The organism is Pseudoalteromonas sp. APC 3358 (assembly GCF_030408075.1).
Taxonomy (GTDB): Bacteria; Pseudomonadota; Gammaproteobacteria; order Enterobacterales; family Alteromonadaceae; genus Pseudoalteromonas; species Pseudoalteromonas arctica.
Genome location: NZ_JASDCE010000011.1, coordinates 1 through 57,671, shown reverse-complemented (window position 1 = coordinate 57,671; position 57,671 = coordinate 1). Strand labels below are relative to the sequence as shown.

43 protein-coding genes and 1 tRNA gene (1 of these 44 running past the window's edge) are annotated in these 57,671 nt (G+C 38.4%); 34 read left to right on the top strand and 10 right to left on the bottom strand.

Annotated elements, in window-relative coordinates; genetic code table 11:
- From QL995_RS16185 to tldD, 10 genes are all read left to right on the top strand, one after another.
- Window positions 1–1,301, top strand: partial view of an H-type lectin domain-containing protein gene (locus QL995_RS16185; RefSeq protein ID WP_290294610.1) — the end only. It extends 2,440 nt beyond the left edge of the window; only the last 1,301 of its 3,741 coding nucleotides appear in the window; the start codon falls outside the window, past its left edge; it ends in the stop codon at window positions 1,299–1,301.
- 121 nt (window positions 1,302–1,422) lie between these two features.
- The gene (locus QL995_RS16180) at window positions 1,423–3,471 is read left to right on the top strand and encodes a formylglycine-generating enzyme family protein (protein ID WP_007586336.1); all 2,049 of its coding nucleotides are present in this window, start codon (window positions 1,423–1,425) and stop codon (window positions 3,469–3,471) included.
- A gap of 134 nt (window positions 3,472–3,605) precedes the next feature.
- Window positions 3,606–4,649, top strand: a complete 1,044-nt coding sequence (locus QL995_RS16175; RefSeq protein ID WP_007586338.1) for a rod shape-determining protein — start codon at window positions 3,606–3,608, stop codon at window positions 4,647–4,649.
- Window positions 4,649–5,491: a rod shape-determining protein MreC gene (gene mreC / locus QL995_RS16170; protein ID WP_010553767.1), complete on the top strand. Its 843-nt coding sequence runs from the start codon at window positions 4,649–4,651 to the stop codon at window positions 5,489–5,491. The genes QL995_RS16175 and mreC overlap by 1 nt, the downstream gene beginning before the upstream one ends.
- On the top strand, window positions 5,484–5,963 hold the full coding sequence (gene mreD, locus QL995_RS16165) for a rod shape-determining protein MreD (RefSeq protein WP_007586341.1): 480 nt from the start codon (window positions 5,484–5,486) through the stop codon (window positions 5,961–5,963). Before mreC ends, mreD begins: the two co-directional genes overlap by 8 nt.
- Complete coding sequence (locus tag QL995_RS16160; RefSeq protein ID WP_007586343.1) at window positions 5,963–6,532, top strand: Maf family protein; 570 nt, start codon at window positions 5,963–5,965, stop codon at window positions 6,530–6,532. Before mreD ends, QL995_RS16160 begins: the two co-directional genes overlap by 1 nt.
- 1 nt (window position 6,533) lies before the next feature.
- Window positions 6,534–8,006, top strand: a complete 1,473-nt coding sequence (gene rng / locus QL995_RS16155; RefSeq protein ID WP_007586345.1) for a ribonuclease G — start codon at window positions 6,534–6,536, stop codon at window positions 8,004–8,006.
- Window positions 8,006–11,863, top strand: a complete 3,858-nt coding sequence (locus QL995_RS16150; RefSeq protein WP_290294609.1) for a YhdP family protein — start codon at window positions 8,006–8,008, stop codon at window positions 11,861–11,863. The genes rng and QL995_RS16150 overlap by 1 nt, the downstream gene beginning before the upstream one ends.
- Window positions 11,860–12,699: a carbon-nitrogen hydrolase family protein gene (locus tag QL995_RS16145; RefSeq protein WP_007586349.1), complete on the top strand. Its 840-nt coding sequence runs from the start codon at window positions 11,860–11,862 to the stop codon at window positions 12,697–12,699. Before QL995_RS16150 ends, QL995_RS16145 begins: the two co-directional genes overlap by 4 nt.
- Entirely contained in the window at window positions 12,696–14,135 is a 1,440-nt protein-coding gene (tldD, locus tag QL995_RS16140) for a metalloprotease TldD (RefSeq protein ID WP_290294608.1), read from the top strand. Before QL995_RS16145 ends, tldD begins: the two co-directional genes overlap by 4 nt.
- Window positions 14,136–14,189: 54 nt before the next feature.
- Here the strand turns inward: tldD and QL995_RS16135 are convergent, their stop codons facing one another.
- The 3 genes from QL995_RS16135 to gorA all read right to left on the bottom strand — a co-directional run bounded on the left by QL995_RS16135 (window position 14,190) and on the right by gorA (window position 17,392).
- The gene (locus tag QL995_RS16135; RefSeq protein ID WP_010553762.1) at window positions 14,190–15,026 is read right to left on the bottom strand and encodes a mechanosensitive ion channel family protein; all 837 of its coding nucleotides are present in this window, start codon (window positions 15,024–15,026) and stop codon (window positions 14,190–14,192) included.
- A 107-nt stretch (window positions 15,027–15,133) separates the two neighbouring features.
- Window positions 15,134–15,766 (bottom strand): hypothetical protein, encoded by a 633-nt coding sequence (locus QL995_RS16130; protein WP_170072597.1) that lies wholly within the window; start codon window positions 15,764–15,766, stop codon window positions 15,134–15,136.
- A gap of 264 nt (window positions 15,767–16,030) precedes the next feature.
- Entirely contained in the window at window positions 16,031–17,392 is a 1,362-nt protein-coding gene (gene gorA, locus QL995_RS16125; protein ID WP_007586359.1) for a glutathione-disulfide reductase, read from the bottom strand.
- Between the two features lie 78 nt (window positions 17,393–17,470).
- On the opposite strand from gorA, the gene QL995_RS16120 reads away from it, so the two are divergent.
- The 13 genes from QL995_RS16120 to QL995_RS16060 all read left to right on the top strand — a co-directional run bounded on the left by QL995_RS16120 (window position 17,471) and on the right by QL995_RS16060 (window position 30,557).
- Window positions 17,471–18,145: a DUF2461 domain-containing protein gene (locus tag QL995_RS16120; RefSeq protein ID WP_290294607.1), complete on the top strand. Its 675-nt coding sequence runs from the start codon at window positions 17,471–17,473 to the stop codon at window positions 18,143–18,145.
- Between the two features lie 86 nt (window positions 18,146–18,231).
- Complete coding sequence (gene prlC, locus QL995_RS16115) at window positions 18,232–20,271, top strand: oligopeptidase A (RefSeq protein WP_290294606.1); 2,040 nt, start codon at window positions 18,232–18,234, stop codon at window positions 20,269–20,271.
- Between the two features lie 139 nt (window positions 20,272–20,410).
- On the top strand, window positions 20,411–21,589 hold the full coding sequence (locus QL995_RS16110) for a response regulator (protein WP_007586368.1): 1,179 nt from the start codon (window positions 20,411–20,413) through the stop codon (window positions 21,587–21,589).
- A gap of 57 nt (window positions 21,590–21,646) precedes the next feature.
- Window positions 21,647–22,402, top strand: a complete 756-nt coding sequence (locus QL995_RS16105) for a class I SAM-dependent methyltransferase (protein ID WP_024589847.1) — start codon at window positions 21,647–21,649, stop codon at window positions 22,400–22,402.
- A 157-nt stretch (window positions 22,403–22,559) separates the two neighbouring features.
- The gene (trmJ, locus tag QL995_RS16100) at window positions 22,560–23,285 is read left to right on the top strand and encodes a tRNA (cytosine(32)/uridine(32)-2'-O)-methyltransferase TrmJ (protein ID WP_024589846.1); all 726 of its coding nucleotides are present in this window, start codon (window positions 22,560–22,562) and stop codon (window positions 23,283–23,285) included.
- Window positions 23,286–23,521: 236 nt separating this feature from the next.
- Window positions 23,522–24,013, top strand: coding sequence for a Fe-S cluster assembly transcriptional regulator IscR (gene iscR, locus QL995_RS16095; RefSeq protein ID WP_007586371.1), 492 nt, complete (start codon window positions 23,522–23,524; stop codon window positions 24,011–24,013).
- A gap of 24 nt (window positions 24,014–24,037) precedes the next feature.
- Window positions 24,038–25,255, top strand: a complete 1,218-nt coding sequence (locus QL995_RS16090; RefSeq protein ID WP_002958425.1) for an IscS subfamily cysteine desulfurase — start codon at window positions 24,038–24,040, stop codon at window positions 25,253–25,255.
- A gap of 41 nt (window positions 25,256–25,296) precedes the next feature.
- Window positions 25,297–25,680, top strand: coding sequence for a Fe-S cluster assembly scaffold IscU (iscU, locus tag QL995_RS16085; RefSeq protein ID WP_007377675.1), 384 nt, complete (start codon window positions 25,297–25,299; stop codon window positions 25,678–25,680).
- A gap of 12 nt (window positions 25,681–25,692) precedes the next feature.
- Window positions 25,693–26,016, top strand: a complete 324-nt coding sequence (iscA, locus tag QL995_RS16080; RefSeq protein ID WP_007377674.1) for an iron-sulfur cluster assembly protein IscA — start codon at window positions 25,693–25,695, stop codon at window positions 26,014–26,016.
- 82 nt (window positions 26,017–26,098) lie between these two features.
- A complete protein-coding gene (gene hscB / locus QL995_RS16075; RefSeq protein WP_290294605.1) occupies window positions 26,099–26,626 on the top strand; it encodes a co-chaperone HscB in 528 nt (175 codons plus the stop codon).
- 41 nt (window positions 26,627–26,667) lie between these two features.
- On the top strand, window positions 26,668–28,530 hold the full coding sequence (hscA, locus tag QL995_RS16070; protein WP_290294604.1) for a Fe-S protein assembly chaperone HscA: 1,863 nt from the start codon (window positions 26,668–26,670) through the stop codon (window positions 28,528–28,530).
- Window positions 28,531–28,541: 11 nt separating this feature from the next.
- The gene (gene fdx, locus QL995_RS16065) at window positions 28,542–28,880 is read left to right on the top strand and encodes an ISC system 2Fe-2S type ferredoxin (RefSeq protein WP_007586379.1); all 339 of its coding nucleotides are present in this window, start codon (window positions 28,542–28,544) and stop codon (window positions 28,878–28,880) included.
- Window positions 28,881–29,129: 249 nt separating this feature from the next.
- Complete coding sequence (locus QL995_RS16060) at window positions 29,130–30,557, top strand: NAD-dependent succinate-semialdehyde dehydrogenase (RefSeq protein ID WP_290294603.1); 1,428 nt, start codon at window positions 29,130–29,132, stop codon at window positions 30,555–30,557.
- Window positions 30,558–30,845: 288 nt separating this feature from the next.
- On the opposite strand, the gene QL995_RS16055 is transcribed toward QL995_RS16060, so the two are convergent.
- The 7 genes from QL995_RS16055 to QL995_RS16025 form a co-directional block, all read right to left on the bottom strand.
- Window positions 30,846–32,507: an HD domain-containing phosphohydrolase gene (locus QL995_RS16055; protein WP_121953548.1), complete on the bottom strand. Its 1,662-nt coding sequence runs from the start codon at window positions 32,505–32,507 to the stop codon at window positions 30,846–30,848.
- A complete protein-coding gene (locus QL995_RS16050; RefSeq protein ID WP_290294602.1) occupies window positions 32,479–34,590 on the bottom strand; it encodes an adenylate/guanylate cyclase domain-containing protein in 2,112 nt (703 codons plus the stop codon). The genes QL995_RS16055 and QL995_RS16050 overlap by 29 nt, the downstream gene beginning before the upstream one ends.
- Window positions 34,591–34,718: 128 nt before the next feature.
- Window positions 34,719–35,552, bottom strand: coding sequence for an MBL fold metallo-hydrolase (locus QL995_RS16045; protein WP_290294601.1), 834 nt, complete (start codon window positions 35,550–35,552; stop codon window positions 34,719–34,721).
- Between the two features lie 9 nt (window positions 35,553–35,561).
- A complete protein-coding gene (locus QL995_RS16040) occupies window positions 35,562–42,254 on the bottom strand; it encodes an Ig-like domain-containing protein (protein ID WP_290294600.1) in 6,693 nt (2,230 codons plus the stop codon).
- Between the two features lie 39 nt (window positions 42,255–42,293).
- Window positions 42,294–43,415, bottom strand: a complete 1,122-nt coding sequence (locus tag QL995_RS16035) for a FecR domain-containing protein (RefSeq protein ID WP_007582324.1) — start codon at window positions 43,413–43,415, stop codon at window positions 42,294–42,296.
- Window positions 43,416–43,427: 12 nt separating this feature from the next.
- Complete coding sequence (locus QL995_RS16030; RefSeq protein ID WP_356947997.1) at window positions 43,428–44,753, bottom strand: hypothetical protein; 1,326 nt, start codon at window positions 44,751–44,753, stop codon at window positions 43,428–43,430.
- Between the two features lie 482 nt (window positions 44,754–45,235).
- Window positions 45,236–45,311: transfer RNA gene (locus QL995_RS16025), tRNA-His, on the bottom strand.
- A 284-nt stretch (window positions 45,312–45,595) separates the two neighbouring features.
- On the opposite strand from QL995_RS16025, the gene QL995_RS16020 reads away from it, so the two are divergent.
- The 11 genes from QL995_RS16020 to QL995_RS15970 all read left to right on the top strand — a co-directional run.
- Window positions 45,596–46,414: a mechanosensitive ion channel domain-containing protein gene (locus tag QL995_RS16020; protein WP_007582322.1), complete on the top strand. Its 819-nt coding sequence runs from the start codon at window positions 45,596–45,598 to the stop codon at window positions 46,412–46,414.
- 185 nt (window positions 46,415–46,599) lie between these two features.
- Window positions 46,600–47,382 carry a DUF481 domain-containing protein gene (locus QL995_RS16015; RefSeq protein WP_024593750.1) on the top strand — a complete coding sequence of 261 codons (783 nt, stop codon included), beginning with the start codon at window positions 46,600–46,602 and terminating at the stop codon, window positions 47,380–47,382.
- 122 nt (window positions 47,383–47,504) lie between these two features.
- Window positions 47,505–50,183, top strand: a complete 2,679-nt coding sequence (locus tag QL995_RS16010) for an SLBB domain-containing protein (protein WP_290294598.1) — start codon at window positions 47,505–47,507, stop codon at window positions 50,181–50,183.
- A 7-nt stretch (window positions 50,184–50,190) separates the two neighbouring features.
- A complete protein-coding gene (locus QL995_RS16005) occupies window positions 50,191–51,111 on the top strand; it encodes a Wzz/FepE/Etk N-terminal domain-containing protein (RefSeq protein ID WP_024589841.1) in 921 nt (306 codons plus the stop codon).
- A gap of 74 nt (window positions 51,112–51,185) precedes the next feature.
- Entirely contained in the window at window positions 51,186–52,394 is a 1,209-nt protein-coding gene (locus QL995_RS16000; RefSeq protein WP_290294597.1) for an oligosaccharide flippase family protein, read from the top strand.
- Window positions 52,395–53,267: a hypothetical protein gene (locus QL995_RS15995; protein WP_024589839.1), complete on the top strand. Its 873-nt coding sequence runs from the start codon at window positions 52,395–52,397 to the stop codon at window positions 53,265–53,267.
- Between the two features lie 61 nt (window positions 53,268–53,328).
- Complete coding sequence (locus QL995_RS15990) at window positions 53,329–54,399, top strand: EpsG family protein (RefSeq protein ID WP_024589838.1); 1,071 nt, start codon at window positions 53,329–53,331, stop codon at window positions 54,397–54,399.
- A 1-nt stretch (window position 54,400) separates the two neighbouring features.
- Window positions 54,401–55,186 (top strand): glycosyltransferase family A protein, encoded by a 786-nt coding sequence (locus tag QL995_RS15985; protein ID WP_101162755.1) that lies wholly within the window; start codon window positions 54,401–54,403, stop codon window positions 55,184–55,186.
- Complete coding sequence (locus tag QL995_RS15980) at window positions 55,183–56,442, top strand: FAD-dependent oxidoreductase (RefSeq protein ID WP_290294596.1); 1,260 nt, start codon at window positions 55,183–55,185, stop codon at window positions 56,440–56,442. Before QL995_RS15985 ends, QL995_RS15980 begins: the two co-directional genes overlap by 4 nt.
- A gap of 29 nt (window positions 56,443–56,471) precedes the next feature.
- Entirely contained in the window at window positions 56,472–57,197 is a 726-nt protein-coding gene (locus tag QL995_RS15975; RefSeq protein ID WP_290294595.1) for a glycosyltransferase, read from the top strand.
- A 77-nt stretch (window positions 57,198–57,274) separates the two neighbouring features.
- A partial coding sequence (locus QL995_RS15970; protein WP_290294594.1) for a polysaccharide biosynthesis protein occupies window positions 57,275–57,671 on the top strand: 397 nt, incomplete at its 3' end.

Below are 57,671 nucleotides of genomic sequence, written 5' to 3'. Positions count from 1 at the left end.
ATGGTTATGCAGCAGATGCCAATGGGAGCTTATTTAGACTAACGGGCGAAGCATTTGATTTAAAAATGAATGCGGTGCAGTGGCAAACAGGGCAAGACACTAACAACGATGGTTTCCCAGACAACTACAGCAATATTACAAATAACACCATTGCCAAGCATTTTATTACAGAGCAACCGCTTGTAGAGGCATCGCTTAAAGCGCCTACGCCAGGCATTCAAGGTACGCTTGAAGCTATGAGTACTGTTGCGTTTAGTGATACAGGTAATTTGAGTGAATCTATATCGCAATATAATTACGATCAAGTTGGCATCATTGATTTAACTGCAGGCCTTCAAGATGCCGATTATTTTGGTGCGGGAGATGTAAAAGGTGAGCTATATAACGTTGGTCGTTTTGCACCTTCGCAGTTTCAGGTCGTGGGGGTTCAAGCTGCTGCGCAATGCACGCAATACGGCAGTAATTTAACTTATCTTGATCAACCTTTTGAACTTGGCTTTACAGTACAAGCACAAAATCAAAATGGTGAGCTAATGGCTAATTATAAAGCGGGCTTTAATAAATCGAGTGTAGACGTTAATGCCGAAAATAATGAAGTAGGTAACTATGTACCTGCAACTAATTTTACTAGCCGCTTAGTAAACCTAGGAAATAACAACTGGGGAGATATAAGCGACGGCCAATGGCAAATGAGCCAACTCAACACGACACTTAAAAGATTAGGTGTAGGGCAAGCAGACGGACCGTTCGCTATGGTGAGCTTAATGGCAACGCTTTCTGACATAGAAGGGGCAACACTCATTGATGCAAATGATAAACCTAATACACAAACAGCATGCTCGGGTGGTTGTAATAGCGTACGACTAAATGCATTACCAATAGAGTTTAGGTTTGGACGTTTAGTCCTTGGCAATAACGCAGGCTCCGATCTCGACCCTTTACTTATTCCTATGCAGGCTCAGTATTACAACGGCAGTGGATTTGTAAATAACGCTGAAGATAACTGTAGTATATTTGATCATACCCAAATCACTCAGATATCACCTAGCAGCCCACAATTAACCTATAAATATGGGACTGGTGTATCTGGCCAGCTAGAAGCGGGAGTGTATCCTGCAAACAATGGTATTTATGCACTGCCAAATGGTTTGGGTGAATTTACCTTAGAATATAATACTTATGATTGGTTAAAGTGGGATTGGCAGGGCGATGGAATACAGCTTGATCCTCGTACTATTTTACAATTTGGACGCTTTAGAGGAAATGATCGGGTTATTTACTGGCGTGAAACACGCGAATAGTTGTAAACTAATATAATAATTGAACAAAGCTTGTGTTTTGTGCTGCAAGTACATAGCATAAGGCTTTAATTATAAAAAATAATAACGACCAAATAATTGCCGCTTTTTGGGACTGGAATATATGCGAATTACTCCTTTATCTCTGTTAATTTCAGCTAGTTTGTTAGCTAGTAGTGCATTTGCACAAGACACAGCTACAGTGACTGGAATTGACTCAGAGATTAGTGTTAAACAGACAGAATACGATAACTCGACAAGAATACTTGAAAAACATCTTAAAGAAGAAAGTCAGTTACAAAATCAATTAGAGCTACTTCGTTCTCGTTCTACAGAGCTAGATAAAGAAAAAAACCAAGCGCTCGATGCGATGAACGAAATGTACCGTCGTTTAATTGACGATCCCACTATTAATATTAGTGCGGCTCAATCACGCTATCAAAAAGCGGTGATTGATCATAAGCAAAATAAAGATGATATTTCTATGCAGTTGGCGGCAATTGCATCCCACCGTAAAGATATAGAACAAATTCGTGTTGCTAAGCATACGCTTTTAAATACATTAGAAAGTTTAAAAGAACAGTTAACTACAGCCCGCGTAGAGCGTTTACGTAACGAATTTACACGTGAAGGTACGCTTGAGGTTAACCACACTATTAACTGTAAGCGAACAGAAACGCTAGCAGCATGTGAGCAACGCGGTCAGCAAATGGGTCTACAAAAAGCAACTAAACGTTTTGTTGATCAAATTTTTGCAAATCTAACAGAAGAGCGCATTGTTGAGCCAAAACGTAATTTGGCGGGCGCTCAAGTACAAATATTAAGTAGCCATGTAGTTAACAGTGCATTTAGCGGCCAAGGTAATTACAACGTTAACTTAAGCGTAACTATGCGCGGCGAAGTTAATAGCAGCCGTTTATGTAGCTTATTAAGCATAGATAACCGCTATTGTTCTGAGTACGGCACGCCACTTACGGCTGCTTATCAACCAGCGTATAACAATACATTTACTGATAGTCAGTTAACATTCAGTAATAGCGCGGATAATAGCAACACAGTGTCGGTTTCTCGTTTAAATGAGCAGCCAGTACGTGATTATTCAGTTAAACCTGCATCGGTGAAAAAAGATTACCCTTCTATCCTTAATAAGAAGAAGGATCAATCAGTAGAGCTAACATTACGATCAAACGTATACGACGATGAAGTGTTTATCGATGGTGTAAGCTTTGGCTCAACACGCTTGATTACACGTTTACCGCCGGGCATTCATAACATTGAAATACGTAAACTTGGTTATAAACCTTATCAAGCACGTGTTGATTTGAATAAAGCGCAAACAATTAATGCAAATTTAGTAAAAAAGCCTAAGTCGATTGCTGCACCGACCTATACTCGAGAGCAACCAGAAGTAACAACACGCCAGGTTAGTGAAAACGTTAATGTATTAAATGCAAACGTTGAAACGCCGGTTGTCGTTATTCCTGCAGGCAAATTTAAAATGGGCGATATTAACGGCAATGGCTTAGCTAATGAACGTCCAGTAATTGAAAAAGTAATAGCAAATTCTTTTGCTATGCAAAGTAAAGAAGTAACCGTGGGTGCCTACGAAAAGTTTGTAGCAAATACAGGTTATAAAACTCAAGCGGAAAAAAATAAAGGGTGTGCGTATTATTTAAATGGCGAACCAGTATGGGAAGCAAATTTAAATTGGCGTAATCCTGGTTTTGAGCAAGGCAGTGACTTTCCTGCTGTATGTTTAACTTATAACGATGCAAAAGCTTACGCTGAGTGGTTATCTGGTCAAACAGGACAGCAATTTCGTTTACCTAACGAAGTTGAGTGGGAATACGCAGCACGCGCAGGAACTGAAACAGAATACCCTTGGGGTAACGAAATTGGTAAAAACCTAGCTAACTGTGGTTGGTGTGGTAGTGAATGGTCAAACAGACGTGCATCACCAGTAGGTTCTTTTTCTCCAAATGCATTTGGATTATACGATACCGTAGGCAATGTATGGGAATGGACCGATAAAGAATCAGGTGAGTCTGATGTAGCAGTAAGAGGCGGAGCGTGGAACTTTGCACCAAGCCTTGCTCGTGCATCTACGCGTTTAATTTTAGCGCCTGATTTTAGATCTAACTACATTGGTTTTCGCTTAGTTCGCGAACGATAAAACTCAATTAAGGAAGCTTTGCTTCCTTTTTTCACAAATTCACAAAGGCGCTGCGCTTTATATTGCTCATATAGTTGAGCATGTTAAAGTGAGGCAGCTAATATAAGAACGTATTTCAAAGGTCATCCAGCCTCATGTTTAAAAAACTCCGTGGTATTTTTTCTAACGATCTATCGATCGACTTGGGTACAGCCAATACCCTAATTTATGTAAAAGACGAAGGCATTGTATTAAATGAACCTTCTGTTGTTGCTATCCGCCAAGAGCGTGCTGGTGGACCTAAAAGTGTTGCATCTGTAGGTACAGAAGCAAAGCTTATGTTAGGTCGTACACCGGGTAATATAAAAGCGATTCGTCCAATGAAAGACGGTGTTATTGCTGACTTTTTTGTAACAGAAAAAATGTTACAACACTTCATTAAACAAGTGCATAACAATAACTTTATGCGTCCAAGTCCGCGTGTACTAATTTGTGTACCGTGTGGTGCTACTCAAGTAGAAAAACGTGCAATACGTGAATCTGCAATGGGTGCAGGTGCTCGTGAAGTTTACTTAATTGAAGAACCAATGGCAGCAGCTATTGGCGCAGGCTTACCAGTATCAGAAGCAACAGGTTCTATGGTTGTTGATATTGGTGGTGGTACAACTGAAGTTGCTATTATTTCACTTAACGGCGTTGTCTACTCATCATCTGTTCGTATTGGTGGTGATAAGTTTGACGAAGCTATCATTAATTATGTACGCCGTAACTTTGGTAGCTTAATTGGTGAAGCGACAGCTGAAAATATTAAGCATCAAATTGGCTCTGCGTTTAAAACTGATGAGCCAATCGAAATTGAAGTGCGCGGTCGTAACCTTGCTGAAGGTGTTCCGCGTTCATTCACACTTAACTCACACGAAATCCTAGAAGCTCTACAAGAGCCATTAATGGGTATTGTGAGTGCAGTAATGGTTGCGCTTGAGCAATCACCACCAGAGCTGGCATCAGATATTTCTGCACACGGTATGGTGCTTACTGGCGGTGGCGCATTGTTAAAAGATTTAGACCGTTTATTAATGGAAGAAACGGGTATTCCGGTTGTTGTTGCTGATGATCCACTTACATGTGTTGCACGTGGTGGTGGTAAAGCACTTGAAATGATCGATGTTCATGGTGGTGACGTTTTTAGTTACGACTAATGAAATTAATGTTTGGACGCACAGTCTCTTTGCAACTGCGACTTTTTGTCGCAGTGCTTTTGAGTATCGTACTCATTGTTGGAGACAGATATACGCAAGGTGGTACCGTTGTTCGTACCAGCCTCAATACCTTAGTTAGCCCACTAATTTATGTTGCTAATTTACCCTACGAATTATTTAGCTTAAGTGCTAAAAGCCTGCATACGCGGGAGCAACTTCTTACTGAAAACGAAGCGCTGAAAAAAAAGCAAATGCTACAAAGCGAGCAACTTCAGCAGTATCAATTTCTAGCCAGAGAAAACCAAAAACTACGCGCCTTATTAGGCTCATCTGCAAAGCAATCAAATCGTAAAATTATTGCTCAAGTACTTTCTGTGCATTCAAACCCGTATAGCCATCAAGTTGTTATAAATCGTGGTACCACCGATGGACTTAGTGAAAGCCAAGCCGTCATTGATGAGATGGGTGTAGTAGGGCAATTAACTAAAGTAGGGTCAACTACGTCACGCGTATTACTCATGACCGACACTACGCATGCCACACCTGTGCGTATACTGCGTAACGATGTACGAACAGTTGTTGAGGGCATAGGTAAAATTAACGTCGTTAAGCTCTCTCACGTTCCGCACAGCTTAGATGTGCGAATTGGCGATGTACTTGTTACATCAGGATTAGGTGGCACATTCCCAGAGGGATACCCGGTGGCTGTAGTAACCGAAATAAATCGTGATGAAGGCCGCCCGTTTGCACAAGTTTTTGCAGAACCTATTGCGCAATTAGATCGCATTCGTTTGCTGGTTATTTTATGGCGTAATCAACAGGAGCAAATCAGCGATGATTAACCGTTATTCATTGTTAATTGCGCTAAGCATCTTTTTTGCGTTAATAATGGCATTAATGCCGCTCCCTTTTTCGTTTGAACCATTTAGACCTGACTGGGTTTTACTTGTACTTATGTATTGGTCGTTGGCAGTACCGCATCGTTTAAATATTGGTACTGCTTGGGTTGTTGGTTTATTAATAGATTTAGCATCTGGCTCACCGCTAGGTGTGAACTCGCTTACATTTTCAATATGTATATTTGTAACCGCGAGCAACTTTCAAAAAATTCGTAACTTTTCGCTTTGGCAACAAAGCTTATTAATTGGTTTGTTTTTAACGCTGTATCATTTAATGCAGTTTTGGCTAAATCACTTTTTGTTAGGGGTTTACTTTAATCCACAGTATTTATGGCCAGTAGCAACCGGAATGGTTAGTTGGTTTTGGGTGTTTTTACTACTTCGTAAATATCGCAGACATTTTAGGATCAGGTAATGACTACCGCAGTATATTTGGCATCAGCCTCTCCCCGTCGTAAAGAGTTATTAAGCCAATTAGGTGTCGAATTTACACAATTTAGTGTTGATGCAGATGAAAGCCCACTTCCAAACGAGCAACCTAGAGCACTTGTTGAGCGTTTAGCTCGCTTGAAAGCCCAAAGCGGTGTAGAGCTTGGATATACCGATCGCCCTGTACTTGGTAGTGATACCGTAGTTGTTATCGATAACGAATCACTGGGTAAACCTCGTGATAAAAACGATTTTATACACACATTAAAACGTTTATCAGGTAACACACATCAAGTACTTACCGCAGTAGCATTTGCGACGCAAAATGATGTGCTTAGCTGTGTTGTAAGCACAGATGTCACCTTTAAAACTTTAACTGATGAAGAAATAAATACCTACTGGGATTCTAATGAGCCACAAGATAAAGCCGGTGGCTACGGTATCCAAGGTTTAGGTGGTCGCTTTGTAACTCACATTGCGGGTAGCTATTTTTCTGTTGTAGGCTTACCTTTATATGAAACCGAACAATTATTAAAAACATTCTTAAGAAGGTAACATGAGTACAGAATTACTGATCAATGTCACACCGAGCGAAAGCCGTGTTGCCCTAATAGAAAACGGTGTACTGCAAGAAATACAGCTAGAGCGAATTGGTAATCTAGGTATTGTAGGCAATATTTACCTAGGAAAAATAAGCCGTGTACTTCCGGGTATGCAGGCTGCTTTTGTTGATATCGGCCTTGAAAAAGCGGCATTTTTACATGCATCCGATATTGTAAATAGTGCCTCTATTGTTGAAGGTGTAGACGACGTACCAATAAAAAAAGTACAAGATATTAGAGAGTTAGTTCGTCAAGGCCAATACATTATGGTGCAAGTGGTAAAAGATCCGCTAGGCACTAAAGGCGCAAGACTCACCACTGATATAACTATTCCTTCTCGCTATTTAGTGTTTATGCCAGATGCGACCCATGTAGGGGTTAGTCAGCGTATTGAAACTGAAGAAGAGCGCTCACGCCTTAAAAAAATAGTCGCAGAATATGGCGACGAAAATGGCAGCTTTATTGTACGTACAGCAGCCGAAGGCGCTAGCGAAGCAGAATTACGACACGATGCCGGTTTTTTAAGAAAACTGTGGGAAAAAATTACAGCTCGTCGCAAAAAAACCAGTAAAGCCAGTATTCTACACGAAGATTTAACGCTTGCCTTTAGAACCCTACGTGACTATGTAGGCGAAGATATGGAGCGCATTCGCGTTGACTCTAAACTTACTCATGAAGAGCTAAAGTTATTTACTGAAGAGTTTGTTCCACAACTGTCTCAAGTACTCGAATACTATCCAGGTGAGCGACCTATATTTGATTTGTTTGACGTTGAAAACGAAATTCAAAAAGCACTACATCGTAAAGTTACACTAAAATCAGGTGGTTATATAATTATTGACCAAACAGAAGCGATGACGACTGTTGATGTTAATACTGGTGCATTTGTAGGACATCGTAATTTAGAAGAAACGATTTTTAATACCAACGTAGAAGCAACCTCTGCAATTGCTCGCCAGCTTAGGCTGCGTAATTTAGGCGGTATTATCATTATCGACTTTATCGATATGGTAAGTGAGGATCATAAGCGCCGAGTATTACATTCACTTGAATCAGCACTTGCAAAAGATCGCACTAAAACGAATATCAATGGGCTTTCAGCACTTGGGCTTGTTGAAATGACGCGTAAACGTACACGCGAAAGCTTAGAGCATATTTTATGTGATGTATGTCCTGCGTGTTCTGGTCGTGGTTCACAAAAAACAGTTGAAACGGTTTGCTACGAAATACTACGTGAAATAGTGCGTGTTAACCGAGCATACGCTGCCGATAAGTTTATGGTATATGCAGCACCTGCTGTGAGCGAAGCTTTACTAAACGACGAGTACCATAACCTTGCCGAGCTTGAACTATTTATTGGTAAGCAAGTCAATATTCAAACAGAGAGCTTATACAGCCAAGAACAGTTTGATGTGGTAATGATGTAATGAAAGCAAAAGCGGTCTGTTTTTTTTGTTTTAGGAAGTTATGGCAGACTTGCGCCATAATTTTGGTATTACTGGCCGTTATTGTTTCAATTTTAAAATATACCCTCCCGTATGCAAACGAATACAAAGGTAATATAGAAAGCTATTTACACGAAAAGTTTGAAATAAGCTTATCTATTGGCGAAATATCAGCAAGTTGGCAGGGCAGTGGTCCTGCATTAGTACTAGAGAATTTATCGTTTAAAGATAACGAAACTGCACCAATATCACTCACCATTGCTAAAACCAGCTTAGAGCTAAACTTATGGGAAAGCTTAAAAGCACTGCAACTTAGATCTAATTATTTTGTTATTAATGGTTTTCATACCAGTGTAAATATCACCAACTTATTTAAAACCGGTGACAACGACGAAGTCTCTTTTGAGCAAAAAGAGCTAATTGAAGAACTGTTTTTGGGTAAAACGGGTCATTTTGCAATAGAAAATTCCAGTATTAACTTTGTTCTAGAAGACGGTAAAGAGCGTAAGTTACTCCTCAAAAATATTGTTTGGCAAAATGAAGATGAGCAGCATCTTGGTAGTGGGAGCTTAGCACTGCCGGGTATTTCGGTCGGTGATTTTGATGCGCGCATAGCACTCACTGGCGATACCCTAGAGCAAGTTGCGGGCGACATTTATGTGCAGGCTAACAAAGTCGATGTATCTAACTGGTTAGCGCAATATATAAATACGCAAAAGCAACAACTGCATAGCGATATTAATTTACAAGCGTGGCTAAAACTAGATAAAGGTTTTGTAACCGATATAAAAATGCAATGGCTACCAAGCTTTGTGCGTTGGCAGCGAGAAGATCAAAGCCAACAAGTTAGCTTGAGTGAAGGTGGATTCCATCTATATCCCGAGCAAAATAGCTGGCACTTAAAAAGCACCGGTTTAACATTTAATAGTAACGATAAAGCATGGCCAAGTTTAGAGTTTGAAGCTCAACTAGGGCCAAAAAATGAAGTGTGGCTCCATCAGGTTGATTTTGAATTACTGAGTAACCTAGCAGGGCTAAGTAATTTTAATGCACTTGAACCATTTTTAGAGCGCCAACCTAGCGGGCAAATAGATCAAGCTTATTTAAATTTTTCTAATGCACAGCAATGGCAATTATGGTTTGAGGCTGACAATATTGGTTGGCAAGAATTAAGATCGGTACCTGCAGCACAAGGACTTAGAGTAAATGGTTTACTTAATCAAAGTAGTGGTCGAATAAATTTATTTGGCGAAAATGGCACATTAGTTACAGGCGAAAGCTTTAGTAACGACATAAATTATAATCAGCTAAATGTAGAGCTAGATTTAGCTAAGCGAGATGATGGCTGGCATATAAGTAGTGACAATATATGGTTTGATAATGATGAAGTTACTCTTGCTGCAGAATTACAAATTAGTCTAACAGATGATCCTCGATTAGATCTCTATGCTGAAGCATTCGCCCCAGATGCCAAAATTGCAGGTCATTATTTCCCATTAAAAGCTATGAGCCCTGAGCTCGTTAGCTATTTAAATGGCGCAATTAAAGGCGGAGAAATATCTAAAGCACAAGTCTTATTTGCAGGACCTTTATCTGGTTTTCCATTCACCGATGGCAGTGGCCAGTTTGGTGTATTAGCGCAAATAGACAACGCAACCTATGAGTTTGATCCTGATTGGCCTTTGGTCACCAATGCCGACGTACAGCTACATTTTAATAATGAGCGTATGGACATATATAGCCAGCAAGGTAAGTTGGTTAATCTAGATATTGGTAATAGTGTGCAGGTAAGCATTGCAGATTTAATGCATGCAGATGAACTTATTGTGCAAATTGATAAAAAAGCACAGATGGAAAAGTTACATGACTTTTTTGCAGCGACACCTATTGCCAAACCTCTTGCTGAAATTTTTAAAGTTGTGCAGGGCAAAGGCGAAGCCGATGCCAGTATTGAGCTTTTAGTAGGCTCTAAGTTTAAAGGTGGAGCCAGTGTTAGCGGCAAAGTTAATTTAAATGATTTGCCAGTATTTATAGCAACGCCAGGTATTGAGCTTAAAAACTTAACTGGCGAGCTTAATTTTAAAAACGACAACATCACACTTAAAAATGCGACTGCGAAGTGGTTGGGTATGCCGCTAAATATTAATTACAGCAGTAAAAGTGATGCTAAAAATTACCAAGCAAACATAGATATAAACGCCAAAATTGACGCTGATACACTAATAGATAGTGGACAAGGTATATTAAAAAATTATTTAAGTGGGCAAAGCGATGTTGATATTGGTTTAGTACTTAATTTTACCGAACAAGGCTTTAATTACCGTGCACAGGTAAACTCAGAACTACTTGGCTTAACGAGTAACTTACCCGCACCTTATAATAAAAATAGCGAACAAGCGTGGGCACTTGATGCAGTAGTTCAAGGTGATGATATTTCTAATCTCATTACAGCAAACGCTAATCAACAGTTTTACTTTAATGCTATTTTAGAAAATGGAAAATCACAGTTTAGTAATGTCCATTTTGTGCTCGGAAAACAAGATTTAGGATTAAACCAAAAAGACTTAAGCGTAAATATAAATCTTGAACAGAGTGAACTAGTGCCTTGGTTTGATCTGATTGATCAAATAATTAAAGCTGGTAAAGCAAACCCAGATAAAAAATCAAAAGGGATTATGCCACCGCTTAATGAGGTGGTCGCAAATATAGGTATGCTTGATGCGAGTAACATCATCTTTAATGATTTTGAAATGCGTTTAGCACCATCAAAAGACGATTTATACCTAAAGCTAAATGCTAAAGAACTTAGAGCTGGGGTTTTTATCCCTACATCACAGCCTAGCCAGCCCATACGAATTAATGCCGATTACTTAAGGCTTAATTTTGCACCGCACAATGAGCAAGTACTTGAAATAACAGATGTACTTCCTGAGAAAGACTTGAGCTGGCTTACTAAAATACCTGCCATTGAGTTTGAATGTAGTGATTGCAAAATTGACCGCTACCAACTTGATAAAGTGAGTGCGTCATTATTAGGTGATGGAGAGCGTTTATCAATATCAGAACTTGTAGTCGATAAAGGCGATCATTTACTGCGCACTAAAGGGCAGTGGCAAAATGGATTAACAACGCTAAGTGGCGAGCTTAAAAGTGATGACATAGGCGCACTGTTTGGTGAGTTTGATATAACCTCCGCGATTAAAGACTCAAAAGCCGATCTAAATTATGATCTTACTTGGCAAGCAGCACCTTATGATTTTGATGTGAAAAGTTTAAGTGGCGAGATAGCTTGGGATTTAGGAGAAGGTCACTTAACTGAAGTTAGCGATGGCGGGGCACGCGTATTTTCGTTACTGAGCCTTGATTCATTAGTACGCAAGCTGAAACTTGATTTTAGAGATGTGTTTTCAAAGGGCTTTTTTTATAACAGCATGCAAGGCACTATGCAGTTAGAAAACGGTATTGCTTACACTAAAGATACCAAAATGGACGGCGTACCCGCCGATTTAACCATTAAAGGTTATGCAAATTTAAACACGCTTGATATAGATTATGACCTTGCTGTAGCGCCGCAGGTAACCTCGAGTATTCCGGTTATAGTTGCATGGATGGTAAACCCAGTAACAGGGCTTGCTGCCTTAGCAATTGATAAAGTTATTCATTCTGCGCGCGTCATCTCAGAGATCAACTTTAAAGTAACGGGTAAAATGAACGATCCCATTGTTCAAGAACTCGACAGAAAAAGTCGTGAAGTTACGCTTCCTCAAGCTGCGCAAAATCAGCCACAAGCATCAGTCGATTTAAAACTTAAAGATGCACAAGTAACAGTAACGCAATGAACAAAACTGAAATACTAAGCACTCCCACAATAGTTGCCCTGCAAATGTGTTCAGGGCTAAGCCCTGATGACAACATAGCAAGCTTAAAGCGTGCACTTAAAACACTCCCCGCAACAAGACCATTACTTGTTTGTTTGCCTGAGGCTTTTTTAGTGTTTAGTAAAAGTGGTAACGATACGTTACGTGTTGCTAAGCAAGTTGAGCGATACAAACTACAACTTAGTGAATTGTGCCAACACCATAATATTTGGTTAAATGCAGGGACAATGCCTGAGCCATTTAACGAACATAAATATTATGCAGCATCGCACTTATATAATAATCAAGGCGAGCTGGTTGCTACGTATAACAAAATACATTTATTTGATGTAAACGTAGATGATCAAACAGGTAGCTATCGAGAGTCAGATTTTACCCAAGCAGGTAGCGATGTGGTTGTTGTTGATTCTCCCTTTGGTAAAATAGGCTTAACAGTATGTTATGATCTGCGCTTTAGTGGCTTATTCAACGAACTAGTACGCCAAGGCGCCGATATTATTTTAGTACCAAGTGCATTTACAGTCGTCACAGGACAAGCGCATTGGCAGCCATTATTAGCAGCTCGCGCAATAGAAACACAATGTTATGTAGTTGCAGCAGCTCAGTACGGTACACATGAAAATGGCCGACAAACATATGGCCACAGTATTATTATTTCACCTTGGGGAAGTATCCTGAGTGAATTGCCAACAGGCACCGGTTTTATAAGCTGCAACGCAGATTTAGACCAGTTACAAAAAATTAGACGAGATATGCCCGTGCAGTCTCATCAACGATTTAGAGAGCATTTATTATGAATTCGGTTGAACAGCATTTACTACACGACAGCCAGCTAAATAGAGAAGAGCTCGAAAAAACGCTCGCTTACATACATCAGCGTAAAGTGGATTACGCCGATTTATATTTTCAATCAAGCCACCACGAATCATGGGTGCTTGAAGACGGCTTAGTTAAAGAAGGCTCTTATAACGTTGAGCGCGGCGTTGGTGTACGTGCTGTAAGCGGCGAAAAAACAGGTTTTTCTTACTCTGATGCAATAAATCTTGAAGCGCTTAATAAAGCGGCTACAGCGGCTCGTAGCATTGCAGATGCTGGTGAAGATAGAGCGATTAAAGTATTTAGTGATGTTAAAGCTAAAGAGCAGTTTGCACCGCATCAGCCAATCTCGAGTATGAGCGATACCGACAAGGTGAGTTTATTACGCGAACTTGAAAACTATATTCGTGAGCTAGCACCCGATGCAGAGCAAGTAATTAGTTCAATGTCGGCGGTATACGAAGAAGTATTAATCGCAGCAAGTGATGGTACGTTTGCCACCGATATTCGCCCGCTTATTCGTTTAAACTGCTCAGTACTGCTTGAAAAAAATGGTCGCCGTGAACGCGGTGGCGCAGGCGGTGGAGCACGTTTAGATTATGGTTACTTTAAAGAGCTTGTTGATGGTAAACCGCGTTGGATGGAATTTGCAGAAGAAGCGGTACGCCAAGCTAAAGTAAATCTTGAGGCTATTGATGCACCTGCAGGCACGATGGAAGTTGTACTTGGTAATGGATGGCCTGGCGTGCTTTTACACGAAGCGGTAGGGCATGGCCTTGAAGGCGACTTTAACCGTAAAGGCGCGTCTGCGTTTAGTGGTAAAGTGGGCCAAAAAGTAGCATCTGAGCTGTGTACTGTGGTTGATGATGGCACAATGGCTGATCGCCGTGGCTCACTTAATGTGGATGATGAAGGCACACCAGCCGCTTACAACGTACTCATCGAAAACGGTATTTTAAAAGGCTATATGCAAGATAAGCTAAACGCGCGTTTAATGGGTGTAAATCCTACAGGTAACGCACGCCGTGAGTCGTATGCACATTTACCAATGCCTCGCATGACTAATACTTACATGTTAGGTGGTGAGCACAGCCAAGCCGATATTATCAGCTCAGTTAAAAAAGGGGTATTCGCGCCTAACTTTGGCGGCGGGCAAGTTGATATAACGTCAGGTAAGTTTGTATTTAGCGCATCAGAAGCGTATTTAATCGAAAATGGTAAAATTACCCAACCAATTAAAGGCGCAACGCTTATTGGTAATGGCCCAGAAGTAATGCAGCAAATATCGATGGTTGGTAACGACTTAGCACTTGATAAAGGTGTGGGTGTTTGTGGTAAAGATGGTCAAAGCGTACCGGTAGGCGTAGGCCAACCAAGCCTTAAAATTGATCAGTTAACGGTCGGTGGTACAGCTTAAATATTACTCAAGCGCGAAGTAAATTCGCGCTTTTTGTTTTAATGAAGGCGGGGTTTATACTTCTCCTTCATCCTCTTTATTTTTTTCAGCTTCTTTATACCATAACGCAAAAAAGCACTCTGTTAATTTATGCTCTATCTCAAGCGCTTTTTCTGTCGGACAAAACAAGGTGAAGCTTGCTTTAAATTCACCTAAATCGGTTGTACCAAAGTGAATTACCGGCTCTGGACCAGATATTTTTGCATCGAGTTTACGCTCAATCATTGAATTATAACGACTTGCTACTTCTTGAAATTCTTCACAGTACAGTTTAGCTTGCTCAGTGAGTGTGTCGTGAATAGGGTACGGGTTAAAGCTCTCTCGACGAACAATAATAAAATGATGTGTAACAAAGCGTTTTACAAAGTTTAAGTTTTTAATAGAGCTGGTAATCAGCTTATTATTAGGTATGTATATGGTTTTTCTTGAAAATTGATAAGTATGTATATCAATTTCATGCATGGTTGTTTTTATCCAATCAGTTTCAGCTACTTCACCAAAGTAATCACCTACTTGTATCCAATCACCGACTCTAAACGGGCGAGTTGTTACGAGGTAAAAAAAGCCTATTACACACTGAATAAACTCGCGCGTAGCAAGCACAATCGCCACAGCAAAAGCAGCAATAGAAAGTGCAAAGTTTTGAATTTCAGTAGACCACACAAATAGCAGCGATATCATCATTACAAAATTAATAAAGTGCTTAATATTGTGTGCGATGTAGCGAATATCTTTTTCTTTTTTTTCTGCGCGATTTTTAGCGAGCTTATCAACAAGTACTTTTAGTACAAATGCAATTGTGATCATTACAATTGAAAGAAGAAACGGATGCAGCAATATATCTTTAGTCATAATATCCAATTAAACGCAAGTTGATAAAAACAGGCTAAGTATATTGATTTATTAAACCAATTAGCAAATTTAGTGCAAAAAGAGTAACCAATAAAAATCGAGCGACGCTATTGAGTTACTTCATCAGTGCAATGTTTGTGATTTTTAGCCATTTTTTTTCGGCATATGAGTACAAGCTCAATGGCTGAAATAAAGATTAGAGTATAGCCAAGCGTTTCTATACCCTCTTCAACAATGTTTTTTACCGCACGTACGTAGTCATCGCCCATTACTGAATGCCAAAATGCACCTTTGCCCATCATTCGCGAAAATGCGAGTAAAGTAACCATGCCTGATAAGCAAATTCCATAACTAGGAGTGAGGCTATAGGCTTTTAAAGAGTCAAAAATACTTCCTCTCTTTGTTATTAAATAAACAAACACGCCAGCTAAAATTGAATAGACGATACTTTGCCAAGCGCCATCAAAAAAGTATAAGTCGAGGTAGGTATCAAACTCTCTTACAAACATCATTGCCGATAACGCAGCAAGTAATACAGCCGGTATTTTGAGTTGAAAGTTAATTCGCGAAGCGTAAAAAAACAAAATACAGCTTAAAAAAGTTAAAACATCTTGCATATGTTCAGTAAGAGTTTCTTCGCTGTAAAGCGCATACTGTTTTAATTCAAAGCCTTCAAGTTGAATTAAATGAGCAACGCCCGCTAGGCATAATAGATAAATAAAAGATCGCAGTAAAAACATAAATAACCAAGAGAAACTATAAATGCGCGAGATTCTAATTGTAAAAATGCCTTAAAGCCAAAACAAAATTTAAACTTTTAATATTTTTATTGGTCTAAAATTTTTGCTGTTAAAATAATGGCTTAGATATTTATTTAATGTTGAATGGATGTTTTTAATGTGACGTTTTAAGTGGTTTGTTGTGCAAAATATAACAAGCATTAAAAAGCCCTTACTGTTTACTTAGCAAGGGCTTTTTATAATTAATAACTTAGAGTTTAGCGCCTAGCGCATCGTTACAAATTCTTCCGAGCCAGTCGGGTGAATTGCAACAACGGCATCAAAATCAGCTTTAGTTGCGCCCATTTTCATGGCAACTGCAAAACCTTGAATCATTTCATCAACTGCAAAACCAATCCCATGTAGGCCAACTACTTTTTCGTCTGGGCCGGCACATACAAGTTTCATTTTACAAGGCTGGCGATGTTTAGTTACCGCTGTGTACATAGCCGTAAAACCAGATTGGTAAATTTTAACGTTTTCTTCGCCGTACTGAGAAATAGCTTCTTGCTCAGTCAAACCAATAGTACCAATAGGTGGATGACTAAATACAACAGTAGGGACTAAGCTGTAATCCATTTTTAAATCATCTGGTAGTTCTTTATTAAATAAACGCTCAGATAAAGTACGGCCTGCTTTTACTGCTACCGGTGTAAGTTCAATACCATTTTCGATGATATCGCCAACCGCGTATACATTTTTAGCTGTGGTATTTTGATACTCATCAACTTTTACAAAACCACTGCTGTTTACTTCTACGCCGGCTGCTGCAACGTTAATAGCATTGGTTGTTGGCTCGCGGCCAATGGCCCAAATAACTTGATCAACGTTATGAGTTTTGCCGTTATCTAAATGCAGTGTTACAGAGCCATCATCTTCTTTTACCAATTTATTTGGTACAGATTCTGTATGAAGAGTAGGGCCTTCGGCAGCCATTACTTCAACAAGCGTATCTACAATATATGGGTCAAAACTACGAAGTGGGGCATGCTTACGTACAAATAAATGTGTTTCAGTACCTAAACCATGTAATACACCAGCAAGCTCAACGGCTATGTAGCCTGCGCCAATAACTGCAACGCGCTTAGGTTGCTCTTTTAGCTCAAAGAAGCCATTTGAATCGATACCGTGTTCAGCACCTTCAATATGCGGAATGCTTGGGCGGCCGCCTACTGCAATTAATATATGATCGGCTGTGTAGTGCTCGCCGTTTACTTCAACTGTTTTATTATCTACAAATTTAGCAAAGCCTTTAATTACAGTAACGCCATTGCTAGCAAGGCCACTGTCATAACCTTTATGAATTCGGCCAATGTAGGCTTCACGGCTTTCTACTAGTTTGCTCCAATCAAAGCCTTTAACTTCAACATTAAAGCCGTAATCTGGGGCATATAAATTAATTGCTTCGGCAACCTGAGCACCGTGCCACATTACTTTTTTAGGTACACAGCCCACGTTTACACACGTGCCGCCCATGTGTTTTGCTTCTATAAGTGCTACTTTAGCGCCACGCATTGCCGCTCTATTTGCAGAGGCAATACCACCACTGCCACCACCGATTGCAATATAATCAAAGTGTTGTGTCATTTTATGTCCTTAGGCGTTGAGTTTTATGCGCATTAGCATAACATTAAGTTTTAAAAATAAAGAGTGTTTAGGTGACCTATGTTTAGTAAAAAAACATTCGAATTTCTTGCTCAGCTTGATAAAAACAATAATAGAGACTGGTTTAACGACCATAAATCACAGTATGAGGAATACGTAAGAGAGCCCGCTTTAGATTTCATTAGGCAAATGCAAGCACCACTTGCTGAGGTTTCTAGCCATTTTGTCGCATCAGATAAAAAAGTGGGCGGTAGTTTAATGAGAATCCATAAAGACGCGCGTTTTAGTAAAGATAAAACCCCGTATAAAATTAATGTAGGGATTCAATTTCGCCATTTTATGGGAAAAGACGTACATGTCCCGGGTTTTTACTTTCACTTAGCAAATGACGAATGTTTTGTAGGTGCTGGTATTTGGCGACCAGAATCAAAGGCGCTTAACGCAATTAGAACCTGCATAGATGAAAACCCAAATAGCTATAAAAAAGCAATTTATGATGAGCAATTTAAATCTATATTTGAAATGTCAGGAGAATCGCTAAAACGCCCGCCAAGAGGTTTTGAAAAAGAGCATCCCTTAATAGATGAGCTCAAACGAAAAGACTTTATAGCCATTAGCTCGCTTACTCAAAAACAAGTATGTAGCAATAATTTAGTTGATACGGTACTAGAACGTTATAAAGTGGCCGACTCATTAATGGGTTATTTGTGTTTTGCTCTGGAGCAACCTTATTAAAATTAAACAACTTAAAAGCGGCTGAGTTGTTTTTTTACTTTTAGACCCAATTTAAAACGTAATGCATTAACGCAAAGAGAGTATTTATGAGCAACCCATTAATTGGCCTTGAAGGCTTACCACCATTTTCAAAAATAAAGCCTGAGTACGTAGTACCAGCACTAAAAGACGGTATCGAGCTTTGTCGTAAAGCCATTGATGACGTGTTAGCTAAAGGCTCGTATACGTGGGATGACTTAGTATTACCCCTTGAAGAAGCTGACGATAAATTATCGCGCATGTTCTCCCCTGTATCGCATTTAAATTCAGTAATGAATAACGACGAATTACGTGAAGCTTACGAGCAGTGCTTACCGTTAATATCTGAATATTCAACATTTGTAGGTCAGCACCAAGGTTTATACAACGCGTATAATACGCTTTATAACAGTGACGAATTTAAAACGCTGACTACAGCACAACAAAAAACAATTACTAATGCGCTACGTGATTTTAAATTGTCGGGTATTGCTCTGGCGGCAGAGCAGCAAACACGCTACGGCGAAATTAGCGCGCGTTTATCAGAGCTTGCCTCAAAATTTGGTAACAACGTAATGGATGCCACACTTGCTTGGCACAAACATATTACTGATGAGAGTGACTTAGCAGGCTTGACAGAATCTGCTTTAGCACTTGCAGCTGATACAGCAAAAAGTAAAGAATTAGAGGGTTGGTTATTTACACTCGATTTTCCATCATACTTACCAATAATGGCTTACGCAGATAACCGCGAACTACGCAGAGAAACCTACACTGCGTTTTCTACGCGCGCATCAGATCAAGGCCCTAACGCCGGTGAATTTGATAACTCTGATATTATGAGCGAGGAGCTTGCGCTTCGTCATGAACTTGCACAGTTACTAGGGTTTAACAGCTACGCTGAAAAGTCACTAGCGACTAAAATGGCCGAAACACCAGAACAAGTATTCTCATTTTTAGAAGACCTAGCAGCTAAATCAAAACCACAAGCAGAGCAAGAAGTCGCAGAGCTAAAAGCCTATGCTGAGCAAAAACACGGTATTTCTGAATTAGAAGCGTGGGATTTTGGTTACTACAGCGAAAAGCTTAAGCAAGAAAAGTATGCAATTTCAGACGAAGTACTACGTCCTTACTTCCCAGCAAATAAAGTGCTTAGCGGCTTATTCGAAACCGTTAATCGCTTATTTGGTATTAGCGTAAAAGAAGTTACTGACTTTGATACTTATCACAAAGATGTACGCTTTTTTGAAATTGTAGATAGTAGCAATACTCTACGCGGACGTTTTTATCTCGATTTATACGCACGCGACCACAAACGTGGCGGCGCGTGGATGGATGACTGTATGGGTCGTAAAGTACGCGCTAACGGCGAACTACAAACTCCGGTGGCTTATTTAGTGTGTAACTTTAATAAGGCGGTTGGCGATAAACCGGCACTGTTTACTCATGACGAAGTAACTACTTTATTTCATGAGTTTGGTCATGGTATTCACCACATGCTTACACAAGTTGATGCCGCGCCAGTGGCTGGCATTAATGGTGTAGCGTGGGATGCGGTAGAGCTTCCTAGTCAGTTTTTAGAAAATTGGTGTTATGACGAAGAAGCCCTGAGCTTTATTTCAGGTCATTATGAAACGGGTGAGCCGTTACCTAAAGAGTTACTTGATAAATTATTAGCGGCTAAAAACTATAACTCAGGCGTACAAATGCTACGTCAAATTGAGTTTTCGTTATTCGATTTTAAAATCCATAACGATTACAAAGTGGGTGAGCAATGCCAAATTCAAGCAGTACTAAACGATGTACGTAGCCGCACATCAATCGTTAAACCGCCTGAGTTTAACCGTTTTCAAAATGGTTTTAGCCATATTTTTGCCGGTGGTTATAGTGCAGGTTACTACTCGTATAAATGGGCTGAAGTACTTTCTGCTGATGCATTTTCTAAATTTGAAGAAGAAGGTATTTTTAACGCTGAAACAGGGCAAGCCTTCATGCAAAATATTTTAGAAAAAGGCGGTAGCGAAGAGCCAATGGAATTATTTAAAAAGTTCCGTGGTCGTGAGCCAAATGTCGACGCGTTACTACGCCATAGCGGTATTGCTGTTTAAAAATTAATATTTAGCACAAACCAAATTAAAGCGCCTATATGGCGCTTTTTTATTATTTTAAAATTATTATCTAATAATTTTTAGTAATTTCATCCTACCGTACTATGCTTTTAGCACACCTAATAAAATGGACTAAGGCATGGCAAAGTTGGTATTGGCAATTGATGACGACAAGTACGTTCATCATATAATTGAAGAGTCTTTAGCAGGGTTTTGTAAAATAATTCATGCAAAAGATGGCGATGAAGGATTAAGGCTAACCAATAAATACAACCCAGATATTATTTTACTAGATATTGAAATGCCAGGTATGTCAGGTTATGACGTATGTAAAACAATAAAGCAAAGTCAGAATACTCAGGATATTCCCGTTATGTTTCTCTCATCTAAAATAGAGCTAAGCGATCGGGTAAAAGGTTATAGCGTCGGCGCATCTGATTACATTACAAAACCTTTTAATGCAGAAGAGTTAATAGCGCGAATAAAGGTACTTTACGAATATAGGCAAAAATGCGCAAAACTAAAATTGGATATAGTAAAAGCGAATAAAACAGCTGAAATGGCAATGACAGAGTCAGGCGATATGGGGCGTATAATGCGCTACGTTGGACAAAGTTATCACGCTAATAACTTTCAATCGTTGAGTGAATACTTTTTTACCTTTTTTGCTCCTTTAAATTTAGATGTTGTGGTGGTGTTTTGGTATCAAGGAAAAGGTATTTTTTACAGCCAGCAAAGTGGTGTTTGCCCGTTAGAGCAAGAGCTGCTTGAGCAACATCGAAATGCTCAACGATTTGTTGATATTGGTAGCAGCACTATTATTAATTACCCCAAAGTGTCCCTTTTGATAAAAAATATGCCAGTTGATAACGATGCTTTGTATGGGCGCTACAAAGATCTGTTCCCGCATATATTAGAAGTAACCAACGAGAAGGTTGTTACCATGGAAAGAAGCGAAAGCAGTTATGAGCAGGCAGCTCAAATAAGTACAGCCCTTCAAGATATTGTTAAGCAGTTAACTACTCAAAATGTAGAGCAAAACAAAAGTACTAAAGAGTTTATAGAGCAGCTACATGAACTTGACTGCGCTATTAAGCTACAACAAACACAAGCAAACCCTGCGGATCTCACTTTATATATATCTCAATTGGATCAAACAATGCAGTTATTTGTATCGGCTAATAGTGATTTAGCCTTTATCAAATATCAGCTTAAACAAGTTGCCGAAAGCCGCAATGAACTTATATCCAATTTACGTACTAAAGCGGAAGCCGCAAAGGTCAATACGAATCATCATAGTGATATAGAGCTATTTTAGTGCTTTAAAGTAAAGCGGTTGATATACTACAGGCGTATTTTATCGTCGGAGTTTATTGTGGTTATTCAGTGTGCTTTTAAAGAGTTACGCCCTTATTTAAATGAATTAGAAACACGCTTTGGTTTAGCCCAATGGGCGCAAAATTGCAGTGGCTTTAGCTTACATTACGATGATAAAGGGTTAAGTCTATTTAAAACCGACGAGCCTAAACTAGGTGCAATTAACGTTGATTTTGTAACCGGTGCTGCCGCCCATAGGCGTAAGTTTGGCGGTGGTAAAGGGCAAGCAATTGCCAAAGCGGTGGGTTTAAATAAAGGCGCAACGCCTGTTGTACTTGATGCTACCGCTGGTTTAGGGCGAGATGGTTTTGTACTTGCCTCGCTAGGGTGCAAAGTTATATTACATGAACGTCACCCGGTTGTAGCTGCACTTTTATACGATGGTTTAAAGCGAGCCTATAGCGATATTGAAATTGGTTTGTGGATGAAAGAAAACATGAGCCTAATATTTGGCTCAAGCCATACTTTGCTCTCTCAATGCGAAAGCATGCCTGATGTTGTTTATCTAGATCCCATGTTCCCGCATCGCGAAAAATCAGCATTAGTTAAAAAAGAAATGCGCGTATTCCAAGAGCTTGTTGGTGCAGACAACGACGCTGACGACCTACTTAATTTTGCCTATCCACTTGCCAGTAAGCGTGTTGTTGTAAAGCGCCCCGATTACGCTCCATTCTTAAACGAAAAAACCCCAAGTATGCAGATCAAAACCAAAAAGAACCGTTTTGATGTCTATGTAAAGGCGGCAATGGTTTAAGCATCAAAACAAATCGACGTTATATCCCTAGAATTTACCCATGTAAGAATCGTTATATTGGGTTTGATCATAGGATCTAGCCTTTTGAATCTAGGATCTTATTACATTTTCATGTTAGAATTTGCGCAATTTTTTGGCATAGCAAAGTAGCACAGTAATGATCTTAGATGATATTCGCATTGTTTTAGTTAACACGTCACATTCGGGCAATATTGGTTCGGCGGCTCGCGCCATGAAAACCATGGGTTTATCAAAACTTTATTTAGTTGATCCTGCTTGCGAAATAGACAGCCAAGCAAGTGCATTAGCTGCAGGCGCAACTGATGTTTTAGGCAATGCAGTTATTGTAGGTACCGTTGAAGAAGCTATCGCTGACTGTACATTAACGATTGGCACAAGTGCGCGTTCTCGTACGCTTTCGTGGCCAATGGTTGAACCACGTGAATGTGGTGAAAAGCTCGTTGCTGAAGCCGTAAATGGTCCTGTAGCGCTAGTATTTGGTCGTGAAAACAGTGGTTTAACTAATGAAGAATTACAGCTTTGTAATTACCATGTATGTATTCCTGCTAATCCAGAGTACAGCTCGCTTAATTTAGCTATGGCCGTACAAACACTTAGCTACGAAACTCGCATGGCATTTTTAAATCAACAACCTAAAAAGGTTGAAGAAGACGATGCAGTTTACCCAAGCTCAAAGCAAACAGAGCTGTTTTATGATCACCTTGAAGACACGTTGTTTAAAACAGGCTTTATCATCAAGCAACACCCTGGTTTAGTTATGACTAAATTGCGCCGTTTGTTTAACCGAGCTCACCCTGAAGATGCTGAAATGAATATTTTACGCGGTATTCTCACCTCAATTAATAAGGCTATCCCTAAGTAACTTAGGTATAGCTATTAGTTATAAAAGACCTAGACTAATTAACGCGCTAATACTTGACTAAATTACTCAGGTAATTACAATGGCTGTAATACTTGACCAAAGAGGTCAAGTATTGAAAATTTGTTAACTCTACAATTTAAAAGTAAGAGTTTCTAAATCAAATTTTTATCAAGTGATAATACTTGACTAATTTACTCTGGTAATTAAAATTTGCACTCTTTTGTGCAGGGGGCGTTATGAAGTTAACATCAAAAGGCAGATATGCCGTTACAGCTATGCTGGATGTTGCACTACACACAGGTGTAGGTCCTGTAGCCCTTGCTGATATTTCACAAAGACAAGAAATTTCTTTGTCTTACCTTGAACAATTATTTGCTCGTTTACGTAAAAATGGCCTAGTAAGTTCTGTTCGTGGACCTGGTGGTGGTTATTTACTAGGGCGTGAAGCGAGCGTTATCTCTGTTGGCGATATTATTAGCGCCGTAGACGAATCGGTCGATGCAACACGTTGCCAAGGTGCCGATACCGGCTGTCAGAGTGGTATGCGTTGTTTAACACATAATTTGTGGTCAGACCTAAGCGCACGCATAGAAGAATTTTTGAATAATATTACCCTTGCTGAATTGGTGGAAAAATCAGATGTGAAAGAAATAGCATCGCGCCAAGATAACAGTATTAATAATGCAATTAAGCAGTTGGAAAACATTCAAGTAAGCTGTCAACTTTAAGGTTGACCTGCAGCGGAGAGAGAAATGAAGTTACCGATTTATTTAGATTACGCAGCGACCACGCCTGTTGACGAACGTGTTGCTAAAGAAATGATGCAATGCCTGACAATGGACGGTAAGTTTGGTAATCCTGCGTCACGCTCACACCGTTTTGGTTGGCAAGCAGAAGAAGCTGTTGACCAAGCACGTACAGATATTGCTGATTTAATTAATGCAGACCCACGTGAAATTGTTTTCACATCGGGTGCAACAGAATCAAATAACCTTGCTATCAAAGGTGCAGCACAGTTTTACAAGAAAAAAGGTAAGCACGTTATTACCGCTAAAACTGAGCACAAAGCTGTAATCGACACATGTCGTGAACTTGAGCGCCAAGGTTTTGAAGTAACTTACATGGACGTTGAAGAAAACGGCCTACTTGATTTACAAAAACTTGCCGACACAATGCGTGACGACACAGTACTTGTAAGCATTATGCACGTTAATAACGAGCTAGGTGTAATTCAAGATATCGCGACTATTGGCGAAATGTGTCGCGAACGTAAAATTATGTTCCACGTAGATGCAGCGCAAAGCGCGGGTAAAGTACTAATCGACGTGCAACAGCTTAAAGTTGATTTTATGTCGTTCTCTGCACATAAAGTGTATGGCCCTAAAGGTGTTGGTGCACTTTACGTTCGTCGTAAACCACGTGCTCGCCTTGAAGCGCAAATGCACGGTGGCGGACATGAACGCGGTATGCGTTCTGGTACACTAGCTACTCACCAATTAGTGGGTATGGGTACAGCGTTTAAAATTGCTAAGCAAGATTTCGAAAAAGATCACGCACACATCAGCGCCTTACGTAATCGTTTAATCGACGGCATTATGGCTGATATGGACGAAGTATACTTTAACGGCACGCAAGACCAATCAGTACCTGGCATTGTAAACATCAGCTTTAACTTTGTTGAAGGTGAGTCGTTACTTATGGCAGTAAAAGACATTGCAGTATCGTCAGGTTCAGCCTGTACATCTGCAAGCTTAGAGCCTTCTTATGTATTACGTGCACTTGGCCGTAACGACGAATTAGCACATAGCTCAATTCGTTTTAGTATTGGTCGCTTTACTACCGAAGAAGAGATTGATTACACCGTCGAATTAATGAAAAACTCTATCGGTCGCCTACGTGAGATGTCTCCACTTTGGGAGATGCATCAAGAAGGTATTGATTTAGATTCAGTTGAATGGGCTCACCACTAATAGTGTGAGCACATACCCTAGCAGGTAATGAGGATAGAATAATGGCTTATAGTGATAAAGTAATCGACCACGTAGAAAACCCACGTAACGTAGGTACTCTAGATAAGAATGATCCGTCAGTGGCAACGGGTATGGTAGGCGCACCAGCATGTGGTGACGTAATGAAATTGCAAATTAAAGTATCTGCCGAAGGCGTTATTGAAGATGCAAAATTCAAAACCTACGGTTGTGGTAGCGCAATTGCTTCATCTTCACTTGTAACAGAGTGGGTTAAAGGCAAAACGCTAGACGAAGCAGCGACAATTAAAAACACTGATATCAGTGCAGAGCTTGAATTACCACCAGTGAAAATTCACTGTTCAATTTTAGCCGAAGACGCAATTCAAGCAGCAATTGCAGACTACAAAAGCAAACAAGCGAAGTAAGAAGAGAAACTCATGGCAGTGACATTGACAGATGCGGCAGCAAACCGCGTACAATCATTTTTAGCAAACCGCGGTAAAGGTTTAGGCCTGCGCGTTGGCATTAAAACGACGGGCTGTTCAGGTCTTGCTTATGTACTTGAGTTTGTTGACGATTTAAACGAAGACGATGAAACTTTTGCGGCTAAAGGTGTAACATTAATTGTTGACGCTAAAAGCTTAGTTTACATCGATGGCACAGAGCTCGACTACACTAAAGAAGGCTTAAATGAAGGGTTTAAATTTAGAAACCCGAATCAAGCAGATGAGTGTGGTTGTGGCGAAAGCTTTACCGTTTAAGCTTAAAATATCTTTGTAGTATAAATAAGCCCTGCCAGTTAATGTAGGGCTTTGTTATTTCTGAATATTATTGGTTGAAGTTATGCGTTACTTTGAATTATTTGCAGTCCCCGTTGATTACAATATTGATTTAGCAACGGTTAACAAGCACTACTTGGAATTACAGCGTACTGTACATCCAGATCGCCACGCGAATGCGAGCAGCCGCGATAAGTTAATGGCAGTGCAAAGCGCCGCCGAAATTAACGATGCGCTACAAACATTAAAGCACCCAGTAAAACGTGCTGAATATATGCTGAGCGAGCTAGGCGTTGATATTCGTGCAGAGCAGCAAACCTTGCAAGATCCAATGTTTTTAATGCAGCAAATGGAACTTCGCGAAGAGCTTGAAGAGCTAACATCAGTAAGCGATCCTGATACTGCGATTGCAAATTTTGAAAAACAAATTAAGCAACTAAACACGCAGTACAGTGCACAGCTTGCCGAGCAACTAGCAAGTAACGATGAGCAGCAATATCAACTTGCCGCAGATAATATTCGTAAACTGAAGTTTGTTTATAAGTTACGTGACGAACTAGAGCGTATTGAAGACAGTTTATTTGACGATTAATTACTTGCTGCAAAGCGAGCAACACGAGTTTAAAGAGCATTATGGCATTATTGCAAATTGCTGAGCCGGGGCAGAGCGCGGCACCACACGAACATAAACTAGCTATTGGTATTGATCTTGGTACAACTAACTCATTAGTTGCAACAGTACAAAGTGGCGAAGCCCGCACGTTAACTGATGATCTTGGCGCGGCTATGTTACCGTCGGTTGTTCGTTATCAAGCAGGCGGTATTACTGTTGGCGCAGAGGCTGCACAAGCAGCAACGCAAGACCCTGCTAATACACTTATTTCGGTTAAGCGTTTTTTAGGTAAAACTCAGGCTGAAATAGAGAAAAGTTATGGGCAACTACCGTATGAGTTCTGTGAGCACAATGGTGCGCTAGCAATAGGAACTGCGGCAGGTAAAATCAGTCCAATTAAAGCATCAAGCCATATTTTAGCTGCATTAAAAGCACGAGCTGAGCAAAGTTTTGGCAACCAAGAAATTTTAGGGGCTGTAATCACAGTACCAGCGTACTTTGATGACGCACAACGCCAAAGTACTAAAGATGCCGCAGAACTGGCTGGTATTAACGTACTACGTTTATTAAATGAGCCAACAGCAGCAGCCGTTGCTTATGGTTTAGATTCTGGCCAAGAAGGTATTATTGCTGTTTACGATTTAGGCGGTGGTACATTTGATATATCAGTACTTAGATTACACCAAGGTGTGTTTGAAGTAATGGCAACTGGCGGCGACTCAAGTCTCGGTGGTGATGACTTTGACTCACTACTTGTTGATTACTTTAAGCAGCAAACTGGTGTGTCAGCGTTGTCACCCTCAGTTTTACGTTTATTCATCAATAAAGCAAAAGCCTGTAAAGAAGCATTAAGCCAATACGCTAAAGTAAACGTGGGTCTTGAGTTTGACGATCAAAAATACACAGTAGAAGTAACACGCGAAACGTTTGACGAAATGGCTATGCCTCTCGTTAAAAAAACACTGCGTTCGTGTCGTCGTGCTGTAAAAGATGCTGGCATAGAAAACGACGAAGTACTGCAAGTTATTATGGTAGGCGGTTCAACCCGTATGCCACTGGTACGTAGCCAAGTACAAAGCTTTTTTGATAAAGAGCCGCTAACTTCAATCGACCCTGATCGTGTTGTCGCTTTAGGTGCTGCGCTTCAAGCCGACGTGTTAATTGGCAATAAGCCCGATTCTGACATGTTATTACTTGATGTATTACCGTTATCGCTAGGTCTTGAAACTATGGGTGGTTTGGTTGAAAAAATCATTCCGCGTAATACAACAATTCCGGTAGCACGCGCGCAAGAATTTACGACGTTTAAAGACGGCCAAACAGCTATGTCATTACATGTGCTGCAAGGCGAGCGTGAGCTTGTTGATGATTGTCGTTCGCTTGCTAAGTTTAGCTTAAAAGGTATTCCACCAATGGCGGCAGGCGCTGCGCATATTCGTGTAACCTTTAAAGTTGATGCTGATGGCCTATTAAGTGTTTCAGCTATGGAAAAATCAACAGGTGTACAAGCTGAAATTCAGGTTAAGCCTTCGTTTGGTTTATCTGACGACCAAGTAGCTAACATGCTAAAAGAGTCAATGAGCAACGCTAAAGGCGACATGCAAGCACGTATGCTTAAAGAGCAACAAGTAGAAGCATTACGCGTAATAGAAGCGCTTAATGCATCACTTGCAGCCGATGCTGCATTGCTTGACGATATGCAACTTGCTAACTTACGCGCTGAAATTGCAGAACTGGTAAAAGTGCGCGAAAATGCACAAGAGCCTGGCGAAATTAAAGCAGCTATCGAAAAAGTCGATAATGCGAGTAGCGACTTTGCATCGCGTAGAATGGATGCATCAATTAAAAAGGCCCTTACAGGGCAGTCAGTAGACAACATTTAAGAGAGATTAGAATGCCACAAATTGTTTTTCTTCCACATCCTGAATTATGTCCTGACGGCGCTGCAATTGAAGCTCCTACAGGCCAAACGGTACTCGACGCTGCACTTAAAAATGGTATTAGCATTGCGCATGCTTGCGAAAAGTCGTGTGCATGTACTACGTGTCATTTAGTGATTCGTGAAGGATTTGATTCACTACAAGAGAGTGATGAGCTAGAAGATGACATGCTAGATAAAGCATGGGGTTTAGAGCCTGAGTCACGCCTTGGTTGCCAAGCAATTATAAGAGATGAAGACTTAGTGGTTGAAATACCTAAGTACAATCTCAATATCGTTAATGAAGAGCACTAGTTTTTAACGATGTATATATTAAAAGCCGCTGTTTGATACAGCGGCTTTTTTGTTTCAAGAAAGCATTTATAAACACGTAGCAGCGACTTTATGTCGCGTTTTTAAATCTCAAACGTTTTAAGTTAAATTTTTCTAATCTCAAACTTGAACATCAAAATGATCACGTATTTTTTCAGATTATATAAACGCGGGGTAAACCCGCTGCTACGAGTTCAACCCAATCCCTAAAATCTATTTTGGAGGTTTATTTTGAGTAATCTTATTTTCTCAGACTCATTTATTAACGGCGAATTTTATAAGACTGATACGCACTTTAGCGTTAACGATCCCGCTACCGAAAAAAGTATTGTTGATGTAAGCGATATTGACGAGCAGGGTGTAAATAGCGCAATAACCGCAGCTCAAGGGGCTTTTGTTAAGTTAAAAGCGACAAATGCGACCGAGCGAAGCGAAACGTTGATGCGCTGGTATGAGCTAGTTATAAAACACAAACAAACACTTGCAGAGTTAATGACCAAAGAGCAAGGCAAGCCGCTCAAAGAATCCCTTGGCGAAATTAACTACGGTGCAGGTTTTATCAAATGGTTTGCAGAAGAAGCCAAACGTAGTTACGGAGATGTAATTCCGCCAACAGATAACTCGCATCGTTTAACTAGCTTTAAGCAGCCTGTAGGTGTTGTTGCTGGTATTACGCCATGGAACTTCCCTGTTGCTATGGTTACTCGTAAAGTAGCTCCAGCTTACGCTGCGGGCTGTAGCTTTATACTTAAACCTTCTGAACATACGCCACTATGTGCTATCGCACTTGCTTATTTGGCCGATCAAGCTGGTTTTGTTAAAGGTGCATTTAATGTACTGGTTTCACAAGATGCCAAAACAGTAGGTAAAATGCTGACTGACTCAGAAGTCGTGCGTAAGTTTACATTTACCGGCTCTACCGGTGTAGGTAAGCAGTTGCTATCTCAATGTGCAGACACAATTAAACGTACCTCGATGGAGCTTGGCGGCAATGCGCCTTTTATTATTTTTGATAATGCAGATTTAGATGAAGCTGTAGAAGGGCTAATGGCGGCTAAATTTAGAAATAGTGGGCAGGCATGTGTTGCTGCAAACCGTATCTTTATACAGCGTAATATTCTCGACAAAGTACTGTCAAAAATCACGCCTAAGGTTGCAGCGTTAAAAGTGGCAAATGGTTTTGAAGACGATGTTGATATTGGCCCACTTATTTACCCTAAAGCCAAAGAGAAGGTACAGCAGTTAGTACAAGACGCACTCGATAAAGGTGCGACGTTGATTGGCGATAATAGTGACTTAGGTGGCAGCTTTCAAAACCCATTAATAGTAAACAACGTAACGACAGAGATGGATATTTACCACGAAGAAGTATTTGGTCCAGTATTAACGGTTATTCCTTTTGATGAAGAAAGTGAAGTGCTTGCACTTGCTAACGATGTACCATTTGGTCTGGCAGCCTACTTTTACAGCCAAAATATTAAGCAAATTTACCGAATTAGTGAAGGGCTTGAATTTGGTATGGTAGGTGTAAACGAAGGTGTTATATCAAACCCAGTCGCGCCTTTCGGTGGCGTTAAACAATCTGGTTTGGGCCGAGAAGGTGGGCATCAAGGGCTGGATGAGTACCTAGAAGAAAAATACGTGTGTATTAAAATATAACGGCAGTTAAGTATACGAGCGCGAATTTACTTCGCGCTTTTTTATGACGTTAATATGGCAGATATATGAACTTTACCTTTTACTGTTGCTACCCAAAGCGCTAAATGCTACCTTTGGGAACATATTTTTTGTTAATAAAACAACATAAAAAAACAAATAAAAAGTAAAAGGATTTCTATAAGTAGAAATAACCCCGTGTGTAAATGCCACCGTAAGGTGGCATTTTTTTGTTTGGATAGGTATAGGCTGTAATAAGCGCATTTTGAATAAAGGCATGGCTCATAGGTGCTAACTTATAGGTGTGTAACCGGGTAAGTTATCAAAATCTATCTCATCAAGCTGCTCTGGGTTAGCATATTCATTGATATAATTTTTATAGACTTGCGACTCAATAAAAATAGCAAAAATGTCAGCATCAAGATGGTTTTTAGCAACCATTGAGCCTAAAATAAATAAACACTCACTGACCGGTTTTGCTTTTTTGTAGGGCCTGTCTACCGCAGATAGCGCTTCAAAAATATCCGTAATAGCCATTAACCTTGCAGGCACCGACATTTGCTCTTTGGTTAAACCTCTTGGGTAACCAGTGCCGTCAAGTTTTTCATGATGACCTAAAGCATATTCAGTCACATTGCTTAAGTGTTTAGGGAACGGCAGGGCATCTAAAATATTTTTAGTTACATCCATATGACGTTTCATTACTTCACGTTCGGCTTCGGTTAACGTGCCTCTTCGTATTGTTAAGTTTTCAACTTCATCAGCTGAGAGCAATGGTGTATTAATATCATTTATAACGAGTTGGTATTTGTTTGCAATGCGTTCAATGTGCTCAAGTTCTGCATCACCTAAAAACTCGCCCCCTACATTCACACGCTGTAATAATGCACGGTCTAATGCCAACTGTTTAAGCTCGGTATCAAGTAGGCGTTCAAATTGTTGAACCTCGATAGGTTTTTGCAGCTTCATCGCACAGATGATTTTTTGCTGATACGCTATTTTTAAATCTCGGCTAATTATTTCAAATTTAGCATCTACATATTTTATTCGATCAAAAATAGTTTCTAGTTTTGTCGACTTTTCCATAATGTGATCGGGAGTCGCGATTTTCCCACAGTCATGTAACCAGCCTGCTATATCAAGTTCATGCCGGTCGGCCTCACTCATCGAAAATGAAGCCAAAGGGCCTTTATTTATATCATGTACGGCATCAGCTAGCATTAACGTGAGTGCTGGCACTCGTTTACAATGGCCACCGGTATGAGGAGACTTTTCATCTATTGCCATCGCAATTGTTTCAGCAAAGGTCGAAAAAAGATCTTCCATTCCCTTAATTAGTGTTGAGTTAGTTAGTGAAATAGCGCCTAAAGAGGCAAAAGATCGAATTAGAGTGACAAGCTCTTCACTAAAAGGGATATTTTTATTTTGCGCATCTTTTACATTTATAAGCTGGATTACACCAATAATGTCATCTTCATGATCTTTTAAAGGAATTGTTAGCATGGACTCAGAGCGATAACCCGTGCGTGCATCCATTTTGCGAGCTGCGCTCATATCAAAGGGCAGGGCATCATACACGTCAGGAATGTTAATCACTTCGCCAGAATTTGCAGAGTGGGCAACAATAGCGGTTTCGTTTGGTTTGCCATCAATAAAAAGATCTATATTAGGAAAATCTACAGGGCTCCCTAAAGTGCCACCTAAATAAAGATTTAATGACTTATTTATTACCGTTTCAAACTTGAGTTGTTTGTTTGGGGTAATAGAGTAAATGCTGCCAGCATCAGAATTTGCTATCGACATCACAACTTGCAGTATTTCATCAAGTAACTTAGACGAGTTTTTTTCTGTTGTTAGCCTAATACTAATATCGATAAAATGCTGAAGGTTTGTTTTGTCTTTAATGTGCTGTCGCATATGTTTACTACTTTTTAGTATGTTTGAAGGCACCATTCCAATCCTTAGCTAGTGTTTGCAAATCAGTGCCCTTAATACGTTCGATAAAAATGGTATAAACGTCAGAGCTAAATACGGTCGTGCTGTGTAGTTCTTTAAATAAGCTAAGCGCTTGTGGCCAGTTTTTATTATAAAAAAGCGTCATGGCCTGCTGTGATTTTTTAACTTCATTTAACTGTTCTTCATCGAGCTTATCTGTAAAATTTATAGGCTCAAACAACTGTATAGCCGTTGTTTTTCCGACAACTTGTACTTTATCTATTAAACGAAATGAAATATGAGGGCATTCGTTCATCGTTTCTTCTGTAACAAGAATAGCTACGCCATAAAATTTGGTCAAGCTTTCTACTCTAGCACCTAAATTAACAGTATCACCAAGAACTGTATAGGCTTTACGGTAAACCGAACCCATATCACCTACATTCATATCGCCAGTACTTAAACCGATACCAATTTTTATTGCAGGCTGATTGTTTTCTGCAAATAACTGATTTATTTGCGTTAACCCGTTAATCATACCCATTGCGGCTTCAACACCATGGCGAGCGTGGTTTTCATCTTTTAGTGGTGCATTCCAAAATGCCATCACCATATCGCCTACGTACTTATCAATAGTTCCGTTATGATCAAATATGATTTTGGTAATAGCCGTAAGATATTCGTTTAAATATTCACTTAACTGATGGGGCGACATACTTTCTGATACTGAAGTGAAACTACGAATGTCGGCAAACAACACCGTCATATTTTTTCGCTCACTTTTTTGAGATAAACTTTTACCCTGTAGTATCATCTGATTTATACGCTCAGGAGGCATATATTGGTCAAACATAGATTTTATTTTTCGGCTATGTTTCATTTCAGCGATAGAACCAACAATGATGTAATAACCCGCTAATATAATGATGAGTAAAAGGGGCATTAATAAAGGTAAACTAATTTTTTTCACTGACCATAAATAAACGTTTAAAAATATAACGACACTTGTGACTGTAAGAGACAAAACAATAATAAAACGTGCGCTCTTACCGTGGCTAAAAAACGACAGTACGCTACCCGTTAATGCAATGATGAGTAAGCTTGCTCCCAGTGACCAATTAGGTTTAGAGGGAAGTAGCTCTGGGTGCATTAACCCTTCAAATATATTGGCATGTACCTCAACACCGGGATACTGTAAACCAACAGGTGTTGATCTTAAATCAGCGAGTCCAATTGCCGATGTGCCAATAAAGGCTACTGTGCCTTCTAATTCCTCTAAACCAATTTTTTTGGTCAAAATATCGGTAGCCGAATAATAAGGGAAGCTATGTGCACGCCCTTTGTAAGGAATTAATATTTGCCCATATTCATCAGTTTGAATCCACTTATCTTGAAACTTTATACCTTCGAATAAGGTTATACCATCTAATATATTGGAACGAGTTTCTATGTTTTCAGCAAGGGTATAAAGTCGAGCAACTTCAAGTGCTAAAGAAGGGTAAAGCTTATTGCCAACTCGATTTATAAGAGCTGCTTTACGTATAAAGCCATCTTCATCGCTATGTGCATTGATAAAACCGGTGCCCGTTGTAGCATTTTGTAACTGAGGGATATTTACAATAGCACCAGGAAACTGGTTTATCTGTGAATTAGTATGATCCGCATTTGCCCACACAACACTGCTTTTAGCTGGCAAGTTTTGATTAGTGAGTTGTTCATCAATTAATAAAAAACCAAGAACAGTATCATTTTTAGATAATGCGCTTGCTAGTTTTGTGTCTGCATCGACTTGTTTAGTAATTTCAGCGAAGGGGATGGTGTACTTTTTTGATAAATCAGGAATTTCAGACATAATTTTTGTAACAGGGTTTTCTTCCTGTTCAGAAAAAAATACATCGAATGCAATAACAATAACACCTGCATCAGTAAGCTTTGTAACAAGGTCAGCTACTTTTGAGCGACTCCAAGGAAAGCGTCCTTGTTCTTGCATGCTCTTTTCATCGATATCAATTATTACAACGGTTTCATCAATACGCCTAGGCGTCTCTGAAAGTGTTAGTAACAACCGAGAGTCGTATATTATACCTTCTACGCGGTTCACTAACTTTGCAAGCGACCCAGTTGAAAATAGCTCTATTGATGCAATTAATAATGTAATAACAGCGCCAATGAAAAAGTGTTTTGAAGTAATTGGTTTTAAGGAGCTAATGAGTAACGCTCCTTGATAGACTAAAAATCAAAAACTCGTCCTTCTCGGCCGCACTCTATTTTTACCTGTTGAGCGTACTGCGTGTGTAAATATTTTTCTATAGCTAATAACTGTTCATCGGTTCTTGATGGATCGTGGCTAATAATAACCACATTTTTAATACTCGCTTTTATCGCAAGTTCAGCCACCTGATCTATGGTGCTATGCCCCCAACCATGTTTAAGAGGCAAGTCTGCATCTATAAATTGAGCATCATGAATTAGTAAATCAGCGCCTTCAATAAAATTGACCCATTCGCTAATACTTGTGTTTGCTTTTTCTGGCGGATTTAGCTCATTGTCGGTAACGTAAGCCACCTTTTTATCATCCGCTTTAATGCAATAAGCAGTGCCACCACCAGGGTGATTTAGTGGAGCAGTCGAAACCAAAAAATCATTAAGTGTAAACTGCTTTTGAGACGATAAATCAGTATTAAGCGTAATGCTGGCAGGTAAATCTTGATAACACACCGGAAAGTACGAACCACTCATTTGCTTTAATATGGCATTTTGGCTTTTTTTATCATCAACGTTGCCAGCTACAATGGTTATATTGCGGTTGGGTTGGTAGATAGGTTTAAAAAAAGGAAACCCTTGAATATGATCCCAATGGTTATGCGTTAGCAAAATATTGATAGGACTTTGTGTTTCTAGTAAACGTGTACCGAGTTCTACAATACCGGTACCAGAGTCTAAAATAAGATCTTTACCGTTATTTTGTTCGATGTACACACATGAGGTATTTCCCCCAAAAATGTGCGTATTACTTCCTGCTGAAGCCATTGAGCCTCTAACACCAAAAAATTCAACTTTCATAATTTAAGGCTAAGCTCCATTTTCTACAAAATTGAATTTAGAAATACTAACATTGTTAGAGTTAGTGTCATTACAGGTGCTGCTTACAACAACTTGGGTGTCATTTTGTAAGATGATTGAAGTAAATACATGTGTACTGGTACATTGGCTTGCTTCATAAAATCCGACACCACTAGCTCCAAACGTATTATCTAAAGTACCATCAGTTAAAATGCGCGCTAACATGCCTTTATTGTTAGCCTTGCCTGCTAAAATAAGTTGATTGCTGCTATCTAGCGCTGCACCACTTAGCTCAGTGTTACCGGTTGAGGCCAAAGTATATTCACCGACACCATTTGCGGCAAAGCTAGTATCAAGCGTACCCGTAACAAGCAACCTAATAACATTGGCTTTATTTGGCGAATCAATAAGGTTTGCTATTAAATATAACTTACCCGTTGTGTCAGTCAAAATCTGCGCTATTTTATTGTCGGTATCTGTGGTTCCTTCACCTACATATTTAAAGACTTCAGTACCGTTTGAGCTTAACTTCAATGCGATTAGCTTTGAAGTGCCACTTAATACTGCCTTACCGCCAATGAAAATATCTGCATTGTCGGTATGTACACGGTTATAGTACTCAAAAGCTGAGCCTATGATACTTCCGCCAGTGCCAAAGTTAGGCTCAAGGGTACCTTCTGGCGTCAACATTATAACGATTGGGCTAGGAGTGCCGCTTATTACGGTTGACCCAACAGTAATAATGTTACCGCTATTATCAAGTGCAATACCTGTCAGGTTTACCAATTCTGCGCCACTGACAGAGGTTGTGTATACACCATCTGTTGCAAATGAAGTGTCTAAATTACCAGACTGATCAACTTTAGCTACAAAGCCCGCTTCACCATTTTCACTATTTTTAGAGCCTGTAATAACTAAATTGCCGTCGCTTTGCTCGGTTAAAGCGACGCGCGACTTACTCAAATCTATGGCAATTTCTTTATGGCCACTTTCGCTAAAGCTAGTATCGATATCACCCGCACTCGTAAAGCGTGTTAATACTAACTTAGTAATTGAGTCCGATTTAGCCGTTGATGCAAGAATATACTTACCGGCATGAGGGTCATTGCTAAGTTGTAAAACGTGCATTGATTCGTCGTTTGTCGCATCTACTAAATTATTAAGGGTAAAGTAACCATTCGTTTCAAAGTTACCAAATAATGTGGCTTGACTGTCTATTGCTGCAATAAACGGTTTTGTATTTGAATCATCATTAACACCAGCTACCCAAAGAGTGTCATTAGAGTCGATAGCTAAAGTGTTGGCAAATTGCTTACCACTTATACCATCAATTATATTAATGCCGGATGTGCCATAGGCACTATTTAAAGTACCTTCATTATTAATCCGTGCTGAAAATAATTTTTCTGAGGCTGATACGCCAGTCGTCCCCGACAAACTAATGCCATTGTTACTAGGCTCGTGTTTAATACCTGTAATTTTAGCGCCGCCATTACCATTACCACCATTACCATCAATATCATAAATTGCTATACCAGCATTACCAAAGGTGGTGATTAGTTCCCCATTTTTATTAATAGCTAATATTACAGCTTCTTTTTCACCACTATTTCTTGTTATATATCCACCTGCAAAGGCAGTAAATTCAGAATCAACAACTCCGCCTACAGCAAAAAGTTCGTCGTCTTTATCATTATCAAATATATCAATTGTTAGTGCTGCGCCACCATTAAAGTTATTGTCATTATCGCCATCAGATTTTAAATAACGAAGTAGAGAGTCTTTTGTTCCCTCTGCATTGGTAACACTCCCAACCACTAAGTAATCGGAATCATCAAAGTTCTTAACTGCAAAGCCTTCATCATCTCGATTAGCGCCGCTAACATCGACAATAGCTGGAGTAGAGTTCTCAAAATCTAGATCTGATTTTTTATAATGTATCCATAGACTATCGTTTTGAGTGCCATCAAAGCGTTTACCTACAGCCAGTATTTTATCATCATCAATTTCAAGGTCATTAATAACAAGAGTACTCGCTTGTGAAGTACAGCGAACTCCTGAATCATTCTCACCTGAGTCAGTACTTACAACGCCAGCAGTATTCATTTCCAATAAGCAGGCTTCAGTATTTGTGCCGTCAAAACTAGAATAAGCAATAAAGAGATCTGTACCGTCAGAAATAATAGCTGTGGCTTCTTCATCATCATCTAAATCTAATATTTTTATTCCATTACTATTAAAAGCATTATTTGTTATGCCAGCGTTGGTGTAAGACACAACAATAATATCTTTATCGTCGCCATCAACAAAACCAACAAAATAAAGGTTGCCATTAAGCTCAATACTGTCTTTAAACTCACCACCAGAAAAAATGTTTGAAAGATCAAGCTCACCTGTAATTGGGCGGCCAAATGTCACATCTTCAGTTGGAATAAGAAGCTCAATTTCATCAGTAATATTAACGGTTATGTTAACGTTTGAACTTTCATTAGGCGTGCCATCATCAGTTATAGTGACATTTAAAATATATTGATTAGTTGTTTCAAAATCAAATGGGCTTTCACCTACGGTTGATAAAACACCAGAGCTACTATTAATTTCAAATGAAGCAGTGTCACCGCCAGTTAAACTATAAGTTAAGGTCTGGTTCTCAATATCTGACGCGCCAACAGTCCCTATGATGTCGCCATCTGTAGCATTTTCACTAATACTAAAACTTTGAACCGATGCTACAGGTGCATCGTTAACACCAGTTACGGTAATGGTCACTGTGGCTGTATTGGTTCCGCCATTATTATCACTAATCGTATAAGTTACCGTGGCAAGTCCATTGGTATTGGCTTCAGGCGTATATTGAATTTGATTGCCAACTACTGAGACCGAGCCAATATCAGCTGAGGCTGAAGAGATCACCAAGCTGTCTCCATCAGAGTCAGTATCATTTGCTAATACGTTTATCAGTATTGGTGCTGCATCTTCAGCCATGGTCGCGGTATCGTTATTGGCAACAGGTGCATCATTCACGGCAGTTATCGTAATAGCGAGCGTGGCAGTATTCGTTCCACCATTATTATCACTAACAGTATAGGTAACTCTTGCTAAGCCGTTGCTATCGGCTGCCGGTGTGTATTGAATTTGATTGCCAACTACTGAGACTGAGCCAATATCAGCTGATGCTGCACTGATCGCCAGGCTGTCGCCATCTACATCTGAGTCATTTTCTAATACGTTTACCAGTATTGGCGCTGCATTTTCAGCCATAGTAGCGGTATCGTTATTGGCAACAGGTACATCATTCACGGCAGTTATCGTAATAGCGACCGTGGCAGTATTTGTTCCACCATTATTATCACTAACGGTATAAGTAACTGTTGCTAAGCCATTGCTATCAGCTGCCGGTGTGTATTGAATTTGATTGCCAACTACGGAGGCTGAGCCAATATCAGCTGATGCTGCACTTATCACCAGGCTGTCGCCGTCTTCATCTGAGTCATTGGCTAATACGTTTATCAGTATTGGCGCTGCATCTTCAGCCATAGTAGCAGTATCGTTATTGGTAACAGGTGTATCGTTCACTGCAGTTATAGTAATAGTGACCGTGGTATTATCTGTTCCGCCATTATTATCAGTAACGGTGTAAGTAACTATTGCTAAGCCATTGCTGTCGGCCGCCGGTGTATATTGAATTTGATTGCCAACCACTGAGACCGAGCCAATATCAGCTGAGGTTGCACTGATTGTGAGGCTGTCGCCATCTACATCTGAGTCATTGGCTAATACGTTTATTAGTATTGGCGCTGCATCTTCAGCCATGGTAGCCGAATCGGCGTTTGCTATTGGATCATCGTTTACGGAGGTAATAGTGATAGTTAACGTTGTTGTACTGGCACCACCGCTGCTATCGCTTACAGTATAAGTAACTGTTGCTACGCCGTTGTCGTCGGGTGCCGGTGTATATTGAATTTGATTGCCAACCACTGCGACCGAACCAGTATCTGCCGAGGCAGCACTGATAGTGAGGCTATCACCATCCACGTCAGAGTCATTTGCCAATACGTTTATTAGTATTGGCGCTGCATCTTCATCTACTGTCGCTGAGTCTGCGTTTGCAATAGGAGTATCGTTTACAGGAGTAATAATTATTGATAAGTTTGTAGTTGCAGTACCACCATTACTATCACTTATTGTGTAGCTAATAATTGCTGTTCCATTTGTATTAGCAGCAGGCGTGTATTGGATTTTATTATCAACAACAGATGCAGAACCTATATCTGCAGTAGCAGCTGTTATTGTAAGAGTATCGCCATCAATGTCGGAGTCGTTAGCTAGTACGTTAACTAATAACGCAGGGGCATCTTCGTTCATCGTTGCTGAATCAGCATTTGCAGTAGGGGCATCATTAACGGGTGTCACGGTAATCGTCACACTTGCTGTTCTGTCGTTTATGCCTTCATTACCAGTGCTATAACCATCCGTAATGGTGTAAGTTAGTACTATCTCACCTGAAAAGTTTGCTGGTGGAGTAAACTGTATTTTTCCGGCGACAATAGTCGCTTCTCCAGCAATATTTTCTATGTTCGAAATACTAATCGTATCGCCATCTGCATCAGTGTCGTTAGCTAGCACATCTAATAAAGATGCAGAGCTGTCTTCGTCTAACGTATATTGATCGTCATTGGCTTGTGGAAAAGTATTAACGCCGCTTTCACTTAAGGTTACTTGAGCTGTTGCAGTTAAGCCTTGCTCATTTGAAATTGAATAGGTAAAGCTATCTACACCAATAAAACCTAAGTCTGGCTGATAGGTAAACGAGCCATCAGCATTTAATGTAAGTTCGCCATTTTGAGTTGCATTAATTGCCGTGGTATTAACTGATAAATCGCCAGCCTCAATATTAAAATCGTTAATTAACAAGCCATTTTGTACTGTTACTTCAAATAGTTTGTTTTTGTTAAATTGATAGGCATCATTTTGTGCAACAGGGTTATCGGGTTCGCTGTTTATTACTAAAGTTACGGTGGCTGAAGAGGTTGCACCTAATGAGTCTATAGCTTGATATTGAAATTGATCAACACCATTAAAATTAGCATCCGGCACATAACTAAAGCTGCCATCAGTTGCTAATAATAGTTGGCCATGTGTTGGTGCCACCATAAACGTTTCATCAACTGAAAAACTGTCATTATTTGGGTCAGTATCGTTACTAAGCACACCATTGGCTGCTGTAACGACAAGTGTTTCATCTTCGCTTAAACTATAGCTATCATTTTTTGTAATAGGGGCTACGTTAGTGTTTGAGCTTACAATAGTTACATTTGCAATAGCCTGAGCACCTTGTGCATCAACAACTCTGTACTGAAAGCTGTCTTGGCCTTGCATATTTTGCTCGCCTTGGTATTCAAAGCCACCATTATCAAAAAGGGTTAATTGTCCTCTTGTTGGTTTGCTAACCGGCGTTGTATCAACAGTTAAGTCATCTAAGTCTATATCGCTATCGTTTATAAGTAAGCCTGGCGACAGGACAACTAAGGTTCCATTGTTTGTAATGCTGTAAGTATTATCAAGCGCAATAGGAGCGTCGTTAATAGCTAAAATGGTTATCTCTACAACTGCGGTATCTGTCATACCTAGCTCGTTAGCAACTTGATAGCTAAAGGCATCTTCACCATTAAAGTTTGCAATAGGGATATAAGTAAAATCCCCATTTTCATTTATATTTAGAGTGCCATGCTGCGGTAGAATTAATGCATCTGTATTTACACGTAAATCGCCACTGTATTGATTCGTATCATTTGTTAGCACGTTACCTTGCAGAGTTTGATCTTCATTTATCTGAAACTGATCGGCATTAGCCTCTGGTGCAAATGCAAGCTCTCCACCCACTGGCGCTATATTTATTATATTAGCAAAACCACTTTCACCACTGCCATCAACACCGGTAATAAGTACTTGATAACTTTTATCTGTAAGTGACTCGGTAATGCTTAATGCAGTATCTTGAATACTTAAAAATTGTTGCCCATTCTCTAATTCATTAATATTAGTAGATGTGACTCCAGCTTGAGTTGCAATATAAACGTTGTAACGATTAAGTTCGGAGTTAGCTTGCCACGAAAGATTAATATTATCTTCGTCTCGTTGTGCTGTAACACCTTCAATTTGATATGGTTGCCAGTTAAAAGTAATTGCATCAGCAAGGACTTGATTATTTAAAGTGTCAGTTATCCATATTTCTAGGCGTATCTCTCCTGGAGTTACGCCATAAAGCGCAGGGCTGAGGCCTATAATTGATTTTTCGTAGTCAAAACCACAATCAGAAGAACACAGTGATATGCTTTTATTGACACTAGGGAGCACTAAATTAACTTCAGCAATGCCATCAGTATCCGAAGCTTCAAGTAAAAAAGAAACGTTGCCTTGCACAGTTTCGTTTGTTTGTGAAAAAACAATATTAGCGCGTGTATTAGCTATGCTTGATCCAACAACACCTCTACTTGAAGTGACAGCACCTAAAACTTTTGTATTTTTGGTTTGATTGCTCGCTATAACACCAGCCAAATTTATATAGCTAGTCACCGTTGGCGTTACTACTTCAGCCGTAGGTGATTGTATTGTCTCTTGAGCAGGGCTTTCTTCTGAGCCTCCACAGGCACTTAACAAAAACACCATAGAACCAAGCAAAAATATATTTTTTGCTGTCATTTTAAATACTCCATAATAAAAGCTTTGTATCCAATGTGTTTATGGTTCTAATTTAAAAGAACCGCTAGCATTTACATCAGGATTATTTATTTCGTTAAGATTAAAGTTGCCAGTAATATTGTCTAAGTCATTCAAAAATATTGCATCAACATCGCCCTCGGCTTTATTGTTGCCATGGGATGCAAATGTAACGGCTAAGTCAAGTTCGCTTAAATTTATTAAACCGCTGTAAGCCGCATACCAATTTCCGCCCGCGTCATTAAAACTAATTTCGCCATCAGGTACCGTGCCATTATCAAAATCAACAGCCATAGTCATAGCAAAGTCAGTAACAGCACCCACACTCGAATTTACATTAAAGCTTGATGCTTCATAGTTAAATACACCTTGGCGCTGAGCTATTTGATCGACTAAAGATGCGCTGCTAACTGTTTGAAATTGTTGTTCAGAATATATATCCATAGTATCTGTATCTGCTTCAAAAGCATTTACTTCAACTTCAGTTACAGATGCTTGTTCAGTCTCTTCTTCGTTGTCATCTTTAGGGTCGATCGTTACTATATTTTGATCAAACACACGTGCCGCACGCGTCGTTTTTAATACTTCACCAGAGGCTGTAATTTGTGCAAACGAAAATGCCTCGTTATCACCCAAAGAAACCACGCTATTATTTTCTAAAGTTAAATCTATTGCGCCATCCCATACAGCTAAAAACACGTTGCCTTCAACGAGCTGAACTTCAAAATGTGTTCCACGTATACCAATAGAGCCAACGGGGGTTTTTACATTATAAGAGCCGCCATTTTTTTTAATCACACCCGAAATAGAGCGTAAACCACCTTTAAGTAACTCAATAGAAGCAGAACCTTGTTGGGTATTATCATCAAATTCGTAGTTAGCAATATTTAGTTCTGAATTTTCTTTTAAAGCGATTAAACCACCATCCGACATTGAAAATTGCGCTTTGCTTTTCTCTCCAGTCGTAATGCGATCTACACCAAAAACGGTATCTCTGCGCTGCAACTGCCGTTGTTGTTCAGAGCTTCCATCAACCGCTAGTACAGAGCCTCGCGCTAAAATAGTTTTACCAGCAGGATCATTTGCTTGTGTATAAAAACTTACACAAAGTAAAGTGGTAATTACAGGGAGTAAATGTTTCATAAATACCTTAAATTAAAATGAGTAAGAAGCGCTTAAATTGATATCTAAACGGTCATATTCGAATAAAGAAATATTACTGGATTTATCTTGATAGTTGGCAGCCAACTGTATTGCTAAATCACGATTAACTAAATAGCGAACAGTGGTTGAGAGCATAAAGAGGTTATCGGCACGTTCTTGTAAAAATAAAGGGTGATCATCTTTATAATTAATCCATTGGTATCCAGCAAGAGATAACAACTGCCAATGCTGGGCCAGCTGAGTGTTTGCTTGGTAGTACAAACTCGTAATATTACGGCTATTAAATTCACCTTCAGTAATATCGGCTTCTTCATTTTTAGCGTTAACACTTAAACTTTGAAACCATTGCTTAGTTGCATAGCTAGCTCCTGCGTTTATTGCATAAAACGAATTATTGAGCTTTTCATCAAATCTATTATTTAAAACACCCGCAGTCGCAGAGCTAAATAAATTAACTTGTTTATTCAGCTTATAACTAGCACCTGCTGTTAAAGCTGATTCAGTACGATAAAGATCGCCATCAAGCATTAATGGAGTCGTCGATACTTGTGCAAACCAACTTATGTCATTTTGTTTATATTGATAGGCAGCATTAATATGCGCATTTATACGATCGTATTGGCTGAGTTCTGCAAACTTGTACCACCCGGTATTAACACTCAAAGTGATTAAACTTTTTTGATCTATGGGGTGAGAGTACTTTCCTCTGTAATTTAGTCGCGCATAGTTGTCTTGCGTACTTTTACTTTCTGACGATAATAAAAATTCACCAATATTAGGAATTATAATCGTATTTTCTGCCGTACCCGCATTTACGTTGCCATCAACGCCAAGTGCAAGCTCAATATTTTGCTTATAAGAACGCCCAGCTTCTTGCTTTTTAAGTGTGGTTGTATCAAGTAACGACTGTGCCGAAGACTTTATGTTATTAGGTGTGTTAGGTGAGTTAATAAGTATTAAAGCTTGAGTATCGGCAGCAGGTAAATTATTAACGGTTAAATAAGCACGAACTAAGTACAAGCGAGCTTCATACCATCTAGGGTTGTTTTCAACCACGCGTTCAAAAGCAAATACAGCAGGTGCCGCATTTCCTGTTTTAAGCGCAGAGACCCCAAGTAAAAAATCATAAACAGGCTCACCTAAGTATTGAAATTCACTGTTACTTTTTTCGTAAGCCTGAGTATATTTCTTTTCAGAAACTAATTTTTGCAGTTCAATCAATAGATTATCATATTCATCATTGCTTTGAGCCAATGAGCTAAAACTTATTAAGGCCAAATAACTACATAGTAAATTTCTTAAAAGCTGTTTAATCATGCTTAATTTTATATCCCATAGGAAGTTTGATGTTTTGTAATAAAGTGATGTTATACCAATCTGCTTATATGTGAGGTCTATTTAACGTTAAGAAAATCACGCTAGAACTAGGCGAAAATTTTTGTATCTAGTTGTTCTAAATAAAAAATTTTTAACAACGTTTTAGTGAAATTTAATTAGTTAAGTTGCTCAAATATTTATGCAGGTTTGGTATTAGTACTAGAAATCTAGCACTTTTTGTACTTAAGTACAGCCAATGTAATCACATTGGTTAAATAAATGTTATTTAATTGCAGGCTAAATACTTGCTAATAAATCTTCAAGTTAAACTAATTAAAGGGGAGAGGTTGCTGATAAACTAATTTAGCTTAAAATATTAATTAATTTGGGTAATAAAGCTTGGGTATGCTGTATAGAATATTAAAAAATATAATTTAGGGGAATTATTAAAATATAAATAAGGGTATTACTAGGAGAAAAAGTGGGGCGATTGACGGGGCTTGAACCCGCGACAACCGGAATCACAATCCGGGGCTCTACCAACTGAGCTACAACCGCCACTACACACACCTTGTTTGGTGTGCCGCGCATAATACATAAAATAATAAATGTTGTGAAGTCTAAAAGTGAAATAAATTAAAATAATTTAAATAAACAAATTTAATCAGTGTTGAACAGCTAATATTTACGGGGATTAGGTAACATATTTGTCGCATAACTTTCGCGAAAAATCGAATATAGGCGACTTTAATAGTATTAATTCATTATTCTATGAGAATAAATTGTAAATTAATGTATAATAATGCTCGGAAAACGCTTAATAAAAAACATTTGGAGTAAATATGGATTCAGTACTTAATTGGCTTAACGATAACTCAGGCCTAATCTTACACTACGGTATACAAGCTGTTGTTGCGCTTGTTATCTTTTTACTTGGTAGTCGTATCGCTAAGTTTTGTTCTAACTTAACTGAAAAAGGTTTTGCTAAAAAGAAAGTAGATAAAGCTGTAGGGTCGTTTGTTTCAAGCATTGTGTACACACTTGTATTTGCTGTTACTATTTTAATGGCACTTTCGCAAATTGGTATTGAAACAACTTCGTTCATTGCTATTTTAGGTGCTGCAGGCTTAGCTGTTGGCTTAGCATTACAAGGTTCATTATCTAACTTCGCATCAGGCGTACTTATTATTTTACTTCGCCCATTCAAGTCTGGTGACTTTGTTGAAGCAGGTAATAAAATGGGTACTGTTAAGAAAATCGAAATATTCTCAACTGAACTTCGTACTCCAGATAATAAAGTAATCATCGTACCAAACTCTCAAATAATGTCAGGCGCTATTACTAACTTCTCGCGTGAGTCTACTCGTCGTATCGATTTAGTTATTGGTGTTAGTTACGATGCAGATTTACGTCAAGCAAAAGAAGTATTAAAATCTGTATTAGATGCAGAAACACGCATACTTAAAGACCCAGCTTATACAGTAGCTGTATCTGAGCTAGGTGATTCTAGCGTAAACTTTGTTGTTCGCCCTTGGGTTAACGCTGCTGATTACTGGCCTACTTACTGGTCATTAATGGAAAATATTAAAATTGCATTAGATGATGCAAATATTGCAATCCCATTTCCACAAATGGATGTTCATTTACACAAGCAAGACTAATTTTAAATAGTTATTTAATTAAAGTTATCTTTAATTGTTGTAGTGATAAAGCGGCTATTAGAAATAAAATTTCATGCAGTATTTGCTGCATGAAATTTTTTACATTATTACTTAGCTGTTTTGCTTGCTCTAACAAGTAACGCTTTAATAAAATAGATATACATTTATACAAAGGTTATTTTTTAATGAAATTAAAGCTTTTATCAGTTTTAGTTGCAGCATCTGCTGCAACAAATGCATTCGCTGCAGACGCAGATCAAAAAACGTGGGAAGTTACCAGTGAACTTGGTGCTATTATCACAAGTGGTAATACAGAAACGACCACACTCAAAGGTGGTATTAAAGTACAGCACAACCTTGAAAACTGGAACAACGAATACAAACTAGACGGCATCTATAAAGAAGATGAAGTTGAAGATGCTAATGGCGACAAAAATAAGCAGCGCACTAATGAAAAGTACTCGATTTCAGCGCAAGGTAATTACAAATTAAATGAAGATCATTCTCATCTATTCATTTATGGTTCACACGTTTCAGATTATTTTGGAGCATATAGAAGTGAGTCAGTAATTTCTGCAGGTTACGGTTTACGTTTATTAAACGAAAAAACAATGTGGTTAAGTGCCGAAGTTGGTCCTGGTTATAAATATTTTGAATACCCAGATGACAGCTCTGAAATTGATGATAACGGTAACTCTCTTGCTGGCGAGTTTGAAGGCGAAGTAATTGCCTTAGGTAAATTAGATTACAACTGGCAAATTTCTGAGAGTGCACGTTTTACTCAATTAGTTGCTGTAGAGTATGGTGATACAAACACTAAAACTCGTTCAGAAACTGCATTGCTTGCAAAAATAAACGGCTCATTACAAATGAAAGTCGCTTTTAATGTCACTAACAACTCAGATGTTGCTGACGACAAAGAAAGCACTGACACAGAAACATCATTCACACTGGTTTACAGTTTTTAACCAATGTAACTAAGTTAATGACACTAAAGTGACAAAAGGGACGAAAGTCCCTTTTTTATTTGCTCAAAATTAATGTATTATAGCCACCAATTTTGGTTGTAGACCTAGGGATATACCTACTCGTGAAAGTTTTTACACAATTTATTAGTGCTTTTATTCTACTTTGTAGTTTTAGTACTTTGGCTTTTACGCCAACAGCATCTCAAATTGAGCAATTTAAAAAGCTGCCAAAAGCTCAACAAGAAGCTCTCGCAAAACAGTATGGTGTTGATATATCAACGATCACCGGTACAAACCAATCTAATAATCAAAATAATACAGAGCAACAAAATAGTATTGGTGAGCGCGCAGAGCCAGAGAAAGAGCAGCTTACAGATGAAGAACGCTTTAAACCAAAAACAGACGATCTAAAGCCATATGGTTACGAATTGTTTGCCGGTGAACCCACTACATTTATGCCAAGTGAAAATGCCGCGGTACCCGATACGTACATTGTAGGCCCTGGTGATCAGTTAAAAATTAACTTTTACGGAAAAGAAAGCGAAAGTTTTGAAGTCATAGTTGACCGTGAAGGACGTATTAGTATTCCTGATCTAAGCCCTGTTGAAGTTGCAGGTTTAACCTTTGCTGAAATTAAAGAACTAATAAAAGTAAAAGTAGAGCAAGAAGTTATTGGCGTAAAAGCTTTTGTATCGCTTGGTCAACTTCGTAGCATGCGTATTTTAGTGCTAGGAGAAGCGTATAAGCCGGGTAGCTACAGTGTTTCTTCATTAACAACTGTTTCGCACGCATTATTTGTAAGTGGTGGTGTGTCTGACATTGCCTCTCTTCGTAATATTCAAGTTAAACGCGCAGGCAAGGTCGTTGCAAATTTTGACCTTTACGACTTACTTATTAATGGCGATAGCAGTAACGATATCGCATTAAAGCCGGGCGATGCTGTATTTATTCCATCAGTTGGCGCTCAAGTAAGAGTTGAAGGTGCGGTTAAACGCCCAGCTATCTTTGAACTTAAAAAAGGTGAATCTGCTAAGCAGTTATTAGCAATGGCCGGAGGCCTTAAACCAAATGCATATGCCAAAAGCGCAATTGTAGAGCGCTTTAACTTCGATCGTAAAGAAGTACTCTCGGTAGATTTTTCAAAATCGCAAATTAACTATATTCCACAAGATGGCGACCGTATTCGCTTTAATTCAGTTAGCTCGCAATATCAAAATTCAGTTAGCTTAATTGGTGCAGTAGCGCGCCCAGGTAATTATCAGTGGCACCAAGGCAAGCGCATTTCAGATGTACTTAAATCAGTACGTGGTGACTTACTACCGCAAGCCGATTTAAGCTACGGACTCGTAATCCGCGAAATAAATATAAACGGCGATATAGAAGCACACCAATTCGACGTTGCTCAAGCGATTATTAAAAACCCTGAGAATAACTTACAACTTCAAGCTAATGACAAGATAGTTGTATTTAGCCGTTTTGAAGAAAAAGAATTAGAGCAATCAACTCTAGCAAATATGGCCCTTAGTCAAGAGCAGCAAGAGCAGCAACAAAAAGCAGAGCAATGGCATAAGTTTGAACAAAAAGAGTTCGAAAAATACATTGGCGTTAATCAAGAAGACGAAGAACTTGTTCTTGAAGACAATAAAATACTCACTATTGCTGAAATTTCTAAGCGCAAAGCAAAAGAAGAAGAAGACCAAGAACTCAAACCTGAAGATTACGCGTTATTTAGCCGCCATAATTTATTAGCTCCAATTATTGCTAAATTTAAGCAGCAAGCATCAGTGCAACAAGCAATGCAACTTGTGGAGATCAGTGGAAACGTTACTTTCCCTGGTATTTATCCATTAATGATTGGCGGTGAAGCAAAAGACTTAATAATAGCTGCGGGTGGCTTGTTAGAGTCAGCCTACGTGAAGCAAGCTGAAATTACACGTATTGTAGCCAGTGATGGTTCTAAAATAGAACACCTACGGTTTGATCTCGAAAGTGCGATGAAAGGTGAACTTCAAAGTAATATTACATTACAAAGCAAAGACAGCATCAATGTTTTTGCAATTCCAAACTGGCAAGAAAATGTAAAAGTAGAGTTAAAAGGCGAGCTTAGATTCCCGGGCACTTATACAATACGCCGTGGTGAAACGCTTACTGAACTACTTGAACGCGCGGGTGGCTTTTCAAAATTTGCAGAGCAAAAAGCAGCTGTATTTACGCGTACATCGATAAAAGAGCAAGAGCAAAAGCAACTAGCGCGTTTATCTACAGAGCTTCGTCGTGATATAGCTTCAAAAAGCTTTCAGAACTCGGTAAGCAGTAGTACGCTTTCATATGAAGAGATGAACAAGCTGTTAAACGACCTCGCGAGTGTTGAAGCCGTAGGCCGTTTAGTAATTGATTTACCTTTAATCGTAAATAATCAACAAAATTTAGTATTACAAGATGGCGATACACTATATGTACCAAGCAAGCGCGATTCAATTAGTGTAATTGGTGAAGTTAACTACTCAACATCGCATCTTTATAAAACAGGTGTAAGTGTTGATGATTATATAGCGCTAAGTGGCGGGCTCAAAGAGCGTGCCGCTGAAGATCGAATTTACATTATTAAAGCTAATGGTTCAGTGAAAATACCAAATACAGGTGGCTGGTTTGCAGCAAATAATGCTGACCAGTTAGAACCAGGGGACACAATAGTAATCCCAATGGATGCAGGGCATATGGATAAGCTAACGCTTTGGAGTACAGCAACGCAGATTCTTTATCAGCTAGGTGTAGCTGTAGCAGCAATTGGAAGTCTTTAGGTGAAAAATGAATAATCAAGATTATATAGAAGTGGATTTCCGAACTTTAATTTCTATATTATGGAAAGGGCGTATATTAATTGTAGGTATTACAGCTTTATTTTCTGTAATAGCCGTTTTATTCTCACTGTCTTTGCCAAATATTTATCGTTCTGAGGCATTGATCAGTGTCGTTGAACAGGGACAGGACTCACCTTTAAGTGGATTATCCTCCACATTTGGAGGACTGGCTTCCATCGCCGGAATAAATTTACAAGCTGGAAGTGGTAGTAAACGTGATATAGCAATCGAAACACTGAAAAGTAGGACGTTTATTAGTGATTTTATCAATATTAATGAGCTAAAGCCCTTACTAATAGGTGTTGAGGGCTGGAATGCTGAGAAAAACGAACTTATTTATGATTCTGAAGTTTATGATATAGAAAATAACATCTGGGTGCGTGAGGTCAGTTACCCTAAAACAAAAACACCTAGCGACTTAGAAGCATACCGCTACTTAATAAAGGAAAACTTGTCTATTTCGGAAGATGAAGACACTGGTTTTATTCGTGTATCTATAAAACATTATTCACCATATATAGCTAAAAGAATCTTAGATAGCCTTATTAACTCTATAAACAATAAATTACGAATGATCGATATTGAAGAAGCCAATAAAAGTGTAGTTTTTTTACAAAGTAAACTTAAAGAAACTAAGAATGTAGATATAAGAAAAATCATGTTCGATATGATTGAAGGGCAAGTGCAAAATCAAATGCTTGCAGAGGTAAGGGATGAGTATGTGTTTAAAACTATCGATCCTGCAATTGTTGATGAAGTTAAGTTTTCACCTAAAAGAGCCATTTTAAGTATTATGGGTGCAATTTTAGGTTTTTTTATAGCAGTATTCAGTCTTTTAGTGTTTTTTATATATAAACGACAAAAGTAACTAGTGTTAAACCTTGAATATTACTTTTTCTTTTCTATATGTCGCTTTTTAGCATTTAATCAGAGATCAAAAATTTGTCAAAAATAATCTTAAAAGAGTCATATTTATACCTTTTAGGAGAAGTAATAAGTAAAGGTATACCTGTTTTTTTACTTCCTTATATGGCTAAAAAAATGGGAGTAAATGAGTTAGCTAATTTTTCTTTGTATCAGTCAATTATCGCAATAGCCTCTGTAGTTATACTATTGTCAATGGATGGTGCAATTGCCCGCTATTATCACAGGTATGGTTTCAGGTCGATCAGTATACTCAGACGTATTGCTGTAACTATAAGTGCAGCACTATGTTTAGTAATTATTACAATCTCCTTGTTATTAGGTGAAAACCACATAGCAATATCGGCTTTAGCATCATTTTGCTATGTGTTACTTATGCTTAACTTCTCTATAGCTCAAGCTTCTAGGCAAGTACATAAATACTTTTTAGCACAAGTGATTAGTGGTGTGACTTTGCTATTTAGTATTATTATTTTATTCGAGTTTACGCAAGCAACATCACAGACCAGAGTTTATGCCGGGGCACTTTCTTGGTTTATTCCTTCTCTCTGGCTATTTTTTACGTTAAAAACGTATACGAATAGAATCAATAAGAAAATAAATAAAAAGCATATTTTATATTTATTTTCTTTTGGTTTACCTCTCTTACTACATGCTCTATCAGGTGTGATTAGAGGACATGTCGAAAGGTTTATCATCAATGACTCTTTTTCCAAAAGTGCTCTTGCGGAATACTTTTTAGCAATTCAAATTGCAAGTATTTTTTACCTGCTTTTACTGGCACTAAATAGAGCTTTAGTACCTCATTTTTATGCGAAAATGAAAAATAGGGCCCTTAACACAATAGAGGTAAAGCAACTTGTTTTAAAGTCATTCCTAATTGTGCCTTTGTTTCCTATTTTTGTTTACTTAATTCCAGACTCATTATTTGTTTATATTTTTGGTGATGAGTATACAAATCTAGGTCAGTGGGTTGCTGTTCTAGTGTTAGGATACTCTTTAATGATCCCATACTTCATTCTGGTAAACCTTTTGTTTTATCAAGCAAGAAATAAGTTAATCTCATCGGTTAGCATTTTTGTCGCTTTGATACATATAGGGATATCTTGCATATTCTCATTATATTCAATGGACTTGTTGGTTTACTCATTGTTTTTTTCATCAATATTACAAATATGCATAATGTATTTTTGTACATTTAAAGATATAAGTAAGGTCAAACAATAAATGGAACTTTATATTGCCTCAAAACCCATGCAAATCACGGTTTCTAGTATAATTGCCGGTTCTAAAAAAGAAGGTAGTTGTTTAATAATTATTGATATGTTTCATGATGCAGAAGCTGTTTTTAATAATATTAAATCTGCAGGTGATTGGAAAAAAGTACTGTTTGTAAAAAATCGATTCATGTCATTTGTTAAAGGAAGTCGTTTAAAACCGACAAAAACTTATATCGATGGTGACATAGGTACTAGGTTAGCCTTATACCTCGCTTACTTCAAACTTATATCCAGAACAAAGCAGATTTATGTTTACGAAGAAGGAATTGGTACATATAGAAATGACATATATGTACCTAGCTATAAAACTAAAATTTTTGATGTATTAGGTATAAGTACTGTATTTGGAGGAAGTTGGTTCTGTAATGGGGTTTATGTATTTGAGCCAAAAGAGTATGCAGAGCGAATTAAAATAAAAAAGAAAAACTTTTCTATCTTAAAAATCACTAAAAGTATGAAGAGTTACTGCGAAGAAAACGTAGCTTATTTAAATAAAATTTATAACTTTGATCCAGCAAGTGTCGGTGAGGGGAATAAGTGTTTTATATATATAAGTGACTGGAGTTTTGATAGTCGTTTCATCGATATTGCAGATAGAGTTTATGATAAAAAGTTAGTTAAATTACACCCGAATATCAAAAATAGCTTAGGGCTTGAAGGGGCACTCGGTTTTGAGGTTGTTGAGAATAAAGTGCCTGCAGAGATTTTAATAAATGCACTTTCAAAGAGTTACTCACAAGTTCAAGTTTTACATCATGGTTCGAGTGTCGCGCACTATATGAAGTACGATAATGTGTCTTATTTAAAAGTTTCCAAGTGAGTTATTTTTGAGCAATGTTGATGTGTGAACCTTTTAACAATCTATCATTTAAGGCGTTTAAGTGAATTATTATACAATCGCTAATTATGGGTTGCTACTCATTGCGCTACTGCTCATTTTACTTATTGCTTACAGTGATATTTTGGGAAAAGTTAGTTTTAAAAGCTCAAGTGCGTTGTTATCTATTTTATTTTTATTAGTGCTTTTGATTTCCCGTGATAAAGGCTGGGATTTAGAGTTATATGAAAATATTTTTAATAATGTTAATGATATTGGAATTGGTGGGTGGATAGAGCCAGGTTTTCAGTTTTTAATATTAGCGGTTAAATCAATCAATGGGAACTTTCTCTTATTTAATACTATTTACTCATTGATTATATGTTGTTTTTTATATTCTATTGTAAATAGAGACTTAAGATATGCATCAATAGCAGTATTAATGTTTTTCTTTCTTTATTATTTTAGAGGACCATATGGGCAAATAAGGCAAGCATTAGCAATGCTGATCTTCTTATACTCGCTGAGATTTATTGTTGATAGAAAGATGCTATACATTTTTCTTAACTTTATAGCATTAATGTTTCATAGCGTTGCTATATTTAGTTTTGTTTTTTTAATTTTGGCCAGTTTTTTTAATTTAACAAAGAAGAGATATTTAATATTAATTTCTTTATTTTCAATTTTTTATCTTGCGGGGGTCTTTAGTAACCTCCTAACATACTTAATCGGATTAGATCCAAACCCAGTTTTAATGAAAGTACAATTTTATATTGAAAATGCTAATGTTCAGGGTGGCTGGTTAACGCCTGAATTTCTTAAGATATGGGTTATCTCTATATTAGTTTTGTTGATTGTCCCCGAGTTTGATAAACTTAACACATACCGCAAAATCTTAATTTTGAGCTTTCTTACTGGTTCATGTTTATACATGCTTTTAAGTTTTGATTTAAGGCTTGCATCACGTTCAAGTCGGCTTTTCCTGATTTCTGAATTTTTAATCATTGCTATGTTATTTGAGTATGTGAAAAATAGAGGAAAGCTATTCTTATTTATACTTCTTTATGGTTCTTTCTTTTTAATTTGGGAGTTCTATATTATGTCAAAAGCAGAGGTTATTTACTCGTGGAGTTAAAATGAATATTCAAATTTTAATGGCAACTATGGCTAAATCGTGTATCGGTGATATCGATTGGAAAAATAAATGCATAGTTTCACCGTTATTATTAATCAACCAATCAGATTTCGAAGGTACCGAAACTTTAGATGATATTACTATGATATCAAAAAAAGAAAGAGGCTCCTCAAAAAGTAGAAATCTCGCTATTGAGAATGCAAGCGGTGATATCTGCATCATTGCTGATGACGATGTTAGTTATTTAGAAAACTATGAGAGCATAGTCAAAGATGCTTATATTAAGTATCCAGACGCTGACATTATAACTTTTCAGATACAAACAACAGAAGGTAAGCCTTTTAAACCAAATTACTCTAACGAAGAGTATTATCACACTAAGATGAGCATTCTAAAATGCGCATCTATTGAGATTACGTTTAAAAGAGAATCGATTATTAAAAGTGGTTTGAAACTGGATCTAGAATTTGGCTTAGGTAGTAAATATCGTGTTCATGATGAGATTATTTTTTTGAAAGATGCACTAGATAATGGCCTTAAGTGTGTTTATATCCCATTACCTATAGTTGTTCATCCACCAGAAAGTTCTGGTACAGATTATAATGAGCAATTGTTGTTTTCAAAAGGTGCTGCATTTTACCGTCTGTTTGGCATTTCAGGACTTTTATATGATTTAGCTTTCTCAATCAAGAAATATTCAGAGTACAAAAATGTATTTAGTTTTATACAGTGTTTAAGGCTGATGGTTAAAGGTACATTGAGTTATTCTAAGGAACAAAGTAAATGACTAAAGTGAAATATTTAATTTTGGGTGGCGGTGTTTCAGGGCTAGCCTTCGCTAACTTTGTAAATTCAGAGGATTACCTAATTATAGAGAAAGAGCCTGAGTTAGGTGGTTATTGTCGAACTATTTACCAAGATGGTTTTGTTTGGGATTATGCAGGTCACTTTTTTCACTTTGCAACTGATCAACTAAAAAACTTTTTTAAAAACAAGATTGATGATAGTAAACTTGTTGAAAGAACTAAAGTCACAAAAATTTTCTTTGATGATGAGCTTATAGACTTTCCTTTTCAGTCTAATATACATCAGCTTAAAAAAGATAAATTTCAAGAATGTTTGTATGATCTTTATTTCCGTTCAGACAAAGAAAGCTACAATTCTTTTTTAGATATGCTTTATTCGAAATTTGGTAAGGCTATAACTGACTACTTTTTGAAACCTTATAATGAAAAGCTATATGCTTGTGATTTGAATACACTAGATGTTAATGCCATGGGGCGATTTTTCCCTTATGCTAACTTAGATCAGGTTATCAAATCTTTCAAAAAGCAGTCAGTTGAAAGCTACAACTCAAGTTTTCTTTATCCAAAAGAAGGGGCAAGGATTTTTGTTGATGCTTTAGCTGAGTCAGTCCCAACAACGAAAATTTCACTAAACGAAACTGTACAAAAAATTTGCTATGAAGAAAAGCTCGTTGTTACAAATAAAAGAACAATAGCATTTGATTATTTGATAAATAGTTCGCCTTTGAAAATGTTTTCTAAGCAATTAGATGTAGATAGAGTAAACCTGCTAGCTGATGATTTTAGCTATAACAAAGTACTAGTATTTAACTTAGGTTTTGATAAAAAATCACCTAACCAGGATACGCATTGGTTATATTTCCCAGATAAAAATATCAACTTCTACAGAGTTGGCTTTTACGATAATATTTTGGGTAGTGATAAGCTAAGTATGTATGTAGAGGTTGGTTACTCACCCGAAGATGACGTTGATATAGAGACACAACTACAATTAACGATAGATAATTTGAAGGCTGTGGGTATTATTGATGACCACAAATTGATTTCTCATTGTTCCATTGTGATGGATCCTGCGTACGTACATGTTAGTGACAAATCGAATTCTTCAAAACAAGAAATATTAGAAATTTTGTCTCAAAAAAATATTCATTCCATAGGTCGTTATGGAGACTGGAAATACTGTTCTATCGAGGACTCAATGCTTGACGCAATAAACCTAGCAAGTGAAATTAGCTAATGTTTAAAGAGCACCTAGTTAGTATTATAATGCCAGCTTATAACTGCGAGGCTTTTATCAAAGAAAGTATCGAATCTGTGATGGCTCAAACATATACACACTGGGAACTAATCATTGTTAATGATTGCTCAACAGACAACACTCTAGCAGTGGTCACTGAGTTTTCAGATCCTAGAGTTACTTTAATAAATAATGAAGTAAACTTAGGTGTAGCAAATAGCCGAAATATTGCGATAGAGAAAGCCGAAGGGCGTTTTATTGCCTTCTTAGATAGTGACGACCTTTGGTATAGTACTAAGTTAGAAAAACAAGTAATAGCTCTATGTAAAGCGGGTGAAAATACTGTCTGTTCCCACTCTTCATATGAAAGAATTGATGAATTTGGCAGTGTATTAACTCGAGTTAGTATAAAAAATAGCGTTAATTTTAAAACTCTTTTAAAGAGTAACTTTATTGGTAATTTAACAGGTATAATTGATCGCTCTAAAGTTGTATTACCTAAACAAAAAGAGGTAAAACACGAAGACTATGTAATGTGGCTCGAGATTTTATCTAGTGGGCAGGATTTTTACTCGTTAGGAGTACCTGAAGTCTTGGCAAAATACAGAGTTAGAGCTGGTTCCATATCGGCTAATAAGCTTAAATCACTGACTTGGCATTGGCATATACTTCGTTACCATATGAGGTTGAATATATTTCAAAGCTCATTATTTATATTAAATTATTTATATTTTGCTAGCAGAAAGCGAGCATGATCTATCGTAAAATTATTTTTTTAGGTGAAATTACGCTTTAGTAATAGCTCTTAAAATAGTCTCATATTGGAAAAGTTATGTTAAACAATAAAACAGTTTTAATCACGGGTGGCACTGGGTCATTTGGTAAGAAGTTTATAGAAACTATTTTAGCGCGTTACCCAGATGTAAAAAAAATAATCATCTATTCGCGCGATGAATTAAAGCAGTCTGTAATAAAACAAAAGTACCCAGCATACGATTACCCGCAATTACGTTTTTTTATTGGTGATGTTCGCGACAAAGAACGTTTAACGCAAGCGTGTGAAGGTGTAGATGTCATTATTCACGCAGCAGCAATTAAGCAAGTTGATACCGCTGAATACAATCCAACAGAATGTATTCGTACAAACATAGATGGTGCTGAAAATGTTATTCATGCCGCATTAGCGTGTGGTGTAAAAGATGTTGTAGCGCTATCGACAGATAAAGCAT

Bases quoted from the DNA above. Each gene is read 5' to 3' on its own strand.
- QL995_RS16180 (WP_007586336.1), top strand. From the start codon at position 1,423: ATGCGAATTACTCCTTTATCTCTGTTAATTTCAGCTAGTTTGTTAGCT.
- QL995_RS16175 (WP_007586338.1), top strand. From the start codon at position 3,606: ATGTTTAAAAAACTCCGTGGTATTTTTTCTAACGATCTATCGATCGAC.
- mreC (WP_010553767.1), top strand. From the start codon at position 4,649: ATGAAATTAATGTTTGGACGCACAGTCTCTTTGCAACTGCGACTTTTT.
- mreD (WP_007586341.1), top strand. From the start codon at position 5,484: ATGATTAACCGTTATTCATTGTTAATTGCGCTAAGCATCTTTTTTGCG.
- QL995_RS16160 (WP_007586343.1), top strand. From the start codon at position 5,963: ATGACTACCGCAGTATATTTGGCATCAGCCTCTCCCCGTCGTAAAGAG.
- rng (WP_007586345.1), top strand. From the start codon at position 6,534: ATGAGTACAGAATTACTGATCAATGTCACACCGAGCGAAAGCCGTGTT.
- QL995_RS16150 (WP_290294609.1), top strand. From the start codon at position 8,006: ATGAAAGCAAAAGCGGTCTGTTTTTTTTGTTTTAGGAAGTTATGGCAG.
- QL995_RS16145 (WP_007586349.1), top strand. From the start codon at position 11,860: ATGAACAAAACTGAAATACTAAGCACTCCCACAATAGTTGCCCTGCAA.
- tldD (WP_290294608.1), top strand. From the start codon at position 12,696: ATGAATTCGGTTGAACAGCATTTACTACACGACAGCCAGCTAAATAGA.
- QL995_RS16135 (WP_010553762.1), bottom strand. From the start codon at position 15,026: ATGACTAAAGATATATTGCTGCATCCGTTTCTTCTTTCAATTGTAATG.
- QL995_RS16130 (WP_170072597.1), bottom strand. From the start codon at position 15,766: ATGTTTTTACTGCGATCTTTTATTTATCTATTATGCCTAGCGGGCGTT.
- gorA (WP_007586359.1), bottom strand. From the start codon at position 17,392: ATGACACAACACTTTGATTATATTGCAATCGGTGGTGGCAGTGGTGGT.
- QL995_RS16120 (WP_290294607.1), top strand. From the start codon at position 17,471: ATGTTTAGTAAAAAAACATTCGAATTTCTTGCTCAGCTTGATAAAAAC.
- prlC (WP_290294606.1), top strand. From the start codon at position 18,232: ATGAGCAACCCATTAATTGGCCTTGAAGGCTTACCACCATTTTCAAAA.
- QL995_RS16110 (WP_007586368.1), top strand. From the start codon at position 20,411: ATGGCAAAGTTGGTATTGGCAATTGATGACGACAAGTACGTTCATCAT.
- trmJ (WP_024589846.1), top strand. From the start codon at position 22,560: ATGATCTTAGATGATATTCGCATTGTTTTAGTTAACACGTCACATTCG.
- iscR (WP_007586371.1), top strand. From the start codon at position 23,522: ATGAAGTTAACATCAAAAGGCAGATATGCCGTTACAGCTATGCTGGAT.
- QL995_RS16090 (WP_002958425.1), top strand. From the start codon at position 24,038: ATGAAGTTACCGATTTATTTAGATTACGCAGCGACCACGCCTGTTGAC.
- iscU (WP_007377675.1), top strand. From the start codon at position 25,297: ATGGCTTATAGTGATAAAGTAATCGACCACGTAGAAAACCCACGTAAC.
- iscA (WP_007377674.1), top strand. From the start codon at position 25,693: ATGGCAGTGACATTGACAGATGCGGCAGCAAACCGCGTACAATCATTT.
- hscB (WP_290294605.1), top strand. From the start codon at position 26,099: ATGCGTTACTTTGAATTATTTGCAGTCCCCGTTGATTACAATATTGAT.
- hscA (WP_290294604.1), top strand. From the start codon at position 26,668: ATGGCATTATTGCAAATTGCTGAGCCGGGGCAGAGCGCGGCACCACAC.
- fdx (WP_007586379.1), top strand. From the start codon at position 28,542: ATGCCACAAATTGTTTTTCTTCCACATCCTGAATTATGTCCTGACGGC.
- QL995_RS16055 (WP_121953548.1), bottom strand. From the start codon at position 32,507: ATGGTGCCTTCAAACATACTAAAAAGTAGTAAACATATGCGACAGCAC.
- QL995_RS16045 (WP_290294601.1), bottom strand. From the start codon at position 35,552: ATGAAAGTTGAATTTTTTGGTGTTAGAGGCTCAATGGCTTCAGCAGGA.
- QL995_RS16040 (WP_290294600.1), bottom strand. From the start codon at position 42,254: ATGACAGCAAAAAATATATTTTTGCTTGGTTCTATGGTGTTTTTGTTA.
- QL995_RS16035 (WP_007582324.1), bottom strand. From the start codon at position 43,415: ATGAAACATTTACTCCCTGTAATTACCACTTTACTTTGTGTAAGTTTT.
- QL995_RS16030 (WP_356947997.1), bottom strand. From the start codon at position 44,753: ATGATTAAACAGCTTTTAAGAAATTTACTATGTAGTTATTTGGCCTTA.
- QL995_RS16020 (WP_007582322.1), top strand. From the start codon at position 45,596: ATGGATTCAGTACTTAATTGGCTTAACGATAACTCAGGCCTAATCTTA.
- QL995_RS16015 (WP_024593750.1), top strand. From the start codon at position 46,600: ATGAAATTAAAGCTTTTATCAGTTTTAGTTGCAGCATCTGCTGCAACA.
- QL995_RS16005 (WP_024589841.1), top strand. From the start codon at position 50,191: ATGAATAATCAAGATTATATAGAAGTGGATTTCCGAACTTTAATTTCT.
- QL995_RS15995 (WP_024589839.1), top strand. From the start codon at position 52,395: ATGGAACTTTATATTGCCTCAAAACCCATGCAAATCACGGTTTCTAGT.
- QL995_RS15985 (WP_101162755.1), top strand. From the start codon at position 54,401: ATGAATATTCAAATTTTAATGGCAACTATGGCTAAATCGTGTATCGGT.
- QL995_RS15980 (WP_290294596.1), top strand. From the start codon at position 55,183: ATGACTAAAGTGAAATATTTAATTTTGGGTGGCGGTGTTTCAGGGCTA.
- QL995_RS15975 (WP_290294595.1), top strand. From the start codon at position 56,472: ATGCCAGCTTATAACTGCGAGGCTTTTATCAAAGAAAGTATCGAATCT.